General features: G+C 70.8%; 52 protein-coding genes and 1 pseudogene (1 of these 53 only partly in view). 25 read left to right on the forward strand and 28 right to left on the reverse strand.

The window, feature by feature from the left end; all coding sequences use genetic code 11:
• Window positions 1–30 precede the first annotated feature (30 nt).
• A pseudogene (locus tag ACFW6B_RS24975) lies at window positions 31–1,374 on the reverse strand (rhodanese-like domain-containing protein); the annotation flags it as partial.
• 314 nt (window positions 1,375–1,688) lie between these two features.
• Between ACFW6B_RS24975 and ACFW6B_RS24980 the strand changes: the two are divergent.
• The 4 genes from ACFW6B_RS24980 (at window position 1,689) to ACFW6B_RS24995 (ending at window position 5,393) form a co-directional block, all read left to right on the forward strand.
• Window positions 1,689–2,774, forward strand: a complete 1,086-nt coding sequence (locus tag ACFW6B_RS24980; protein WP_386598914.1) for an S-(hydroxymethyl)mycothiol dehydrogenase — start codon at window positions 1,689–1,691, stop codon at window positions 2,772–2,774.
• Window positions 2,774–3,403: an MBL fold metallo-hydrolase gene (locus ACFW6B_RS24985; RefSeq protein WP_386598916.1), complete on the forward strand. Its 630-nt coding sequence runs from the start codon at window positions 2,774–2,776 to the stop codon at window positions 3,401–3,403. Before ACFW6B_RS24980 ends, ACFW6B_RS24985 begins: the two co-directional genes overlap by 1 nt.
• A gap of 183 nt (window positions 3,404–3,586) precedes the next feature.
• Complete coding sequence (locus ACFW6B_RS24990; RefSeq protein WP_386598918.1) at window positions 3,587–4,513, forward strand: SDR family oxidoreductase; 927 nt, start codon at window positions 3,587–3,589, stop codon at window positions 4,511–4,513.
• Between the two features lie 61 nt (window positions 4,514–4,574).
• Window positions 4,575–5,393 (forward strand): SDR family NAD(P)-dependent oxidoreductase, encoded by an 819-nt coding sequence (locus ACFW6B_RS24995; protein ID WP_386598920.1) that lies wholly within the window; start codon window positions 4,575–4,577, stop codon window positions 5,391–5,393.
• 23 nt (window positions 5,394–5,416) lie between these two features.
• Here ACFW6B_RS24995 and ACFW6B_RS25000 read toward each other — a convergent pair whose 3' ends face one another.
• Window positions 5,417–6,817 carry a pyridoxal phosphate-dependent decarboxylase family protein gene (locus ACFW6B_RS25000; protein WP_386598922.1) on the reverse strand — a complete coding sequence of 467 codons (1,401 nt, stop codon included), beginning with the start codon at window positions 6,815–6,817 and terminating at the stop codon, window positions 5,417–5,419.
• Window positions 6,818–7,050: 233 nt separating this feature from the next.
• Between ACFW6B_RS25000 and ACFW6B_RS25005 the strand changes: the two genes are divergently transcribed.
• The gene (locus tag ACFW6B_RS25005) at window positions 7,051–7,746 is read left to right on the forward strand and encodes a L,D-transpeptidase family protein (protein WP_386598924.1); all 696 of its coding nucleotides are present in this window, start codon (window positions 7,051–7,053) and stop codon (window positions 7,744–7,746) included.
• A 71-nt stretch (window positions 7,747–7,817) separates the two neighbouring features.
• A complete protein-coding gene (locus ACFW6B_RS25010) occupies window positions 7,818–8,009 on the forward strand; it encodes a hypothetical protein (RefSeq protein WP_386598926.1) in 192 nt (63 codons plus the stop codon).
• A gap of 120 nt (window positions 8,010–8,129) precedes the next feature.
• Here the strand turns inward: ACFW6B_RS25010 and ACFW6B_RS25015 are convergent, their stop codons facing one another.
• Together ACFW6B_RS25015 and ACFW6B_RS25020 are read right to left on the reverse strand one after the other, a co-directional pair.
• Window positions 8,130–9,512 (reverse strand): S1 family peptidase, encoded by a 1,383-nt coding sequence (locus ACFW6B_RS25015; protein ID WP_386598928.1) that lies wholly within the window; start codon window positions 9,510–9,512, stop codon window positions 8,130–8,132.
• Between the two features lie 233 nt (window positions 9,513–9,745).
• A complete protein-coding gene (locus ACFW6B_RS25020) occupies window positions 9,746–11,098 on the reverse strand; it encodes an NAD(P)/FAD-dependent oxidoreductase (RefSeq protein WP_386598930.1) in 1,353 nt (450 codons plus the stop codon).
• Between the two features lie 257 nt (window positions 11,099–11,355).
• Between ACFW6B_RS25020 and ACFW6B_RS25025 the strand changes: the two genes are divergently transcribed.
• From ACFW6B_RS25025 to ACFW6B_RS25040, 4 genes are all read left to right on the forward strand, one after another.
• Window positions 11,356–11,991 carry an HAD family acid phosphatase gene (locus tag ACFW6B_RS25025; RefSeq protein WP_386598932.1) on the forward strand — a complete coding sequence of 212 codons (636 nt, stop codon included), beginning with the start codon at window positions 11,356–11,358 and terminating at the stop codon, window positions 11,989–11,991.
• Between the two features lie 55 nt (window positions 11,992–12,046).
• Window positions 12,047–12,433 carry a PPOX class F420-dependent oxidoreductase gene (locus tag ACFW6B_RS25030; RefSeq protein WP_386598934.1) on the forward strand — a complete coding sequence of 129 codons (387 nt, stop codon included), beginning with the start codon at window positions 12,047–12,049 and terminating at the stop codon, window positions 12,431–12,433.
• A 390-nt stretch (window positions 12,434–12,823) separates the two neighbouring features.
• Window positions 12,824–13,816: a polysaccharide lyase family 1 protein gene (locus ACFW6B_RS25035; RefSeq protein ID WP_386598936.1), complete on the forward strand. Its 993-nt coding sequence runs from the start codon at window positions 12,824–12,826 to the stop codon at window positions 13,814–13,816.
• 40 nt (window positions 13,817–13,856) lie between these two features.
• A complete protein-coding gene (locus tag ACFW6B_RS25040) occupies window positions 13,857–14,663 on the forward strand; it encodes a pectate lyase (protein ID WP_386598938.1) in 807 nt (268 codons plus the stop codon).
• Window positions 14,664–14,790: 127 nt separating this feature from the next.
• On the opposite strand, the gene ACFW6B_RS25045 is transcribed toward ACFW6B_RS25040, so the two are convergent.
• The 3 genes from ACFW6B_RS25045 to ACFW6B_RS25055 form a co-directional block, all read right to left on the reverse strand.
• Complete coding sequence (locus ACFW6B_RS25045; protein WP_386599022.1) at window positions 14,791–15,162, reverse strand: Zn-ribbon domain-containing OB-fold protein; 372 nt, start codon at window positions 15,160–15,162, stop codon at window positions 14,791–14,793.
• 207 nt (window positions 15,163–15,369) lie between these two features.
• Window positions 15,370–16,038, reverse strand: a complete 669-nt coding sequence (locus tag ACFW6B_RS25050) for a TetR family transcriptional regulator (protein ID WP_386599024.1) — start codon at window positions 16,036–16,038, stop codon at window positions 15,370–15,372.
• Window positions 16,039–16,431: 393 nt separating this feature from the next.
• On the reverse strand, window positions 16,432–16,791 hold the full coding sequence (locus ACFW6B_RS25055) for a luciferase family protein (protein WP_386598940.1): 360 nt from the start codon (window positions 16,789–16,791) through the stop codon (window positions 16,432–16,434).
• Window positions 16,792–17,129: 338 nt separating this feature from the next.
• Here ACFW6B_RS25055 and ACFW6B_RS25060 point away from each other — a divergent pair, with 338 nt between their 5' ends.
• Window positions 17,130–17,951, forward strand: a complete 822-nt coding sequence (locus ACFW6B_RS25060; RefSeq protein ID WP_386598942.1) for a peptidoglycan-binding protein — start codon at window positions 17,130–17,132, stop codon at window positions 17,949–17,951.
• A 140-nt stretch (window positions 17,952–18,091) separates the two neighbouring features.
• Here ACFW6B_RS25060 and ACFW6B_RS25065 read toward each other — a convergent pair whose 3' ends face one another.
• Window positions 18,092–18,769, reverse strand: coding sequence for a nucleoside/nucleotide kinase family protein (locus ACFW6B_RS25065; RefSeq protein ID WP_386598944.1), 678 nt, complete (start codon window positions 18,767–18,769; stop codon window positions 18,092–18,094).
• A 177-nt stretch (window positions 18,770–18,946) separates the two neighbouring features.
• Here ACFW6B_RS25065 and ACFW6B_RS25070 point away from each other — a divergent pair, with 177 nt between their 5' ends.
• A complete protein-coding gene (locus ACFW6B_RS25070) occupies window positions 18,947–19,684 on the forward strand; it encodes an HAD family hydrolase (RefSeq protein WP_386598946.1) in 738 nt (245 codons plus the stop codon).
• Window positions 19,681–22,026, forward strand: coding sequence for a glycoside hydrolase family 65 protein (locus ACFW6B_RS25075; protein ID WP_386598948.1), 2,346 nt, complete (start codon window positions 19,681–19,683; stop codon window positions 22,024–22,026). The genes ACFW6B_RS25070 and ACFW6B_RS25075 overlap by 4 nt, the downstream gene beginning before the upstream one ends.
• A 24-nt stretch (window positions 22,027–22,050) precedes the next feature.
• Here the strand turns inward: ACFW6B_RS25075 and ACFW6B_RS25080 are convergent, their stop codons facing one another.
• The 6 genes from ACFW6B_RS25080 to ACFW6B_RS25105 form a co-directional block, all read right to left on the reverse strand.
• A complete protein-coding gene (locus ACFW6B_RS25080; RefSeq protein ID WP_386598950.1) occupies window positions 22,051–23,289 on the reverse strand; it encodes a serine hydrolase domain-containing protein in 1,239 nt (412 codons plus the stop codon).
• 210 nt (window positions 23,290–23,499) lie between these two features.
• Window positions 23,500–24,864, reverse strand: coding sequence for a CAP domain-containing protein (locus tag ACFW6B_RS25085; protein WP_386598952.1), 1,365 nt, complete (start codon window positions 24,862–24,864; stop codon window positions 23,500–23,502).
• A gap of 69 nt (window positions 24,865–24,933) precedes the next feature.
• Window positions 24,934–25,341 carry a YkvA family protein gene (locus tag ACFW6B_RS25090; protein WP_386598954.1) on the reverse strand — a complete coding sequence of 136 codons (408 nt, stop codon included), beginning with the start codon at window positions 25,339–25,341 and terminating at the stop codon, window positions 24,934–24,936.
• A gap of 98 nt (window positions 25,342–25,439) precedes the next feature.
• Entirely contained in the window at window positions 25,440–26,336 is an 897-nt protein-coding gene (locus ACFW6B_RS25095; RefSeq protein ID WP_386598956.1) for an MBL fold metallo-hydrolase, read from the reverse strand.
• 50 nt (window positions 26,337–26,386) lie between these two features.
• The gene (locus tag ACFW6B_RS25100) at window positions 26,387–26,770 is read right to left on the reverse strand and encodes a hypothetical protein (RefSeq protein WP_386598958.1); all 384 of its coding nucleotides are present in this window, start codon (window positions 26,768–26,770) and stop codon (window positions 26,387–26,389) included.
• Between the two features lie 361 nt (window positions 26,771–27,131).
• Window positions 27,132–28,058: a MurR/RpiR family transcriptional regulator gene (locus ACFW6B_RS25105; protein WP_386598960.1), complete on the reverse strand. Its 927-nt coding sequence runs from the start codon at window positions 28,056–28,058 to the stop codon at window positions 27,132–27,134.
• Between the two features lie 207 nt (window positions 28,059–28,265).
• On the opposite strand from ACFW6B_RS25105, the gene ACFW6B_RS25110 reads away from it, so the two are divergent.
• The 3 genes from ACFW6B_RS25110 to ACFW6B_RS25120 all read left to right on the forward strand — a co-directional run bounded on the left by ACFW6B_RS25110 (window position 28,266) and on the right by ACFW6B_RS25120 (window position 30,405).
• Window positions 28,266–28,664, forward strand: a complete 399-nt coding sequence (locus tag ACFW6B_RS25110; protein ID WP_386598962.1) for a hypothetical protein — start codon at window positions 28,266–28,268, stop codon at window positions 28,662–28,664.
• Entirely contained in the window at window positions 28,661–29,497 is an 837-nt protein-coding gene (locus tag ACFW6B_RS25115) for a DUF1206 domain-containing protein (protein ID WP_386598964.1), read from the forward strand. Before ACFW6B_RS25110 ends, ACFW6B_RS25115 begins: the two co-directional genes overlap by 4 nt.
• Before the next feature lie 473 nt (window positions 29,498–29,970).
• Window positions 29,971–30,405, forward strand: coding sequence for a hypothetical protein (locus ACFW6B_RS25120; RefSeq protein WP_386598965.1), 435 nt, complete (start codon window positions 29,971–29,973; stop codon window positions 30,403–30,405).
• Here ACFW6B_RS25120 and ACFW6B_RS25125 read toward each other — a convergent pair.
• Window positions 30,357–30,728, reverse strand: coding sequence for a glycoside hydrolase family 15 protein (locus tag ACFW6B_RS25125; protein ID WP_386598967.1), 372 nt, complete (start codon window positions 30,726–30,728; stop codon window positions 30,357–30,359). The genes ACFW6B_RS25120 and ACFW6B_RS25125 overlap by 49 nt on opposite strands.
• 478 nt (window positions 30,729–31,206) lie before the next feature.
• On the opposite strand from ACFW6B_RS25125, the gene ACFW6B_RS25130 reads away from it, so the two are divergent.
• Window positions 31,207–32,160 carry a DUF389 domain-containing protein gene (locus ACFW6B_RS25130; RefSeq protein ID WP_386598969.1) on the forward strand — a complete coding sequence of 318 codons (954 nt, stop codon included), beginning with the start codon at window positions 31,207–31,209 and terminating at the stop codon, window positions 32,158–32,160.
• A 72-nt stretch (window positions 32,161–32,232) separates the two neighbouring features.
• A complete protein-coding gene (locus ACFW6B_RS25135) occupies window positions 32,233–33,216 on the forward strand; it encodes an aldo/keto reductase (RefSeq protein WP_386598971.1) in 984 nt (327 codons plus the stop codon).
• Window positions 33,217–33,276: 60 nt separating this feature from the next.
• Here ACFW6B_RS25135 and ACFW6B_RS25140 read toward each other — a convergent pair whose 3' ends face one another.
• Together ACFW6B_RS25140 and ACFW6B_RS25145 are read right to left on the reverse strand one after the other, a co-directional pair.
• The gene (locus ACFW6B_RS25140; RefSeq protein WP_386598973.1) at window positions 33,277–33,954 is read right to left on the reverse strand and encodes a DUF2238 domain-containing protein; all 678 of its coding nucleotides are present in this window, start codon (window positions 33,952–33,954) and stop codon (window positions 33,277–33,279) included.
• Window positions 33,955–34,106: 152 nt separating this feature from the next.
• A complete protein-coding gene (locus ACFW6B_RS25145; protein ID WP_386598975.1) occupies window positions 34,107–35,150 on the reverse strand; it encodes a hypothetical protein in 1,044 nt (347 codons plus the stop codon).
• A 252-nt stretch (window positions 35,151–35,402) separates the two neighbouring features.
• Between ACFW6B_RS25145 and tgmA the strand changes: the two genes are divergently transcribed.
• On the forward strand, window positions 35,403–35,594 hold the full coding sequence (tgmA, locus tag ACFW6B_RS25150) for a putative ATP-grasp-modified RiPP (RefSeq protein ID WP_037617579.1): 192 nt from the start codon (window positions 35,403–35,405) through the stop codon (window positions 35,592–35,594).
• 14 nt (window positions 35,595–35,608) lie between these two features.
• Window positions 35,609–36,562, forward strand: coding sequence for an ATP-grasp ribosomal peptide maturase (gene tgmB, locus ACFW6B_RS25155; RefSeq protein WP_386598978.1), 954 nt, complete (start codon window positions 35,609–35,611; stop codon window positions 36,560–36,562).
• 23 nt (window positions 36,563–36,585) lie between these two features.
• On the opposite strand, the gene ACFW6B_RS25160 is transcribed toward tgmB, so the two are convergent.
• Together ACFW6B_RS25160 and ACFW6B_RS25165 are read right to left on the reverse strand one after the other, a co-directional pair.
• Entirely contained in the window at window positions 36,586–38,226 is a 1,641-nt protein-coding gene (locus ACFW6B_RS25160) for a serine/threonine protein kinase (RefSeq protein ID WP_386598980.1), read from the reverse strand.
• A 423-nt stretch (window positions 38,227–38,649) separates the two neighbouring features.
• Window positions 38,650–40,278, reverse strand: a complete 1,629-nt coding sequence (locus ACFW6B_RS25165; protein WP_386598982.1) for an IS200/IS605 family accessory protein TnpB-related protein — start codon at window positions 40,276–40,278, stop codon at window positions 38,650–38,652.
• A 389-nt stretch (window positions 40,279–40,667) separates the two neighbouring features.
• Between ACFW6B_RS25165 and ACFW6B_RS25170 the strand changes: the two genes are divergently transcribed.
• Window positions 40,668–41,126: a hypothetical protein gene (locus tag ACFW6B_RS25170; protein WP_386598983.1), complete on the forward strand. Its 459-nt coding sequence runs from the start codon at window positions 40,668–40,670 to the stop codon at window positions 41,124–41,126.
• Between the two features lie 44 nt (window positions 41,127–41,170).
• On the opposite strand, the gene ACFW6B_RS25175 is transcribed toward ACFW6B_RS25170, so the two are convergent.
• Window positions 41,171–41,386: a hypothetical protein gene (locus ACFW6B_RS25175; protein WP_037617573.1), complete on the reverse strand. Its 216-nt coding sequence runs from the start codon at window positions 41,384–41,386 to the stop codon at window positions 41,171–41,173.
• Between the two features lie 125 nt (window positions 41,387–41,511).
• Here ACFW6B_RS25175 and ACFW6B_RS25180 point away from each other — a divergent pair, with 125 nt between their 5' ends.
• The gene (locus ACFW6B_RS25180) at window positions 41,512–42,003 is read left to right on the forward strand and encodes a VOC family protein (protein ID WP_386598986.1); all 492 of its coding nucleotides are present in this window, start codon (window positions 41,512–41,514) and stop codon (window positions 42,001–42,003) included.
• A gap of 40 nt (window positions 42,004–42,043) precedes the next feature.
• Here ACFW6B_RS25180 and ACFW6B_RS25185 read toward each other — a convergent pair whose 3' ends face one another.
• Genes ACFW6B_RS25185 through ACFW6B_RS25195 form a run of 3 tightly spaced genes read right to left on the reverse strand, consistent with a single transcriptional unit; the run spans window position 42,044 to window position 45,527 of the window.
• Entirely contained in the window at window positions 42,044–42,394 is a 351-nt protein-coding gene (locus tag ACFW6B_RS25185) for a UBP-type zinc finger domain-containing protein (RefSeq protein ID WP_386598987.1), read from the reverse strand.
• Window positions 42,391–43,857: an ATP-binding protein gene (locus ACFW6B_RS25190; RefSeq protein ID WP_386598990.1), complete on the reverse strand. Its 1,467-nt coding sequence runs from the start codon at window positions 43,855–43,857 to the stop codon at window positions 42,391–42,393. The genes ACFW6B_RS25185 and ACFW6B_RS25190 overlap by 4 nt, the downstream gene beginning before the upstream one ends.
• Window positions 43,854–45,527 (reverse strand): FAD-dependent oxidoreductase, encoded by a 1,674-nt coding sequence (locus tag ACFW6B_RS25195; RefSeq protein WP_386598992.1) that lies wholly within the window; start codon window positions 45,525–45,527, stop codon window positions 43,854–43,856. The genes ACFW6B_RS25190 and ACFW6B_RS25195 overlap by 4 nt, the downstream gene beginning before the upstream one ends.
• 29 nt (window positions 45,528–45,556) lie before the next feature.
• Between ACFW6B_RS25195 and ACFW6B_RS25200 the strand changes: the two genes are divergently transcribed.
• Entirely contained in the window at window positions 45,557–45,994 is a 438-nt protein-coding gene (locus ACFW6B_RS25200; protein ID WP_386598994.1) for a recombinase family protein, read from the forward strand.
• Window positions 45,995–46,086: 92 nt separating this feature from the next.
• On the opposite strand, the gene ACFW6B_RS25205 is transcribed toward ACFW6B_RS25200, so the two are convergent.
• The 4 genes from ACFW6B_RS25205 to ACFW6B_RS25220 all read right to left on the reverse strand — a co-directional run bounded on the left by ACFW6B_RS25205 (window position 46,087) and on the right by ACFW6B_RS25220 (window position 48,857).
• Window positions 46,087–46,869 carry a transposase gene (locus ACFW6B_RS25205; RefSeq protein ID WP_386599026.1) on the reverse strand — a complete coding sequence of 261 codons (783 nt, stop codon included), beginning with the start codon at window positions 46,867–46,869 and terminating at the stop codon, window positions 46,087–46,089.
• 157 nt (window positions 46,870–47,026) lie between these two features.
• Window positions 47,027–47,593, reverse strand: coding sequence for a transposase (locus ACFW6B_RS25210; protein ID WP_386599028.1), 567 nt, complete (start codon window positions 47,591–47,593; stop codon window positions 47,027–47,029).
• Window positions 47,509–48,072, reverse strand: a complete 564-nt coding sequence (locus tag ACFW6B_RS25215) for a winged helix-turn-helix domain-containing protein (protein WP_386599030.1) — start codon at window positions 48,070–48,072, stop codon at window positions 47,509–47,511. Before ACFW6B_RS25215 ends, ACFW6B_RS25210 begins: the two co-directional genes overlap by 85 nt.
• A gap of 65 nt (window positions 48,073–48,137) precedes the next feature.
• Window positions 48,138–48,857 (reverse strand): ISL3 family transposase, encoded by a 720-nt coding sequence (locus tag ACFW6B_RS25220; protein WP_386598996.1) that lies wholly within the window; start codon window positions 48,855–48,857, stop codon window positions 48,138–48,140.
• A gap of 387 nt (window positions 48,858–49,244) precedes the next feature.
• Here ACFW6B_RS25220 and ACFW6B_RS25225 point away from each other — a divergent pair, with 387 nt between their 5' ends.
• Both ACFW6B_RS25225 and ACFW6B_RS25230 read left to right on the forward strand, forming a co-directional pair.
• Window positions 49,245–53,765, forward strand: coding sequence for an AAA domain-containing protein (locus tag ACFW6B_RS25225; protein WP_386598998.1), 4,521 nt, complete (start codon window positions 49,245–49,247; stop codon window positions 53,763–53,765).
• A gap of 1 nt (window position 53,766) precedes the next feature.
• Window positions 53,767–54,582, forward strand: a complete 816-nt coding sequence (locus ACFW6B_RS25230) for a hypothetical protein (RefSeq protein ID WP_386599001.1) — start codon at window positions 53,767–53,769, stop codon at window positions 54,580–54,582.
• Window positions 54,583–54,851: 269 nt separating this feature from the next.
• Here the strand turns inward: ACFW6B_RS25230 and ACFW6B_RS25235 are convergent, their stop codons facing one another.
• Window positions 54,852–56,047, reverse strand: partial view of an ATP-dependent endonuclease gene (locus ACFW6B_RS25235; protein WP_386599003.1) — the 3' portion only. It continues 994 nt past the right edge of the window; the window shows 1,196 of its 2,190 coding nt (coding positions 995–2,190); the start codon falls outside the window, past its right edge — the gene reads right to left on this strand; the stop codon is at window positions 54,852–54,854.

Here is a 56,047-nt window from a genome sequence, read left to right on the forward strand (position 1 = left end):
GGGACCGGTGGGGGTGTTTCGGGTCATGGGGAGGCCGGAGGCCGACGCGGCGGTGAAGGCGTCGTCGACGGCCACGACGTCGCGGCCCGCCGCGTCCAGCAGCGAGGCGGCGATCGCGGCCCGCATGCCCCCGGCGCAGTGCACCCAGACGGTCCCGGCGGGTATCTCCGCGAGCCGGTCGCGTACCTGGTGCACGGGGATGTGCACCGACCCCGTGATGTGCTCACCGGCGCGCTCACGGTCGCGCCGGACGTCCAGGACCACGGTCTCGCCGGGGACGTACGCCTCGGCCAGTCCGGCGAAGTCGGCGCGCCGGAAGGTGCGCGGCCGTTCGCCCTCGCGCAGCCAGTCGGCCGGCGAGCCGACCGAGGCCGCGGCCGGACGGTCCACGCCGACCCGCGCCAGCTCGCGCTGGGCGCGGGCGAGCTGCTGCGGGGACTCGGCGAGCAGGGTCACCGGCTTGCCCCAGGGCAGCAGCCAGGCCAGGTGGACGGCGAGCTGCCCGTCCGCCTCGAAGTTGACCGATCCGGCGACGTGCCCCGCGGCGAACGCGATCCGGCCGCGCAGGTCCACGACCCATTCGCCGGCCGCGAGCCGCGCGGCGATCTCCGCGGCGTCCGCGAGGCCGGGCGGAGTCAGGTCGACGGGGGCCGGACCCCGGGCGTTGGCGGGACCCATGTGGGCGTAGTAGGCGGGCACGTCGTCGAGTCCGGCGAGCAGGTCCGCGACGAACGAGTCGACGTCCTTGACCAGGGCCTCGTTGTCCGCGCGTTCGCGCCCGATCGTGGTCGCGTCGCCCTCGGCGGTCCCGGCGGAGCAGAAACTGCCGAAGCCGTGGGTGGGCAGGACGGCGGTGTCGTCGGGCAGCTCCGCGGCGAGCCGGTGCGCCGACGCGTGCTGCGCCCGGGCCAGTTCCCCGGTCAGCCGCGGCTCCACCAGATCGGGCCGGCCGACCGTGCCGATGAGCAGGGAGCCGCCCGTGAAGGCCACGACGGCCCGTCCGTCCTCCTTCAGGACGTACGAGGTGTGGTGCGGGGTGTGTCCGGGCGTGGCCAGCGCCTCCAGGGTCAGCCCGGCGTCCACGCGGACCGTGTCCCCGTCGGCCACGGGCACCCGCTCGAACGCGACCCGGGCGCCGGCCGGGACCAGGTAGGCGGCCCCGGTGAGCCGGGCCAGCTCCAGGCCGCCGCTCACGTAGTCGTTGTGCAGGTGCGTCTCGACGACGTACGCGATCCGCACGCCCCGCCGGGCCGCGGCCGTGATCACCCGCTCGACGTCCCTGGGCGGGTCGACGGCGACGGCCGTGCGCGGGCCGCCGGCCAGATAGCTCCGGTTGCCCAGGCCCGCCACCTCGACGGTGTCGACGAAGAACACGGCTGCACTCCTCTCCGCGGGAAGCCCGATGGCTTCGCGGCTCGGTGAAAATTACCCCCGGGGGTATATCCACCGTAGCAGAGGTACCCCCGGGGGTATCTGGGAGGTGTCGGCAGTGCCCCGTCGGCGCCGATCGGGCACGCCGACGGCGGGCACGGGCGGGCATGAACGGGCGGCATGAACGGGCCGACTGCCCGCCCTCGGCCGTCCGCCGTACCCGGACCGGAGCCGCCGCGGTCCGGCTGGCCTTCTACCGGCAGGTCACCCCGTAGGGTCGATCGACGGAAGGTCCATCAAGGGAAGGGCTCACTCACATGGCGCAGGAAGTACGGGGCGTGGTCGCACCGGGCAAGAACGAGCCGGTGCGCGTCGAGACGATCGTCGTGCCCGATCCGGGACCGGGCGAGGCAGTGGTGAAGATCCAGGCGTGCGGGGTCTGCCACACGGACCTGCACTACAAGCAGGGCGGGATCAACGACGACTTCCCGTTCCTGCTCGGCCACGAGGCGGCCGGAGTCGTGGAGTCGGTCGGCGCCGGTGTCACGGACGTGGCGCCCGGCGACTTCGTGATCCTCAACTGGCGCGCGGTGTGCGGACAGTGCCGTGCCTGTCTGCGCGGACGCCCCTGGTACTGCTTCGACACCCACAACGCGAAGCAGAAGATGACTCTTACGGACGGCACCGAGCTGTCCCCGGCGCTCGGGATCGGCGCCTTCGCCGAGAAGACGCTGGTCGCGGCCGGACAGTGCACCAAGGTCGACCCGTCGGTCTCCCCGGCGGTCGCCGGACTGCTCGGCTGCGGAGTGATGGCAGGCATCGGGGCCGCCATCAACACCGGCAACGTCGGACGGGGCGACACCGTCGCCGTCATCGGCTGCGGCGGGGTCGGAGACGCGGCGATCGCGGGCTCCCGGCTCGCGGGGGCGGCGAAGATCATCGCCGTGGACATCGACGACCGCAAGCTCACGAGCGCCGAGAAGCTCGGCGCTACGCACACCGTCAACTCCCGCTCCACCGACCCCGTCGAGGCGATCCGCGAACTCACCGGCGGCTTCGGCGCCGACGTCGTCATCGAGGCCGTCGGCCGCCCCGAGACGTACACGCAGGCCTTCTACGCCCGCGACCTGGCCGGCACGGTCGTCCTCGTCGGCGTGCCCACCCCCGACATGTTGCTCGAACTCCCGCTGATCGACGTCTTCGGCCGCGGCGGCACGCTCAAGTCGTCCTGGTACGGCGACTGCCTGCCCTCCCGCGACTTCCCGATGCTGATCGACCTGCACCTCCAAGGACGCCTGGACCTGGGCGCGTTCGTGAGCGAGACGATCGCCCTGGACGACATCGAGGCGGCTTTCGAGCGGATGCACCACGGCGACGTGCTGCGCTCGGTGGTGACGTTCTGATGGCCGCGCGCATCGAACACCTCGTCACCTCGGGCACGTTCGAGCTCGACGGCGGCACCTGGGAGGTCGACAACAACGTCTGGATCGTGGGCGACGACCACGAGGCCGTCGTGATCGACGCCGCCCACGACGCCGACGCCATCGTGAAGGCGGTCGGCGACCGCCGTCTGCGCGGGATCGTGTGCACCCACGCCCACAACGACCACATCGACGCCGCCCCCGCCCTGGCGGAGCGCACCGGAGCCACCATCTGGCTCCACCCCGACGACCTGCCGCTGTGGAAGCTCACCCACCCGGACCGCATGCCCGACGCCTGGCTCCAGGACGGGCAGGTGATCGAGGCCGCGGGCACCGATCTGACCGTGCTGCACACTCCCGGCCACGCTCCCGGCGCGGTCTGCCTCTACGACCCGGGCCTTCGCACCCTCTTCTCCGGCGACACCCTCTTCCAGGGCGGCCCGGGGGCGACCGGACGGTCCTACTCCCACTTCCCGACGATCATCGAGTCCATCCGCGACCGGCTGCTCACCCTCCCGGCCGACACGGTCGTCCGTACGGGACACGGCGAGACGACCACGATCGGAGCGGAGGCCCCGCACCTGGAGGCGTGGATCGCGCGCGGCCACTGAGGCCCCTCCGCCGCCCCGGACGTCCGCCCGCTTCCACCCCCGGACGTCCGCCCGTTTCCGCCGCGCGGCGGAAACGGCGAGGACGCCACACGGATACCTGACAGAAGATGTCCGGCTTCCGCGAGACGCTCGTGGGAACCACGGGTGAGCGCCCGTGGACGCCACGACGCACGGAGGTCGGACATGTCAGGGCCGTTGGAAGGCACGCTGCGGGACAGGGTCGCGCTGGTCGCGGGCGCGACCCGGGGCGCGGGCCGCGGGATCGCCGTGGAACTCGGCGCGGCCGGCGCCACCGTCTACGTGACCGGCCGCAGCACCCGGGAACGGCGCTCGGAGTACGACCGCCCGGAGACCATCGAGGACACCGCCGACCTGGTCACCGCGGCGGGCGGACGGGGCATCGCGGTCCCCACCGACCACCTCGTCCCGGCCGAGGTGGAGTCCCTCGTCGCCCGGATCGCGGACGAACAGGGCCGTCTCGACATCCTGGTCAACGACATCTGGGGCGCCGAGAAGCTCTTCGAGTGGGACACCCCCCTGTGGGAGCACGACCTCGACAACGGACGCAGGATGCTCCGGCTCGCCGTCGAGACCCACGCGATCACCAGCCACCACGCGCTGCCCCTGCTGCTGCGCCGCCCCGGCGGCCTGGTCGTCGAGATGACCGACGGCACCGCGGAGTACAACCGCGACACCTACCGGGTCTCCTTCTTCTACGACATCGCCAAGTCGTCCGTGCTGCGCATGGCGTTCGCCCTCGGCCACGAACTGGGCCCGCGCGGCGCCACCGCCGTGGCGCTCACCCCCGGCTGGATGCGCTCCGAGATCATGCTGGAAGCCTTCGGCGTGACCGAGGAGAACTGGCACGACGCCGAGGCGAACGAGCCGCACTTCGCCATCTCCGAGACACCGTTCTACGTCGGGCGCGCCGTCGCCGCGCTGGCCGCCGACCCCGAACGCGCCCGCTGGAACGGGCAGTCCCTCTCCAGCGGGCAGCTCGCCGGGGTGTACGGCTTCACCGACCGGGACGGCAGCCGGCCGGACGCCTGGCGCTACATGGTCGAGGTGCAGGACAGGGGGAAGCCCGCGGACGTCACGGGGTACCGCTGACGAGCGGCCCGCGCGGGCCGTCCTCTGTCGCTGCGACGATCATGGAGGTACCTTTCCGGCCATGACGGCGATGAGACGCTTCGAGGGGTACGGGGTGCTGATCACGGGGGCGGCGCGCGGGATCGGCGCGGCCACCGCCCACCGCCTGGCCGCCGAGGGCGCGCACGTCCTCGTCACCGACGTGGACCCGGCCGCGGCCGAGGGGACCGCCGCCGCGCTGCGCGAACTCGGCTCACGGGCCGAGGCGTTCACCTGCGACGTGGGGCAACGGGCCCAGGTCGAGGCCGCCGTGGCGTACGCCGTGGACGCCTTCGGCTCGCTCGACGTCCTGGTCAACAACGCCTTCCGGTGCGGCCCCGACGCCCCGCTCTTCGAGGACGAGAGCGACGAGGCGTGGGCCGCCGACCTCGACATCACCCTGACCGGCGCCTACCGCTGCGCCCGCGCGGCGCTCCCGCACCTGGTCGCCTCCGGCCGCGGGGCCGTCGTCAACGTCGGCTCCGTCAACGGCGTCCAGGACTTCGGCAACCACGCCTACAGCGCGGCCAAAGCGGGGCTGATGTCGCTCACCCGTACCCTGGCCGGCCATGCCGCCGGCCGGGGCGTCCGCGTCAACCTGGTGGCGCCGGGCACGGTCCGCACCCGGGCCTGGGAGGGGCGCGACGAGGAACTAGCCTCCGTGGCCCAGCAGTTGTACCCCCTCGGCCGGGTCGGCGAGCCGGAGGACATCGCGGCCGCCGTCGCCTTCCTCGCCTCCCGCGACGCATCCTGGATCACCGGCACGACCCTGTACGTGGACGGCGGCCTGCTGGGCGTCAACAAGGCTTTCCGGCAGGCGGTCCGGGGCGAGGACGAAGGCCAGGGCGGGGCCGCGGGCTGAGGCGGGGGTGCCGGCCCGGTCCCTCACAGACGCGGTTCCGCGCAGTGACGCCCGATCGCCGCGAACACCCGGTCCGTGTCCGCCTCGGACGTACGCCAGTTGCTGAACGCGGCGCGCAGTCCATGGGTGCCGTCGTAGCACGTCGGTGTCACGAAGGCCTCGCCCGAGGCGGCGACGGCGTCCGCCAGCGCGTGCACGCGCCGCTCCGTCGGGTCGTCCGCGAGGGTGAAGCACACGACGTTCAGCCGCACCGGCGCGAGCAGGCGCAACCCCGGAGCACGGGTGATCCGCTCGCCCAGCCGCCGGGCGAGCGCGACGTTCCGCTCGACGATCTCGCGGTGCCCCTCGCGCCCGTAGGCCGCCAGGGAGAACCAGGCCGGGAGAGCGCGCAGCCGACGCGAGTTCTCCGGCGTCAGGTGCAGGAAGTCGGGTTCGCCGCCGGGGAGTCCGAGATAGGGCGAGGCGTTGTGGAAGACCCGGACCTGGAGATCCTGGCGGCGGGTGAACTGGACGGCCGCGTCGTAGGGGACGTTGAGCCACTTGTGCAGGTCGACGCAGACGGAGTCGGCCTCGTCCAAGCCGGCCACCAGCGCGGAGTGCGCGGGCGACAGTGCGGCGAATCCGCCGAACGCCGCGTCGACGTGCAGCCAGAAGTCATGGCGCTCCCTGAGCGCGGCGACGGCCCGCAGATCGTCGAAGTCGACCGTGTTGACGGTCCCGGCGTTCGCCACGACGACGGCCGGACGCCCGTCGAGCGCGGTGAGCGCGGCGTCGAGACGCTCGATGTCCACGGCCTCGCGGTTTCCGGGCAGCACCGGCACCCGGCGCAGGCTGCCGCGGCCGAGGCCGAGCACCGACAGGGCCTTGGCGATGCTGGAGTGGGGGCTGCCCGACAGCACCTCCACCGGACCGAGCGCGCCCGCTCCCTCCTGTGCGACCGACACGCCCCGGCGCTCGCCGAGCCATTCCCGCGCGATGGCGAGCCCGACCGTGTTCGAGACCGTCGCGCCGCTCACGAACGCCCCGTGGTGTTCCCCTCCGAGCCCGAACAACTCGCGCAGCCAGTCCAGCGTCTCGTGCTCCAGCGCGCTCGCGAAGGACCCGGCGGCGCCCGAGACGTTCTGGTCGTAGGCGCTGGTCAGCCAGTCCCCGGTGAGCGAGGCGGGCGTCGCGCCGCCGGTGACGAATCCGAGGTAGCGCGGGCCCGCGGAGCCGGAGAACCCAGGTGCCCAGCGCCCGGCGAACCGGGCCAGGGCGCCCTCGGCACCGGCGCCCTCGGCCGGAAGCGGATCGGGGACGGGGGCCTTGTCGGGCGGGGCGACGGGACGGTCGTCCAGGCCGCTCACCTCCTGGGCGGCGAAGTCCCTTGCGGCCTGGAGGAGTTGGGGGAGGCGGTCGAGGTCCTCGGAGAGAGCGGGGTGCATGACCGCAGCCTATGAGGAACGCCCGTCGAAAGAGCGGTCCACTTCGGGGAAACCGGACCGGTCCGCCGCGGGTGCCCGTCGGCGTCCGGCGGCGCCGGAGCGCGGCCGGGACCGGAGCCGTGCGGCGAGGAATGTCACGGTTTCGTTCCTGTCCGCCCGGCCGTACAACGCAATACCCTCAAGGGCTGTCTCAGCAGACAGACGGAACGACGAACACAACAGGAAGGTCCGCCATGGGGGACACACGCAGGCGGGGAGTCGTCGCGCTCGGACTCACGGGACTGGTCGCACCGCTCACCCTCGCGCTGGGCGCGACGCCCGCCCAGGCCGCGAGCTGCACGACGGCCGCAGGCCCGTACCAGAAGCAGGTGGAGAAGTTCCTCGGGCGGCCCGTCGACGGCCGGCAGTCCACCACCGACTGCAAGGCGATCCAGGCCTTCCAGAACAAGCACGGCATCACCCCGAACATCGGGTACGCGGGTCCCGTCACCTGGGGCGTGATGGACCTCATGAACAAGCAGAAGGCCGTGGGGACCAACCCCAACCGGGACGGCAGGTGCCCGGTCAACAAGGGCCGTATCGCCTGCGTCAACCTCACGCTCCAGCTCAGCTGGATCCAGGACGGCAGCCGCCTGGTCTACGGACCGGTCCCGGTCCGCACCGGCAGGAACGGCTACGAGACCCGCACCGGTCTGAAGAAGATCTACTGGCGTCACATCGACCACGTCTCGAGCATCTACAACGTGCCCATGCCGTACAGCCAGTTCTTCGACGGCGGTCAGGCCTTCCACTCGGTGGGCGTGAGCATGTGGAACCCGCCGGGCTCGCACGGCTGCGTCAACATGACCTCGACGACGGCCAAGAAGTACTGGTCGCTGCTCAGGAACGGTGACGACGTCTACGTGTACGGCCGCAAGCCCGGAACGTGAGTGACGAGCTTCACGGTCCGTTATGTCGCTCCGTGGGGCATTGCTCACATCATCTTCACGTCGAGAGTCGTATGCTTCACGCCATGTGCACCACTCTTGACAACGACACTCAGCGATCCGCTGCCGAAGTCAACGAGGAGATCCGGGCTCTCTGGTTCCGGGCGGGTGGGTCGCTGAACATGGACGAGCGGCGCGAGTACCAGCGCCTCGTTCTCGAGTGGGCGAAGGCCGCCGAGTCGTCGTCGGCGACCCGGGTCGCCTGACCCTCCGCGTCCGGCAGGGCTCCCCGCTCCGGGGAGCCGTCGCCCCGGACCTCCACGGCGGCCTCGGACCCCGCTCCACGCGGACCCGGCTCCGGTCAACCGGCACCGGGTCCGAACCGATCAGCCCCAGCTCTGTGAATACTGCCGCCGGTAGGCGTTGCGGTCCTGCTCGGTACGGATGAACCGCGTCGCCACCAGCGCGATGACGCTTCCCCCGATGACCAGCATGCCGGGGCCGGCGTTCTGCGGGTCGGTGAGTGCTGAGAGGAACGTCCCGGCCGTCCCCGTCCCGCCCACCGCCTCCACCGCGCCCGGAGCGGCCGAACCCGGAGCCGAGGCCATCGCCGAGGCCGACGACGAGGGGGCGAGGGACGGCTGGGCCGCGCCGCCGGCGCCCTGCGCGGGCTGGCCCGCGAGCGTCACCGCCAGCGCCGTCAGCGCCTTGGTGACCGGCTGGAAGAACGTCGTACCGCCGGTCCTGCAGTCCCCGTTGCCGCCCGACGTCACCCCGAGCGCGATGCCCTCGGAGAACAACGGGCCGCCGCTGTCGCCCGGTTCGGCGCACACCGTCGTCTCGACCAGCCCGGTGACCGTGCCCTCCGGGTAGTTGACCGTCGCGTTGAGCGCCGTCACCTTGCCGTCGCGCAGTCCGGTGGTGCTGCCGCTGCGGAAGACCCGCTGGCCCACGGTCGGATCGGCGACGCCGGTGATCCGTACGCCGTTGCCGTCGCCGATGGAGACGATGTTGCTCCCGGCCTTGGGCTCCTGCCCGATGTCGTACTGGATCAGCGAGAAGTCGCTGCCGGGGAACGCCGTGGTGACCGTGCGGCCCACCTGCTGCTGACCGGTGTTGTCGGAGAACCAGACCGAGCCGGCGGGGCCGCAGTGTCCGGCCGTGAGGATGAACTCGCTCTGCCCGTTGGTCACGTTGAAGCCCGCCGAGCAGCGGCCGCCGGTCGAGAAGATCCCCTGCGCGCCGTTCACCCGCGTGGTGAACGTGCCCTGGGTCCGCTGCATCCGCACCGAGTCGCCGATGCCGTCGGCCAGCTTCGTCATCCGCGACCAGTCGGCGGCGGAGACCGTGCTGTCGGCCTGCACCACCACCTCGTTCTTCGTGTAGTCGACCGCCCACGCCGTACCCGGTACCCGGGGCGCCGAACCGAGCTCCTTCGTCGCGGACTTGAGGTCCTGCAAGCTGTGCGTCACGACCTTCGGGCGGGCACCCGCCCGCTTCACCGCGTCCGCCGCGTCCGCGTCGGTGACCGCGACGACGGGGGTACCGTCGGCGGCTATCCAGTTGCCGGCCGTCCGTGAGGAACCCAGCCGGGACACGAGACCGGCACCGGTGTCCGCCGCGAGCCGCGCCGAACTCGCGTCGGTGCCCGCCGCGTCGGACGGTTCGCTCGCCACGGCGCGCGTCACCATGAACCCTCCGCAGAGCAGTCCGCCGACGGCGGCCAAGCGCGCCCCCCGTTGGACGATCCGTCGTCGTGCGTGCCTCATGCGTGGGCTCCCGAAACCGTGCGGAGCGGCGTCCCCGCCGCCGAAGGCCCCGGTCGAGGGCCCTCACCCTCATACGTGCGCCCCGGCCCGGTTGTTCACCACCGTGCGGAGCTGTCGCGGAGGTGGCCGATTCGCGCCGACGGCGCCCGGCCCGGGAGCGCGCACGGGCCGGCCCCGCCACCCGGGCGGGACCGGCGAGACGGGCGGGACCGGTCGGGAGTGTCCGATATGCCCTAGGCGTCGGCCCGGGTGCGGGCGGTCACCTCGTCCCGGGTCAGATACACGTCCGTACGCTCGAAGTCCCGCAGGGTCCCCTTGCGGTCCGCGAGGAAGCCGGTGCGGACGAAGTCGTCGCCCGCGACGGCGTTCAGGAGCCAGTTGGCGCCCGTACGGAACCGGGCGGCGCCCGTCCGCAGCGCGTACAGGTGGTATCCGCGGGCCACGAGCTGCGCGGGCGCGCCCTTGAGGCCGATGCCGAGCGGTTTGGACACGGCGTCGTGGCCGCCGAGGTCGACCACCAGACCGAGGTCCTTGTGCCGGTACGGCAGGGTGGGCTGTCCGCGCAGCCTCGCCGCCAGGACCCCGGCCGCGTGCCGGCCCTGCCGGGCCGCGTGCTGGGCGGTCGGCGGGCAGGGAGAGCCGTCGCCCTTGGCCAGATCGGGCACCGCCGCCGCGTCGCCCAGCGCGAAGACCCCGTCGAGCCCCGGGACCCTGAAGTCGGGCTCGGTGACGAGCCGTCCGCGCACGGTCTCCGAGCCCAGCGAGTCGACCAGCGGACTCGCCGCGACGCCCGCGGTCCACACCAGCGTCCGCGACGGCAGCACCCGTCCGTCGGTGAGGGTGATCCGGTCCTTGGTGACGGAGGCGACGGAAGTGCCCAGCGAGATCCGTACGCCGCGGTCGCCGAGCATCCGCAGCGCGCTCGCGCCCAGCTTGTCCCCCAGTTCGGGCAGCAGCTTCGGAGCGACGTCGATCAGGTGCCACTTGATGAGGCCGGGGTCGAGGCGCGGGTGGTAGCGCCGTGCCGCCGCGGTCGTCAGACGCTGCAGACAGGCGGCCGTCTCGGTGCCCGCGTATCCGCCGCCGACCACCACGAACTGGAGCCGCGCGGCCCGCTCCTCGTGGTCCGGCGTGGCCGCCGCCAGGTCGAGTTGGGCGATCACGTGGTCACGCAGGTACACGGCCTGGGCGAGCGTCTTCATGCCGCGCGCCTCCTCCGCCAGCCCGGGGATGTCGAAGGTGCGCGTCACGCTGCCCGGAGTGAGCACCAGGTAGTCGTAGCGCAGGTCGACGAGGTCCCCGGTGATCTTCCGGACCACGCACACCTTGGCCTCCGGATCGACACCGATCACCCCGCCCGGCACCAGCACGGTGCGCCGCAGGATCCGGCGCAGCGAGGGCGCGACGGACTGGGGCGTGACGACACCCGCGGCGACATGGGGCAGCAACGGCAGATAGAGCTGGTAGTCGGTGGGGCTGACCAGGGTGACCCGGGCCTCGCCGGGGGTGAGGGTCCGTTCCAGGCTTCTGGCGGCCTCGACTCCGGCGAAACCCGCGCCGACGACGACGATGTTCGGTCCTTGCATCAGAGCAGCCTCTCTCCACTGGTGCCAGCCGCGAGCCCAGGCTCACACGGGCCGCGGACGTGTGCCACTGCACCGCGCGTACCCCGAAGCGTGTGAATCACGATCTCTACCGATCGGTAACTGCCTCTTCCTCCTTCGTACACGCGCTGCCAGGATCATTTCTGCCGCGGCGGCGGTCCCAGGCACCGTCGCCGTCTCGACGCGTGGGTTCGACCGACTCACGCGCTCCGACCGACAGTTGTGAAAAGGGGACAGGCATGACGGGACACGGTGTGGCGCGACGGATGGGTGCGGTGTCGGTGGTCGTGGCGCTCGGGATCGGGGGGACGGTCGGCGTGGCGGGTTCCGCCGCCGCTGCCCCGGCCCAGGCGGTCGCGAGCGTCTCCGCGCCGGCGGGCGTCGACTACGCCACCTGGCAGAGCGACGTCCGGACCGTCATCGACCAGGCGCTGCCGTACGTCGAGCAGCGCACCGCCGGCGCCGACGGCAAGAAGCTCGCGGTCGTCTTCGACATCGACAACACCGTGCTGGAGACGGACTTCCACCCGTGGTACGAGCTGCCCACCCCGGCGGTCGAGGCCTCGCTGGGGCTCGCCCGCTACGCGCACTCCCGGGGCGTGGCCGTCTTCTTCGTGACCGCCCGTCCCGGCATCATCGCCGGTGAGACGAAGTGGAACCTGAAGTCCGTCGGCTACCCGGTCGACGGACTCTACGTACGTGACCTGCCGGACCTCTTCGCCGAGGTCAGCGCCTACAAGACCGGCAAGCGCGCGCAGATCGAGTCGCTCGGCTACACGATCATCGCCAACGTCGGCAACAACACCACGGACCTGGTCGGCGGCCACGCGGAGCGCACGTTCAAGCTGCCGGACTACGACGGCAAGCTGTCCTGACCCGGGCGGCTCGGGCACCGGCGGGGCCGCGGACCGGCGCGCTTACACTTCGGCCATGGACGAGGCCTCGCTGGACGCGCTGGGATCGGGCAAGTACCTGCTGATCACCAGCTATCGAAAGAACGGCACGGGGGTCGCCACACCCGTGTGGGTGGTGCGGGACGGCTCGGCGCTGGGCGCCTGGACCGTCGCGGACAGCTGGAAGGTGAAGCGCATCCGCAACCGGGCCGACGTGCTGGTCGGCCCGTGCGACGTGCGCGGCAGGCCGACGGGGGAACCGGTCTCCGCCACCGCGGAGATCGTCGGCGCGGCGGAGACGGCCCGCTACCGCAAGCTCATCGCCCGCAAGTACGGGCTGACGGGCCGTCTCACGCTGTTCGGCAGCCGCCTGCGCCGCGGCGAGAGCGGCACGGTCGGCATCCGCATCACCCTGTCCCCGTGACGTGTCACCGGTCCTCGTGACGTAGTCCCTCCGTAGCTCGCACAGTGTCCCGGGAGGGCGCCCTCGGCGCCCTCCCGTCCGCGTGTGTGCCACCTCTTCGGGCGTCCGTCGGCGCCTCCGGGTCCGTGCCCGGGCGGGAGTTGGCCGGATGTGTACCGCGGGAGACGTTGACTAGAAAGCGCTTACCGCCTACGTTCCCGTTCAGCAGCGTGACCCGTGCGAGGCATCTCGTATACGAGACATCAGATCCCCGAGCCGCACCACCTGGGCAAGTGGCACCATTCCACCCGCGTTCGGTCCATGAACGTCGGCGCCTCGCATCCACGCTGTTCAGATACAGGTACGTCATTCGTGTACATGTCCAGAGTCGCCCCTGAAGGGACACCCCGCATGAGTACGCGCCCCCCACACGAGCACCTCCCGCACGAGCGTTCCCGCCCGGCCCTGACGGCGGCCGGGGCCGCCGTCCTGGCGGTCGCCATGGCTCTCGTGCTGCCGCAGTCGGCCCGGGCCGCCGAGACCGCGCCGGTCGGCTTCGGCGCCGGGACCACCGGCGGCGGCGGCGCGAGTGCCGTCACCGTCACGACGCTCGCCGCCTTCAAGACGGCCGTCACCGGTGACACGGCCAAGGTCGTGAAGGTCAGCGGTCTGATCCCGCTCAGCGGGCAGATCGACATCGGCTCCAACACCACGGTCCTGGGCGTCGGTTCGTCGTCCGGGTTCACCGGCGGCGGACTGCGTCTGAAGAAGGTCACCAACGTCGTCGTCCGCAACCTGAACATCAGCAAGCCGGTCGCGCCCGCCGACGGGATCACCGTGCAGGCGTCGACGAAGGTGTGGATCGACCACAACGCCTTCTCGGCCGACCGCGACCACGACAAGGACTACTACGACGGCCTGGTCGACATCACCCACGCCTCGGACCAGGTCACGGTCTCCTGGAACACCTTCAAGAACCACTACAAGGGCTCGCTCGTCGGCCACAGCGACAACAACACCGCCGAGGACACCGGGCACTTGCGGGTGACGTACCACCACAACTGGTTCGACAACGTCAACTCCCGCATCCCCAGCCTGCGTTTCGGCACCGGGCACTTCTACGACAACTACGTCGTCGGCGCCGCGACCGCCGTGCACTCCCGCATGGGCGCCCAGATGCTCGTCGAGAACAACGTCTTCCGGAGCACGGCGGTCGCCGTCACCACGAACCGCGACAGCGACGTGGACGGCTACGCCAACCTCACCGGCAACGATCTCGGCGGGGCCGCGACCGAGATCTCCCGGGTCGGCACGTTCACGAAGCCGCCGTACGGCTACACCGCCGAGCCGGCCTCGGCCGTCGTCTCCTCGGTGACGTCCGGCGCGGGCGCCGGAAAGCTCTGACGGCCACTCCACCACCCCCACGACAGGAAGGCATCGGAACATGACCTCATCGGCACACCCGCGCGCCGGGCGACGCGCCCTCACGGGAACCCTCGCCGCTCTCGGTCTCTCGGCCGCCATGCTGATGGCCGACGGCGCCCTGACACCGGCGAGCGCCGCGACCTGGCCCACCGCGACCGGCAGTCAGGCCGTCTCCGCCACCATCTCGGTCTCCGGCACCAAGGACTACGGGATGAAGCGCCTCTACGGCACCGGCGACCTGGGCAGCGGCAGCCAGGACGAGGACCAGGGGCCGATCCTGGAGCTGGCCGCGGGAACCGTCCTGAAGAACGTCATCATCGGCTCGCCCGCCGCGGACGGCATCCACTGCCTGGGCAGCTGCACGCTGCAGAACGTCTGGTGGGAGGACGTCGGTGAGGACGCGGCGACGTTCCTCGGCTCCTCCTCGTCCAACGTCTACACCGTCAGCGGCGGCGGCGCGAAGGAGGCCAGCGACAAGGTGTTCCAGTTCAACGGCGCCGGAACGCTGAACGTCTCGAACTTCGCGGTGCAGACCTTCGGCACGTTCGTCCGCTCCTGCGGCAACTGCAGGACGCAGTACAAGCGGACGATCAACCTCAACACCATCGAGGCGACCTACAAGGGCAGCAAGCTCGTCGGCATCAACACCAACTACGGCGACAGCGCCACCCTGAAGTCCATCAGGATCGTCGGGGACAGCAGCAAGAAGATCGTCCCCTGCCAGAAGTACACCGGCAACAACACCGGTGCCGAACCGACCACGAACGGCAGCGGTCCCGACGGCACCTACTGCAAGTACGCGACGTCCGACATCACCTACGGCTGACGGTCGTCACCCCGCGGCTGAACGGGCCGGTCCCGCAAGCCGGTTCGTTCGGCCGCGCACGGCTCCTCGCCACCGGCCGCCGTTTCCCGGGGCGGGCGGACGACGGTCCCGGCGCGGGACGCGGGGTCTAACCCCAGCTGCCGTACGGGCCGTCGACGAGCTGGAACACCGGCTGCCTGCGCACCGGGTCCTGGGCGGTGGAGAGCTGGACCCGGTCGCCGCTGTGGATGGTGGCGGGCGAACCCATGACCCGGCCCCGGACCGTGAAGCCCTCCGCCATCTCGATGAGGGAGACGTTGCGGGCGGCCGGGGTGTTGCGGTGGATCACCGTGGAGTGGCGCACGACGCCCGTGCCCACGCTCGCCTCCGTACGCAGGTCGCTGCCCGCGCACACGGGACACAGCAGACGGTTGTACATGGCGGTGGCACACCAGTGGCACCGCTGGAAGAGCAGGACGTCCCCGGCGCGTTCCGCCGAAGCGGTGCCGAGACGCTCCACGGAACCGGGGTCGAGCACGTCCGTCGAGGCGTCGAGGCCCGGGTGAAGGGCGATTCCTGGGTGGTACACGATGTCATCTCCCTGCGCTCGGCCGGAATCTGAGGTGCGCGGGTCGCCGTGCACGACCACAGGTTATGGCACTGAGTGTCACCCGTAAAGGCACTCCGTACCCTCAAATGAAGAAGGCCGTGGGCGGGCGGCCCGCGCTCAGCCCCGGGCGAAGGCCGACTCGATCTCCTGGACCACGCGCCACATGGGCGCTCCGCGCCGCGAGACGACGACCACCACGTCCTCCGGTTCCTCCGGCGCCCTTGCGGCGGGCGCGGAGCCGAACGTCCTCTGCACGTAGCCGAGGGCCTGGTCGACCGCCGCCTCGGCGTCCCCGGTCCCGTCCGAACGCAGCCAGGAGCGCAGGGCGTTGTTGTGCGCGGCGACCACGGCCGCGGCGACGACGTCGGCGCGCAGGGTGTCCGCGCGGGCCCCCGCGGAGAGCCCGCGCAGATACTCCGCGAGGGCGCGCTCGTAACGCCAGACGACCGACAGCTCGTATGCGCGCAGTCCCGGCACCTTCTTGGTGAGGCGGTAGCGCTGGACGGAGAACGTCGGGTTCTCCGCGTACATGCGCAGCACGAGCCGTGCGGCGTCGCAGACGCGTCGCACGGGGTCCCCGGTGCCGGCGTCCTCGCCCAGGAACGCCGTCATGTCGGCCAGGCAGCGCTCGTGGTCGGGGAAGACCACGTCCTCCTTGGACGGGAAGTAGCGGAAGAACGAACGCCGGCCCACCCCGGCGAGCGCCACGATGTCGTCGATGGTGGTCTCCTCGTAGCCGCGTTCCAGGAAGAGCTGGAAGGCGGCTCCCACCAGGGCGTCCCGCATCGGCGGTTTGACGGTGGTCGCGTCGGCGGGTTCGCGGCGCCCCGGTGCCTCGTTCATGGTCGGAAACTAGCATCGAAGCCGGGCAGTGGCACTCGGTGCACTTTTGGCAGGGAACTGAGTTCCCTGGACTTTCCCGCCCGGTGTTCGTGCCTGGTCCGTCCCGGATGTCACGGCCCATGCCCGGAGTGCGGTGCTCCTCATGTGGCTGATATGTGCATGTGGATCGACTCCGCCCGCGGGCAGCGAAGTTGACAGCCCATCAGCGGTGATCGAGCATGAGGCCGAGCCGCGGCCCGCCGTGTCGTCACCCCCCGGACGACGCGGTCACGAGAGCCTCGGCACTCGTTCCCGCACGAGTGCCGAGGCTCGGTTTTTTCCTGTCGGGGTTTCCGGTCAGTGGTCGTTACAGGTCGCCGAGAATATGTCGTCGCCCGCCATGTGCCCGTTCCGATGGGCCTGCAGGGCGACGCTCACCAGGGTCAGCAGCAGATCGATGTCCGAGTCGACTTCGAGACGGATGGTCACCCAGCGGGAGCCGGGCACCACGCGGATGGCCGTGGAGGTCCTGAGCTGGTCCTCGAAGCGCCGGATGGCCCGGTCGGTGAGGTGCAGGTCGACATCGTGTTCGGAATGGAAGTGGACGATCTCGCACTGCGCCGCGCACAGTGCGCGCCCCGTGCCGCAACTCGGCCGGGACTCCGCGAGGTCGGGCCAGTCGGCCAGCCGCGTCATGGCTCTGGAGGCCAAGGTCATGCGCCCATCATGACGAGCACACCTCCCGGTCACCAGGACTTGGCGTGGTTGTCATCCCTCCACCGTCTGGCAATGTCCGGTTTTCGCCTGTTAATTGAAGGCGCTTCGACTACCGGCCGGACGGCACCCGGCCGGCGTCCAGGTCGGCACCCCGGACGCCACCTCGGACGGCGCTCCGGCCGGTGCGGCGCGGAGCCGCCCCGGGCGCGATGATCCGCGGCACGGTGAACGGCCCGGCCCGTGCCCGCGTATCACTGCACAGGGACGGCGGGAGACCGCGTGTACGGAGGGAGAGCAGTGTGTCGACACGGCCACGCGGGGGGTCCACCGGGCGCTCCGTGATCGAACCCACGCGCGTCGAGCGAGGCCACCGCTCCGATTCCCTGGCGGAGCTGCTCCGGCAGGTGCGCGAGAAGGAGGGGATGACCGGCGCGGACGACAGTCGTGAGCCCGCCTTCCCGCCGATGCCCCCCTTACCGCCGCGGCCCGTCCCGGTGGAGGACGAGACCGAGGAACTCTTCCCGGTCCCCGGCGCTGAGGACCACACCGGTGAACCGCCCCCGCCCCTCGGCGGCGAGGACTACACCGGCGAACCGTCCCCGCCCCTCGGCGGCGAGGACTACACCGCCGACACCCCGCAGCCGTACGGCACCGGTGCTCCCCGGGCGTACGGCGCCGATACGGCCGGGGGAACACCCGCGGGCGACGGACGCCACGGCGAGAGACGGCCCGGGGGCACCCACGGACCGGCGCGCGGGGGTGCGGGCCTGCGCCGTGCCGCGATCGCGCTCGCCGTCGCGGCGGCGGGCCTGACCGGATTCGCCGCCGCCCTCCTGGTGCCGGGCGCGGCCCGGAACGACGCGTCCGCAGGGCACTCCCCGACGTCACCGGCCGACCCGGCCGCCGACGGCGCGTCCGACCCGGACGGCGCCGGCACGCTCCGGGAGGGTGACAGCGGACCCGAGGTGACGGCGCTTCAGCAGCGTCTGCTCCGCATCCCGAACGTGTACGACCACGGCAGCACCAGCGGTACCTACGACGCCGAGCTCACGGCGGCCGTCGCCCGCTTCCAGCTCTGGTACGGCATCCGGGGCGACGAATCCGGTGTCTACGGCAACGACACCCGGGCCGGCCTGGAGTCCAGGACAGCGGCCCCCTGAGACGGCCGGGGCGGCCCGCGCGGTGACACTCGCTCCCTCCGCCCCGGCCCCCTGCCCGCAGCTCCCGGACACCGTGCGTCCGCGGGGCCGGCGGTCCAAGAGGGCGCCGCGCACGAGGAGTCCGAGGCGAAGGCACGGCCTCACCGGCCCGGCGGCCCCCCTCCGGCCGTCCCGACGACCGCCGCTCCGACGACGAGGTCGGCGCGGTCCCGGGTCGCGGCGACCAGCTCGGCGTTGCGCTGATCCGTTCCGAGCACCCACGCCACCGCCGCGTCGTGGTCCTTCCCGAACTCCTCGTGGCGCGCGACCAGCCGCCGGACACGGTCGGCCTCGTCGGCCTCGCAGAACCACACCTCGTCGAGCTGCGCGCGGGCCCGCGCCCACGCCCCGTCGCCCAGCAGCAGGTAGTTCCCCTCGGTGACGACCAGCCGCGCGGCCCGGGGAACCGCGAGGGCCCCCGCCAGGGGCTGTTCGAGGACCCGCTCGAAACCGGGAGCGTAGACGAGGTCCTCCTCGTCCTCGCGCAGCCTGCGCAGCAGCGCCGCGTACCCCGCCGCGTCGAACGTGTCCGGGGCACCCTTGCGGTCCCGGCGCCCCAGCCGGTCCAGTTCGGCGTCCGCGAGGTGGAACCCGTCCATCGGCACGTGGGCGACCCGGAAGGGCGCGACCGCGTCGAGCCGCCCGACCAGCCGCTCGGCGAGCGTCGTCTTGCCCGACCCGGGACCGCCGGCGATCCCGAGGAGGGCGCGCCGGCCGGGCCGCACGAGCGCGGCGGCCCGTTCCACCAGGTCCTCGAAGGACGGACCCGCCCCGGTCATACGAGCCCGCACGACGGCGCGGGCGCAGTGATCTCCATGCGCTCCAGTATCGACGGCACGCGGCACGGGGGAAGCCCCGCGCCGAACGGGTCCGGTCCGGGGGGCGGTCCCGGGGCCAGGGCGGTGATGTGGCGCGCGCCACCCGGTGGAGGCCCTTCCCGGGGGCAGACTCCTCGTATGACCGATCTCGGCCTGCCGAAGCAGATCCTGGCCTGCCTCTTCGACCTCGACGGGGTCATCACCAGAACCGCGGTGGTCCACGCGGCCGCCTGGAAGAGGACGTTCGACGACTTCCTGCGGGAACGCGACGGCGACGCGTTCCGGCCCTTCGAGGACGCCGACTACACCGCCTACGTGGACGGCATGCCCCGCGCCGACGGCGTACGTTCCTTCCTCGCCTCGCGCGGCATCGAACTCCCCGAGGGGACCCCCGGGGACCCGCCGGACAGGGCCACCGTCCACGGACTCGGCAACCGCAAGAACGCCCTGCTCCTCGACATGATCCGCACCCAGGGGGTCGAGGCGTACGAGGGCACGCTGCGCTACGTCGAGGCGGTCCGGGCACACGGCCTGCGGACCGCGGTCGTCTCCTCCAGCGCCAACTGCCGTGACGTCCTGCGCTCGGTGGGCGCGGAGCACCTCTTCGACGTACGCGTCGACGGCGTCGTCGCCGCCGAACGGCACCTGCCGGGCAAGCCGCGCCCCGACACCTTCCTCGCCGCGGCGAAGGACCTCGGTGTCGAGCCGTCCGAGGCCGCCGTCTTCGAGGACGCGCTCGCCGGCATGGACGCGGGCCGCTCGGGGCACTTCGGGTACGTCGTCGGAGTGGACCGCGTGGGCCAGAGCGCCGCCCTGCGCGCCCACGGCGCCGACATCGTCGTACGGGACCTGGACGAACTGGGGGACCGCGGGTGATCACCCACTCCTCGTACGGAGTCGAGCCCTGGGCCCTGCGCGAGAGCGAGCTGCACCTCGCGCTGCTGCCGCAGAGCGAGTCCGTGTTCGCCCTCGCCAACGGGCACATCGGCTGGCGCGGCAACCTCGACGAGGGCGAGCCCCACGGCCTGCCCGGCTCCTACCTGGGCGGTGTCCACGAGACACACCCGCTGCCCTACGCGGAGGCGGGCTACGGCTATCCGGAGTCCGGGCAGACCGTCATCAACGTCACCAACGGCAAGATCGTCCGGCTGCTCGTCGACGACGAGCCGTTCGACCTGCGCTACGGACGGCTGCGCTCCCACGAACGCGTCCTCGACCTGCGCACCGGGCTGCTCACCCGGACCTGCGAATGGACCTCGCCGGCCGGCTCCACGGTCCGGGTGCGCTCCACCCGGCTCGTCTCCTTCACCCAGCGGGCGATCGGCGCCGTCGCCTACGAGGTGGAGGCCGTCGACAGCCGGACCAGGGTGGTCGTCCAGTCCGAGCTGGTCGCCAACGAGCAACTGCCCGGCCGCGGCGGCGACCCCCGGGCGGCGGTCGCACTGGACTCACCGCTGGAGGCGGAGGAGCACTTCGCGGCGGGAGGCCGGCTGAGGCTCGTGCACCGCACCCGGCGCAGCGCCCTGCGGGTCGCGGCCGCAGCGGACCACTCGGTCAGCGGCCCCGGCAGGACCACCCTGAGCAGCGAGAGCAGCGACGACCTCGCCCGGCTGACCGTCACCTCCGTGCTGGAGCCGGGCCACACCCTGCGCCTGGAGAAGACCGTCTCCTACGGCTGGTCCGGCAACCGCTCCCTGCCCGCCCTGCGCGACCAGGTCGACGCGGCCCTCGCCGCGGCCCGGCACAGCGGCTGGCAGCGGCTCGTCGACGAACAGCGCGCCTACCTCGACGACTTCTGGGACCGCGCCGACGTCGAGGTGGACGGCGACGAGGAGATCCAGCAGGCCGTCCGCTTCGCCCTCTTCCACGTGCTCCAGGCGGGCGCTCGCGCCGAGCGGCGCGCCATCCCCGCCAAGGGCCTGACCGGCTCCGGCTACGACGGCCACGCCTTCTGGGACACCGAGACCTTCGTCCTCCCGCTGCTCACCTACACCTCGCCCGGCGCCGTCGCCGAGGCGCTGCGCTGGCGCCACAGCACCCTCGGGGCCGCACGCGAACGGGCCGTCCAGCTCGGGCTGCGCGGAGCGGCGTTCCCGTGGCGGACCATAGCGGGATCGGAGGGCTCGGCGTACTGGCCGGCCGGCACCGCCGCGTTCCACGTCAACGCCGACATCGCCGACGCCGTCGTCCGCTACACCGCCACCACGGGCGACACGCGTTTCGAACGCGACACCGGCGTCGAGCTGCTGACCGAGACGGCACGGCTGTGGCGCTCCCTCGGGCACCACGACCACCAGGGGAGGTTCCACATCGACGGGGTGACAGGACCCGACGAGTACAGCGCCGTCGCCGACGACAACACGTACACCAACCTGATGGCCCGCGCGAACCTCCTGGCCGCCGCCGACGCCGTCGAACGGCACCCCCGGCGGGCCGCGGAACTCGGCGTCGACGAGGAGGAGAGCGCGGCCTGGCGCGACGCAGCCGAGGCCATGCACATCCCCTACAACCACGAACTCGGCGTCCACGAGCAGCACGCCGGGTTCACCCGCTATCAGCGCTGGGACTTCGCCGCCACCCGCCCCGACCAGTACCCGCTGATGCTGCACTTCCCCTACTTCGACATCTACCGCAAGCAGGTCGTCAAACAGGCCGACCTGGTGCTCGCCCTCTACAAGTGCAGCCCCTTCTTCGACGACGAGCACAAGGCCCGGAACTTCGCCTACTACGAACCCCTCACCGTCCGCGACTCCTCCCTGTCGGCCTGCTGCCAGGCCGTGATCGCCGCCGAGACCGGCCGTCCCGGCCTCGCCTACGACTACCTCGTCGAGGCGGCGCTGATGGATCTGGAGGACCTGGAGCACAACACCCGCGACGGCCTGCACATCGCCTCCCTCGCCGGGACCTGGACGGCACTGGTCGCCGGCTTCGGAGGGCTGCGCCACCACGGGGACACCCTGGAGTTCGCGCCCCGGCTGCCGGAACGCCTCAGGCGCCTCGCCTTCTCCCTGGAGGTGCTCGGCCGCCGGCTGCGCGTGGAGATCGAGCAGGACGTCGCCACCTACACGCTCACGTCCGGTGACCCGCTGGAGATCAGCCACCACCGCGAACCCGTCACGGTCGGCGCGGGCGAACCCCGCAGCCTGCCCATCCCGGCGCAGCGCCTGCGTCCCGCCCCGGACCAGCCGCCGCACCGGCGGCCGAACTCCCGGGACTGAGACGCGGCGCGGGCCTCCGGCGTGTCAGCGGCGGGTGACGGACGGCGCGATGTCCTCGTGCCGTTCCCGGGGCGCCGCGTCGGGAACGAGGGCCCTGGTCACGGACCTGCCGCAGAACGCGGGCTCCAGGGCGCGGTACATGGTGTTGAGCACGGTGGTGTTGTTCGAGGTGTTGGCCAGGGCGGTGAGACTGCGCTTGCCGTCCTTCGTGGTGAAGGCGTACGTGTAGTAGCCCTGCACGGTGCCCGTGTGCCCGTACACGGAGATCCCGCACGACAGGTCGCGGCGGCGCAGTCCGAGGCCGTACGACGTGGTGCTGTTGACCCGGGTCCACTTCGTCATCTGGGTGAGCCGGTCGGCGGACATGAGCTTGCCGCGCAGCAGCGCGGAGAAGAAGACGTCCAGGTCGTGCGGGGTGGAGATGATGGCGCCCGCGCTCTGCGCCCAGGAAGCCGTCTGCTTGGTGGAGTTCACCAGGCCCGCCCCGGCCGTGTCCGACGTGAGGTAGCCCTGGGCGTGCCGGCCCGGGATCGCGGCGGAGGGATGGACGTAGAAGGTGTCGGCCAGGTTCAGCGGCGTGAAGATGCGCTTCTGGTACTCGGTGGCGACGGTGTGCCCGGTCAGCTTCTCGATCAGCATGCCGGCGACCACGAAGTTGGTGTTCGAGTACGAGTAGGCGGCCCCCGGCGCGTTGGTGCGGGGCTTCGCCAGCGACAGCCGTACCAGGTCGCGGTAGGTGAACACCTTGTTGCGGACGGCCTCGAAGCCGGAGACGGAGCGGGCGAACATGTCGTTGGTGTAGTCGTACAGACCGCTGCGGTGGCTCAGGACGTGCCGCACGGTGATCCTGTCGTCGGGCAGCAGGCCCGGCAGGTAGGTGTTGACCGGCTTGTCGAGCTTCAGCGCGCCCTCGTCGACGAGCTGGAGCAGCACCACGGCGGAGAACGTCTTGGTGACGCTGCCGACGCGGAACCGGTCGTTCGTGCTGATGGTCCGTCCGGTGGCCCGGTCGTCGACCCCCTCGACCAGCCGGTGCACCGTGCCGCCGTCGTCGATCCTCGCCATCGCGCCCGGTGCTCCCTGGGCGCGTGCCGTCCGCAGGATCGCCCGCAGGCCCGCCTCGTCGGGCGCCGCGGCGGCCACCGTCCGTCCGCCGTCGGCGCGGTGCGTGTCCGCCGGTGTCACGGCCTGTGCCGGGGCCGCCAGCAGGGACGCCACGACCGCGCCCAGCGCCGTTCCCGTAACCGCCGTTGCTGAGACCATCTGTTTCTCCCGAGTGCCATCTGCCGGTCGACGTCCCGGCCCGGACCGCGCCGCGGACGCGGGCGACGGCACCATCTGTACGCGCTGGGAGGGCACGCGGGTTGCATCGCCATGGGGATGAAGCGGAAACGGCGAGGTGGAATCGGTGGATTGGCGCAAAGCGGCCGCGCCGGGACCACTCGTCCGTGGACGGGCGGGGCTGACGCCGGCTCAGCCGCCGAAGAGCTGGGTCCAGTACGTGCCCGCCCTGCCGCCGCCGGCCAGGCCGATGCCCAGGTGGGTGAAGTCCGGCTTGAGGATGTTGGCGCGATGGCCGGGACTGTCCATCCAGCCCTGGACCACCTCGGCGGGGGAGCGCTGTCCGCAGGCGATGTTCTCGCCGACGGCGCGGTGGGCGGAGCCCGCGGCGGCGGCGCGGTCCCACGGTCTGCCGCCCTCGGGGGAGGTGTGGGCGTAGAAGTCGCGGGCCACCATGTCGGCGCTGTGGGCCTGGGCCGCGGCGGTGAGTCTCGCGTCGGCGGTCAGGGGCGGCAGCCCGGCGGCGGCCCGTTCGGTGTTGGTGAGCGTGATGACCTCACGCGCCGTCCGTTCCAGGCCCGCCGGGCTGAACGGCCGGGCCCACAGCGCCGTCCAGTACAGGTCGCCCGTGCGGGGGTCGGGGACGCGGGCGAGTCCCGCCTCGGTGAAGGCGGGATCGCACAGGGTGCGCCGTGACGGCTCGGCGGAGAGGCAGTACTCGACGAACTCGTGCACGGTGCGCGGGCCGGAGACCAGGTGTTCTCCGACGGTCAGGTAGGAGTAACCGGCCGAGACGACGCGCTGGTGGACGTAGACCCCGTCCGGGGCCTTCGAGGAGAGCGTCCCGCGGGCCGCCATGGCACCCGCGTGGCTCCGCGCGGCGGCGGTCAGCCGGGCGTCGAGGCGGACGGGCGGGGAACCGGTGGCGGCACGCGCGGAGTTCACCGGCCCCAGGAATCCGTCCGGGTCCTGGCCGTACCCCTGCGCTCCCGGCGATCCGCCCCGGCCGGCCGCGCCCGGTCCGGCGCCCGGTGATCCGCTCCGGGCGTCCGCCGCCGGGCCGCCCGGCGGGGCGGTGTCGTCGGTGACGTCGATCCCGAAATCCCGCGCGACGCCCGCGAGACCGTCCGCGTATCCCTGTCCGAGGGCACGGAGCTTCCAGGCCGTACCGCGCCGGTACACCTCGGCGAGGAGCAGCACGGTCTCCCGGTGCGGCCGGGGCGGGGTGAAGCGGGCGAGGACGCGGCCGTCCGGCGCGGTGACCTGGACCGTGGGGGAGGGCAGCCGGTCCGGCGGGGTCGTGGGGTCGGCGGGGCTGACGACGACGGTGACGCGGGACGCGCCGGGCCTCAGCCGCGGCGGGTCGACGGTGAGCCGGGCGCCGTCGAGACGGACGCCGGGCGCGGCCGGCTGGTTGTAGAACACGAAGTCGCCGTCGCCGCGCACCCTGCCGCCGTCGTCGGTGACGAGGGCGGACACGTCGAAGGGGCCCGGGACCCCGAAGGTCAGGACCCCGTCCGGCAGGGGCGTGTTGCCCCCGGGAACCAGCTCGGTCATGGCGCCGCCCGTCGCTGTCGTGATCCGTGCCCCCCGTGCCAGAGGTGCGGAGCACGGGCCGTCGACCGCTCAACGGACCGCCCCCTTCCCGCGGTTCCCGCGCCCGCGGTTCCCGTGACGCGGCTCTCGTTCCCAGGGTTCGCGCGAACCGCGCGGGACCGGCCGGGAACCGGGCGGGACGGCGGGGGCCGACGGGCGCAGCGGTCCTGAGGGCACCGCCGCGCGCAGCGAGCGCAGGGCGAGCAGCATGACGCCGATGTCGTCCAGGTAGACGGGGTCGGGCAGCAGGTCGGTCGGCAGCACGAGATAGGCGACGGCGCCCCAGAACACCCAACGGGGCCCGGTCGGCAGTCCGGCCCGCCGCAGGTCGCGGCGGGTGCGTACGAGCCGGCGCAGGAGCACCAGCGCCACCGCGAGCACGGCGGCCGCCAGTACCGCCACGATGACGAGGACCAGGGTCCACGAGGTCGAGTCCATGCGTCCGTCCAGAGAGGTCGTCGGATGCCCTTCCTTCCCGTGTGCCCGCTCGTGCCCCGCCTATCGCCCCGGGCGGGGCCGTCCGGGTGAGCGCTCCCTCACTCCGGGGCGTCGCGGCGGCAGATGACGAAGTCGTCGAAGACGTGCCGACCGGGACGCGAGCCGACGGACTCGACGGCCCGGCGAACGTCGAGGAGCTGATCCGTGGTCATCTGGAGCGGCGGCTCGTCGGGCTGGTAGGTGGTGCGCACCGGGTAGTCCCGGCCCGGTTCCCGGGTCATCTCGATGTGGCAGCCGAGTACGTGCGTGACGGGGCGGCGCCCGCAGAAGTCGATCAGCCGGTCGACGGTACGGGTGAAGGCGGGCCAGTCCTCGACGTACAGGCGTCCCGGATAGACCGTGTCGCCGGTGAGCAGGATCCCGGTCCAGGGATCGAAGAACGTCACCGCGGCCTCGTGGTGCCCGGGCGTGGCCAGACATTCCAGCACCCGGCCGCCGAGGTCGATTCGGGCGACGGCGTCGGGATCGTCGTGGAACCCGAAGAAGTCCCAGGCGCTGTCGAGGGACGCGTCCACGACGTCGGTGCCGGGACGGCCGGTGAACTGGCCGTCCCCGGCGGTGTGGTCGCCGTGCGGATGGGTGTGCAGGACCAGCAGTCCGTAGTCGTCACGGGGGTGCCCGGCGAGCCAGGTCTCGATCACCTCGTCGACGACCCGGCGCAGCGGGAAGTGCTCGGCCGAGGCCGTGGCGCCCGTGTCGATCAGGACGGCCCGCACGGTCCCGAACAGCAGGAACATGAAGGGCGCTTCGTAGTCGATCGCCATGTTCTGGCGAAGGATCACCGTGTGCTCGTCGTAGGAATGGACCTGGATGTCGGGGTCCGTGTTGTGCTTGGCCGAGGGCGAGCCGTGGATCCACCGCACGTCGAACGGTACGGCCGCCGCGGAATCATCGCCTCCATGGGCGTCGTCGGTCTGCTGCCCGGCACTGTCCACGCTGTCTCCCTCGGACTCGGTCCTGCCGGGCCACGACAGGGCCCGGGACCTCAGTGTCGCGGGTGGGCGTGGTCGACGAGCGCCTGGGACACCGCGCGGATGCTCCGGGCGATGTGCTGGAGCTGCATCACCTCGGCGGCGTACATCTTGATGGAGTGCTCGATGACGCTCTCCTGCAGACCGAGGCCGGGCAGCTCGGAGCGGGCGGTCTGGAGCGCCGTACGGGCGACCCTTATCTCCTGCTGCACCTGGAGGTGCGCGTGGCGGGCGAGCAGGACGGGGTGCTTGTGCAGGACGGGGTAGCTCGCGTAGCGGCTCGGCACCAGCTCGCGCAGCCATTTCACCGCCGACCGCTCCCAGTCGAAGCTGCCCGGTGTCTTGACCTGGCACGGCCAGTCCGAGGTGATCGGTGAATACGTCAGGGCCATGTTCATCGCTTCCGAGGTACGTCGGCGGGGGACTCTGGGGGCGGCCCCGGCATAGGGGGACCGGGGCCGCCACCACGGGTCTCGCGCACGAGACCCGCTCGAACACCCGGGACCCGGTGCGGGTAGGAGCGGACGGCCCCCGGTGCTCATGGGTCGTGACCTGGAAGCCTCCGGGGCACGATCCGAAAGAAGTATTTATATATGCCGCCAGATACGCAAGGACATGAAAACATTCATGCGTGCTTTGTTGTGAATGATCCCGCGATGCGCTGGTCGCGGCGGGTGCGGGCGAGACGTTCGCGTGATACGGGCCCGGGCCGGGCGGCGGTGGTTCCTCCGCCGCCGGAGAGCCGGACCCGGGCCGGGGTCAGTCCCTCAGGAAGAACTGGTGCTGCTCGGCGACCTGCTCGTACTCCTCCAGGCGCGCCTGGGTGCGCTCCGGATCGGCGTCGGTCATGGCCTGGAGCAGCGCCGCCGACAGCACCACGGGCGCCGCGTAGGAGTCGAAGACGAGGCGGGAACCGGTACCGGTGGCGAAGGTGACGTCGGCCTCGTCGGCCAGCGGGCCCAGTCCGAGGTCCGTGACCAGGGCCACCTGGAGGCCCGCGCTGCGCGCCACCCGCATGGCCGTGAGCGTCTCGTGGGCGTGCCGGGGCATCCCGAACGCCAGGACCCAGGTGCCGCCGGCCTCCCGCGACTGGAGCAGCGCGTCGTAGGCGACCGAGCCGCCGCGCGTCACCACCCGCACGTCCGGGTGGATGCGGCGGGCGGCGTACGCGAAGTACTCGGCCAGCGAGCCGGAGATCCGCAGTCCGAGGACCGTCAGCGGCGTCGACTTCGACAGCGCCCGGCCGACGCGGATGATCTGGTCGGGGTCGGTGAAGTCCCGCCGCAGGTTCTCCAGGTTCTCGATCTCGGCGTCCACCGCGGCCTGGAGCTCGTTGCTCGTGACCTCGACCGGCGTCCCGGGGGCGCCGCTGCCCAGGGTGCTGAGCGCGATGGCCTGCAGGCTCTCGCGCAGGGCGGGATAACCGCTGAAGCCCACGGCCGCCGCGAAACGGGTCACGGAGGGCTGGCTCACCCCCACCCGCTCGGCGAGGTCGGTGATCGACAGGAAAGCGGCTTCGGTGATGTGCTCGATCAGGTACTGGGCGATGCGCCGCTGGCCGGGGGAGAGCCGGGGGCCGTCGAACAGCTCCCTGAGCTGGGACGGGGGCGCGACATCGGCCTCGGGTGCCGTCTTTCCCGAGGTGATCGCGGATGCCTGTGCGCGTGCCTGCTGCGGCGATGGCACCGATGCGCCTCCTTCACGTCCCACGAGAACTCAACATAGCTCACCGACCTTTGTGACCTGGGCCGGTACGGACGCAAGCAATGCGTGCGTTCCTCGTTTGACGTGTGATCGCGGGGTACCCGCACACCCGGTACGGCCTGCGCCGTCACGACGCGCTCGTCCGCGGGCGCGCGTGCCCGTCCCGCCGACGCGAGGGAGAGGGTTTTCATGAGTGTGCAACAACTGCCCGCCTCAACGGTTCACGTGATGCTCGGGGACTGTTCCGCGGCCGACGCCACCAGTGTGCTCGCCGTCCTGTGCGGCCGCTTCGCCGCGGACCGGGAGGGGGCGGACGAACCCCACGAGTCCGGCGGCGGCAGACCGACGGTGTGGACCGTGCTGTTCGACACCGCCGGTGAGCCCAGCCACGACGCCGGGCCTGTCGGGGAACTTTCGGGGCAGCCGGTCGTGGAGGCGCAGGGCGGTCCCCGGGCGACACAGCGTCTGCGGGAAGTCCTCGACGCCGCCTTCACCGTGCACGAACTGGGCACGGAGGCCGGTGACCAGGAGGTTCAGATGAGGCTGCGATTGGAATCGGGTACGGCGGACGAGACGCGGTCCCCGTGAACGCCGGGACGGTGGCCCGCGACGGGGAGATCGGGGCCCGCCGCGCGGCGACGGGCTCCGCGCGGGAGGGTGCCGCCCGCGCGGGGCTGGTCGCCCGGGGCGTGATCTACGTCCTGGTCGGTCTGCTGGCCCTGCGCATCGCCTTCGGCGACAGCGGCGGACGGCAGGCGGACCGGAGCGGTGCCCTGCAGGAGATCGCCACGAAGCCGTTCGGCGCGGCCCTGCTGTGGGCTCTCGGCGCCGGGCTCGTGGGCATGGCGCTGTGGCGGCTGTCCGAGGCGGTGTTCGGCGCCGCCGGAGAGGGCGGCGGCGAGGCGGGCAAGCGCCTGATGTCCGCCGGGCGGTGCGTGTTCTACGGGTTCGTCGCGTACTCCGTGCTGGCCTTCGCGGCCGGCGCGCGCGGCAGCGGTTCGGGCGACCGGCAGTCCCGGGACGTCACGGCGAAGACGCTGGGAGTCCCCGGCGGCCAGTGGATCGTCGGCGCCGCCGGGGTGGCGCTGGGCGTCGCGGGCGTCTGGATCGCCGTACGGGCCGTGATGCGCAAATACCACAAGCACCTCAAGCTCGGTGAGATGTCGCGGCGGGTCCGCGGGGCGGTCGACACGGCGGGCGTGGGCGGCGGGGTGGCGCGGGGCGCGGTGTTCGCGGCGGCGGGGGCGTTCGCGGTCCGGGCCGCCGTGGAGTACCGGCCCGAACAGGCCAAGGGGGTGGACGGCACGCTGCGGTCCTTCGCGGCCGCGCCGACGGGCCCCTGGCTGCTGGCCTGCGTCGCCGCCGGTCTCGTCCTGTTCGGGGTCTTCTCGTTCGCGATGGCACGCTGGCGGAGGGTGTGAGGCACCGGCGCCGGAGTCCTCCCGTTATCTCCTGGACCGGCCGGCCCGTCCGAGGTGTGGGCTTCCTTACAAGGGGATGACATGATCGCGAACCACCCCCGCCACACCCGTAACTCAGGGCACTCTGGTTCCGGGTCGGTGACTCCTGTCCTGGAGAGACACGGAAACGCGCCGGCCACCGCGCCGACCGGCACCGCCGGATCGTGTCCTGCGGCAAGGGAAGCGGCTGCCGCGGAACAGCGCCCCGGAGCACCTCCGGGGCGCCGTGCGTGCCCTGCCGCGCCCCGGCCCTGCCGCGCCCCGGCCCGGGCGGGCCGGTTCCCGGCGGGCCGGATCCGGGCGGGCCGGATCCAGGGCGGTGCGGGCGAGGGCCACGAGAGCCAGGGCCTGACCGGAACCCCGCCGCGCCCCGTGCCACACCAACGGGCCAGTGCGGATTGCGGTCCGTCCTCCGGCTGGATCTCATGGTTCCCATGCAGCGACAAGTCTCCGACCCGGACGACCTCGTTCCGCCGATGGAACGCTCGCACTGGGTGGCCTTCGCCGGAATCCTGCTGATGGTCAGCGCTCTGTTCAACCTCCTCACGGGCTTCGTGGCGATCTTCAACCACGGCTACTACTCGAAGGTGTACTCCGGGGGCAACCGATTGCTGATCCTCAACTACACGGCCTGGGGGTGGATCTTCGTCGTCGTCGGCATCGTCATGGCGCTGCTGAGTCTCGGTGTCCTCGTGGGCTCCAGGGGGGCGCGGCTGGGAGGTGTCTGCCTGGCCGTGTTCAGCCTGATCGCACAGATGATCTTCCTGCCGGTCTACCCGTTCTGGTCGCTGTTCACGATGCTCGTGTCCCTGTTGGTCGTCTACGGCCTGCTGGCCGAGCCGAAGCACGTGCACGGAATGAGGGTGTAGGCGGACGCCGCCCGTGTTCGGCCCGGCCGGTCCAGTGCCCCGTCCGGCGTGGTGGCGGCCATGATCGGCGACAGATGGGTGAACGCCTGGGGGAAGTTGCCCAGTTGCTCGCCACTGGGTCCCACCTCCTCGGCGAAGAGGCCGACGTGGTTCGCGTACGTGTGCATCTTCTCGAACGTGCAGCGCGCCTCGGCCGGTCTGGCGGAGACCGGCGTCCGGCCCATCGCGTCGAGAGCCGACAGCCAGGTCGGGTCCTTCGCGCCCAGGAAGCCGACCCGGGGGAGAGCAGGAGCGAGGCGTCCAGGACGTCGCCCCCGTAGCACTGGACGTACGCCTTCTCCTTCTCGCTCCAGCCGCCCGGGGGCAGGTGATTCCGGTCCGTACTGCTGCGCAGTACCACCGCGGGTTCCTGTTTCACGGGCCTCCGCCGACCGGTGGGGGTCGGTCTCACGTGGCCTCCGCGGGCCTGACGTTCCGCCCGTCCGGCGGTAGGCCGGACGACTCCGTCATCCGGCAGGGCGATCCCGGCCGTGTCCGGGCGTTCCGTCAGCCGTTCGCGCAGCCAGTGGGCGAACGCCGTCGCCTCCTCGGCGAACCCGAGGTCGAGCAGGGCGCGCGGCGACAGGGCCCCGTCCCTGACCCAGGTGCAGCGGTGGTCCCAGGTGCGTTCGCCGCCGATCCGCTCCGGCAGCCCCATGGTGGCGCCCGCGGCCGGATTGCCGAACGCCGGGCGGCCGGAGTTACTGGAGGGGTCCGTTCCACGCCGACGAGGCGCGCGCCGGTGTCCCGGGAGGTATCCGCATGGACCTGCTCCACGTGCGCATGGTGAGTCCCGCCGGGCTGACCGACGCCGTGGTATCCCGGCTCGCGGCCGACCCGTCCGTCGTGAACCTCGTGGTGCAGCCGGGCGCGGCCCGCAGCCCGGAGGGCGACGCCCTGTCCTGCGACGTGCTGACCGGCGGGGCCAACGAGGTGCTGCGGGGGCTGCGGGAACTGCACCTCGACGAGGTGGGCTCCATCGTCGTGGAACCCGTCGACATGGCGATCACCGGGCATCTCGTGCACGAGGACGCCGAGCGGCCCGGTCTGCTGTCCCGTGCGCCGGTCTGGGAGGAGGTGGAGGCCCGCATCCGCGCGCAGGGCACGTACGCTCCGAGCTTCTACCTCTACCTGGTGGTCGCCGCCCTCATCGGCGCGGTCGGCATCGTCGTCAACTCGCAGATCCTCATCGTCGCGGCGATGGTCGTCGGGCCCGAGTACGGCGCCATCGTCAGCGTCGCGCTGGGCATCGAACGGCACTCGCGGCGGCGTGTCCGCGAGGGGCTCACCGCCCTGGGCGCCGGGTTCGCGCTGGCCATCGTCGTCACGTTCCTGTTCGGCCTGCTGATCCGCGGCTTCGGCCTGCAGTCCAGGGCGTTCGAGCTGGGCATCCGCCCCGTCTCGCACCTGATCTCCACGCCCGACTTCTTCTCGGTGGCGGTCGCCACGATGGCCGGGATCGTGGGCGTCGTCTCCTTGTCCGAGGCCAGGACGAGCGCCCTGCTGGGCGTCTTCATCTCCGTCACCACGATCCCCGCCGCAGCCGCCCTCAGTGTCTCCGCCGCCTTCGAGAGCTGGGCCGAGGCACGCGGAGCGATCATCCAACTCCTCATCAACGTAGCCGTGTTGATCGTGGTGGGCGCGCTCACGCTGCGGGGGCAACGCGCCGTCTGGCGCATGGTGGGCAGGCGCGAGGCGCGCCCCGCCGACGGATGACGGCCGCCCGGTGTGCGAGGACGCGCGGAGCGGAGACGTCCGCTCCGGTGGGGGAGGTGACAGACTGGCGTCATGGACGAGCGCGCATTCGACAGGTCCGGCCAGCATGCTTCCGTCATCGGCCTGGGCACCTGGCAACTGGGGGCCGACTGGGGCGAGGTGAACGAGAAGGACGCCATGGCCGTGCTGGAGACGGCGGCGGAGACGGGAGTGACCTTCTTCGACACCGCCGACGTGTACGGCGACGGGCGGAGCGAGGAGGCCATCGCCGGATTCCTGCGCGGCAGGCCGGACCTGCACGTCATGGTCGCCACCAAGATGGGCCGCCGCGTCGACCAGATCCCGGAGAACTACGTCCTCGACAACTTCCGTGCCTGGAACGACCGTTCGCGCCGCAACCTCGGCGTCGACCGCCTCGACCTGGTGCAGCTCCACTGCCCGCCCACCCCCGTCTACTCCTCGGACGCGGTGTACGACGCGCTCGACACGCTGGTCGAGGAGGAGCGGATCGCCGCGTACGGCGTGAGCGTCGAGACGTGCGACGAGGCGCTGACCGCCATCGCCCGCCCGAACGTGGCGAGCGTGCAGATCATCCTCAACCCGTTCCGCACGAAGCCCCTGCGCCAGGTCCTGCCGGCGGCCCGGGAGGCGGGCGTCGGCATCATCGCAAGGGTCCCGCTGGCCTCCGGGCTGCTCTCGGGCAAGTACACGAAGGACACCGTCTTCGCCGCCGACGACCACCGGACGTACAACCGTCACGGCGAGGCCTTCGACCAGGGCGAGACCTTCTCCGGAGTCGACTTCGCGACGGGCGTGGAGGCGGCGGCCGAGTTCTCCGCCCTCGCCCCCGAGGGGTACACGCCGGCCCAGCTCGCCCTGCGGTGGATCGTCGCCCAGCCCGGCGTGACCACGGTCATCCCGGGAGCCCGTTCACCCGAACAGGCCCGGGCCAACGCGGAGGCCGCGAAGCTGCCGGAGCCGTCCCGGGCGACCCTGGACGCCGTCGACGAGCTCTACGAGCGGCGGATCAAGGAGCAGGTGGAGAGCCGCTGGTGACGGCACGGGGAACCCGGCGCCGCGAGCCCTCCACCGCGGAGGGCCGCGCCGTCGGCGGTCTCAGTCCCCGGAGGGCCGTGCCGCGAGCGCGTCGAGCTGCCGGTCGTGCGCGCGGCTGAGCAGCAGCACCGAGACGGTCGCGCCGACGAGGGCGCAGAACATGTCCCACTGGGTGTCCCACACGTCGCCCTGGGTGGCCAGGAAGGCGTCCGCGCCGTGCCCGCCGATCACCGCGGCCGCCCACTCGAACATCTCGAAGAGGGCGCTGAAGGCGAGGCACGCGCACACCGTCAGGGGCGCCAGCCACCTGCTGCCGCGCAGCGGTGACGTCCTGCTGAGCAGTTCCCGCACCAGGACGGCCGGTACGAAGCCCTGCACGAGATGTCCGAACCGGTCGTACGGATTGCGGTCGAGCCCGAACGTGTCGCGCGCCCAGTCGCCGAGGGGCACCTGTGCGTAGGTGTAGTGGCCGCCCACCGCGAGCACCAGCGCATGGGCCGCGAGGAGGCAGTACAGCAGGCTCGTCAGCGGGAACCGCCGCCGGCCCAGCACCACCAGCGGCAGCCCCACGAGCACCCACACGGTCTCCAGCAGCCAGGTCATCTGGTCATGGGCATGCCATGCAGAGAGCGCCATGCCCGCGACGACCACCCCCAGGAGCGCGGCCGGGAGGGCGTTGCGCGGGGCGCGCCCGGCGGCGGGGTGCGGGCCGGGTCGCGCGAGGGCTGGTCCATGCATGACGGGCTCCTTCGTCCAGGTGGCCCCATCGTGGCGGAGGGCCGGGGAGGCCGGCATGAGTACGGGTACTCACCCGGCCTCCCGCGTCCCCGCGACGGCCGGGTCCGTGACGTGGGCACGGGCTCCCGGCGGACGGCGTGCGCGGGCGTTCGTCAGGAGGCGGGACGGCCCTCCCGGCCGGCCGCCCCGCGCAGCGCCTCGATGGCGGTACCGATCGCCTGCCGGAGCTCCTCCAGGCGCTGGACCATGTCGTCCTCGTAGATGTCGTCGGCGTCGTCGAAGGTCAGCTCCTCGAACACCTTCGTGGCCCGCTGCAGACCGCTGTAGACCTTCGTCCGGCGTTCCTGGAGGCGCAGTTCGGGGTCGGCCTCCACCGTCTCGACGACGAGGTTCCTCATCGTGTCGTACGCCTCCGTGACCCACTCGCCCGCGTCCTCGCCCTCGTCGAGCTCGTCGAGGAGGGACAGACGGCGCTCGGCCTCGGAGCGCAGCTCGGCCGGCGCGTCCAGCGTCTGTCCGGCAGGCGTCCTGATCTGGCCCTTCTCCGCGATCTGGCGCACGTAGCCGATGCGGTCGGCCGCCCTGTTCTCGGTGGCGACCGCCTTCTTCAGCTCGTCCGTGCGGGCGATGTCGCGGGCCAGCTCGGTCTGGAGGGACGGGTCCTCCTTCACGCGGTCCAGCAGCGCGGCCCGGGCCGCCTTCGCCGTGGAGGGGTCGGCGAGGATCGCGGCCCGCAGCGCGGTCGGGTTCTCGGCCACCTCCAGGGCCTTGGTGGGCCGGATCCCCTCGGCCTCGGCCGCCTCGGTGATGGCTGCGCCGCGCTCGGAGGCGGCGCTGGAGCGGGAGGCGTAGTACGCCGACCAGGTTTCCCCGTCCGGGAGTTCGACGTCCGCGCCGGGCATCAGGGTCTCGAAGTGGGGAACCAGACCGTCGTCGGCGGCCCTGTCCCAGGCCTTGTAGTAGCGCATGACCCGGTCGGGCGAGCATCCGGCCAGTCCGGCGAACTCCTTCGCGGACACCTTCCGCGTGTCCTCGGCGGACTGTCCGCCGGGACGGACGCTGCGCGCCACCTTGAGCGCGAAGGCCCAGCCGCCGTTGCGGGCGTAGGCGCCGAAGTCGCGCGCGTCGCGCTCGACGGGGTCCGGAACGCCGGCCCGCGTGGCGGCGTCTTCGGAGGAGGTGATGGCTGCGGTCACCGGGAACTCTCCTGGGGTGGTGGGGCGTTGATGTCACGGAGGATGAAGCTATGGCCTAAGGTCTGCCTGGAATCAAGGTGACACTAGGCGACCGCGATCAAGCGGACACCCCAGTAAATCCGAAATGTGCAAGCCCAGAAACGACGCGATGTGATGGCCTTCACCCCGATGTGGCGGAAAGTGATGAATTCCTTACGGTCATGCCACGTACGGGTGTGTATTGGCCATCACGCGACCGCGGGAGGATCTTTCGTGCGACCGTTCACTCTCAACTACGCCCGGCCCTCAGGGCAGTCGGCCGCAATACCCCCGTACCACTTCGACGTGTCCCTGCAGCTGAACGTGCTGCCCGACGGCCGTCCCGCCGTCAGCGACCGCGCGTTGCTGATGGCGACCGGTACGACCACATCGACGGCCGGTTCTCAGACGCACTTCGACGACTGACGGATGCCGCGCGCATGACGGTTCTCATACTCACGGCCGAACAGGACGTCACCGCCGACATGGTGGTGGCGAGACTGCACGAGCGGGGCGTGCCCATGGTGCGCCTCGATCCGGCCGACCTGCCCGGCAAGGCGGTGCTGTCCGCCGACTACGCCCACGGTGACTTCGACGGCTATCTGTCGGTCAACGGCCATGTGCTCAGCATGGGAGGCCTGCGCTCCGTGTGGGTGCGCAGACCGGGCGAGCCGGCGGCGCACGCCGCCGAACCCTCCGCATGGCTCACCGCCGAGACCAGGCAGGCCCTGTTCGGCATGCTCTACTCCGCCTCGACCCGCTGGATGAACCACCCGCGCCGCGCCGAGCAGGCCCGGCACAAGCCCTGGCAGCTGAGGGTGGCGCACACCAGCGGGTTCGCCGTGCCGCCCACCGTCATCACGACCGCTCCCCGGGTGGCCCAGCAGTTCGTCCAGGAGCACGGCGACGTGGTCGTGAAATCGGCCTCGGGGCCACCGCCGGGTCAGCCTCCGGCGGCCCTGCCCACCACCCTGGTCGGTCCGGGCACGGACTTCTCCGGCGTGGCGGCCGGCCCCGCCTTGCTCCAGCGCTACATCCCCAAACGTGCCGACATCCGGCTCACCGGCATCGGCACCCGGCTGTTCGCCGCCCGGAAAGCCGCCGAACCGGGCCAGGTCGACGGCCGGTTCGGCGAGACGGAGAACGGCTGGGAACCCACACCGGTGCCCCATCGCATCGCCCGTTCGGTCCACGACTACCTCGCCTTCACCGGACTCGCCTACGCGGCCTTCGACTTCGCCGAGGACGCGGACGGCATCTGGTGGTTCCTGGAGTGCAACCAGGGAGGCCAGTTCGGCTTCATCGAGCTGGAGACCGGACAGCCCATCGCCGACGAGGTGGCCGTGTGGCTGGCGCAGCGCAGGGCCGGTCTGCGCATCCCGGAAGGACACTGACATGAGCACTCGGTGACGGAGGGTCAGTTCACGCCCGTCCGGAAGGAGTCGAGGAAGGTCTTCAGCGCCTGCCGGTTGGCGGCGGTGTCCCATTCGTCGGCCGGGGTCGTCCAGCGCAGCGAGAAGCCCCGGTTGCCCCCGATGAGGAATCCGCGGCCGAGGGTGCGCACCCGCACGCCCTGGACCACGGAGTACCACTCCATGTCGGCACCCTTCATGCCGCGATAGGTCACCGGCCGGATGGCGCCCACGCGTTCGTAGCCGGTGAGCACGGCACGCAGGTTCGGCTCCTTGGCGCTCCAGACGGCGACCGGGTCCGGCCCCAGCCGGGTGCTGTAGGTGACGGCCAGGTTGCGCGGATCGCCGCTCGCCCCGAGCGTCACCCGGTAGGCGAGGTCGTCGGAGGACTGCGTGTCCACGGGGCTCCAGCCCTTCGGCAGGGCGACGGCGAAGCCCTGGGGCGCCCGGTAGAGGGAGAAGCCGGCCGGCAGCGCCGCGCCGGCGGTGGCCGAGGGGGAGGGGGACGGTTTCGCGGACGCCGTGGGCTTTCGGCCGACGGGCGCGCCGGCGGTGGGGTCGACGGACGGCGTGCCGGTGGGGGCCCGTGACGGGGCCGGGCCGGAGGCGGCGGTCTCGTCCCCGCCCGGCAGCGCGCCCATCGAGGCGAACACCAGGGCACCGGCGACCACGACGGCGAGGGCCGCGCCCAGCAGAACGGGCCGGCCGGCCGGAAGGCCTCCCCGGGCGCGCCCGGGCTTCCCGGTGTCCCCGTCGCCCTCGGTGTCCCCGTCGCCGGGCTCCCCGGCGGGGGCCAGCAGATCGGGCAGCGGCTCCGGCGGCGTGACCTCCTCGAGGTTCTGTCTGAGGAAGCGCGTCAGCGACTCCCGTACGACGGCCTCGGGCACCCGCTCCACGGGGTCCTGGCGCAGCAGGCCCAGGATGGCGGGCGAGAGCGGGCCCGCGTTGCGCGGGGCCCTGACCGGCACCCGGTCCACCGCCCGGAGCGTGGCCTCCATCCCGTCCCGGTCCCGTACGGCGGGCCGTCCCTCGACGAGCGCGTACATCAGGGCGCCCAGCGCCCAGAGATCGGCCGCGGGCGTGCGGCCTTCGCCGCGGGCCTGCTCGGGGGAGGCGTACGAGGGGGAGGTGAGGCGGGGAGTGCCGGCGGACGCCGCCAGCCCGAAGCCGGTCACGGTGACCGTGCCGTCCTCGTCGGACCACACCTGGCTCGGGCCGAGTTCGCCGTGGACGATTCCCTCGTGGTGCGCGGCGGTCAGGACGTCGAGGACGCCGAGCCCGACACCGGCCGCCCGTACGTGGTCGAGGGGTCCGTTCAGGAGGAGTTCGGACAGCGGGACGCCCGGGGGCCGTTCCGTGACGGTCCACAGGAAGCCGGGTTCCTCGACCACGCCGAGGACGGCGGCCACTCCGCCGCGGCAGGCCGGACCGAGGACCTCGGCCGTGCGCAGGATCCGGTCGGCGGCCGGCTCCGCCGGCTCCTCGCCGGGGTGTCCGGCTGTGCGCGACCGGGTCAGGACGACGGGCCGTCCGAAGGCGGTGTCCTCGCCGTGCCACAGGGCCCGGCCCTCCTCGCGCAGGAAGACGTCGAGAAGCCGGTATCTCCCGGCGATCAGCTCGCCCGTGGAGTCTTGCGCCTTGGCCATCGTCATCCCTCGTCGTGTACCGGACATCCGCCTCTCCCAGAAGTACGCGGGACGTGACGAAGAGTGTTCAACGGGAGACGGCTGGAGATGAGTGTTTTTACCCGGCCACACGGACGTCGCGCGCCCGTGCGAACGGTTCGGGCCGCCGTTTCCCGCGGGTTCACCGTCCGGCCTTCTCGTCGCGGTGCCGGTCCGGAGCCCACCGGGGACGGCAACTCCCCTTGCGGAAAGGTGAGTTGCCGAGGTGTCCGGAACAGGAGGGTGCCGGGGCCGCCGGGACGTGGACACCGGCGGGCCGTCCGGGAAGGATGCAGGATGCACCTGATGTTCTCCGCCCGCCGTGCCCAGTCGTCGCCCGCCGCCCGAACCGTCCGGAGGCCGTCTGTATGACGCGCGTTGACATGCTCTTCCTGGAGACCGTTCCTAGGGACTGAGCGGAAGTGGGTCCTGTCGCCAGGACCCGTGCTCAGCCGAACACCCCGGACGGTGTTGGGTGTTCTGGTCGCCCGCGTTCGCTCCGCGTCCGGGCGGCACGGATCGTGTCCGTGGTCCGGGAACGCGGGGGCGGGGTCCCTCACGCCCCGGGGAGCCTGGTCGGGCCTGGACGGTCCGATGCCCGTACCCATCGCTCTGGTGTGCACGGGGCGGTGCCGTCCGTCGCCGGACCGGGTGTCCCAGGGCGCGTCGTCCGATGGCCACGGCGGCAGCGTCGTGGCGGGTGGTCTTCCTGGTGGTGCTGGTGAGGGGTTTCTGCCAGTGCTGGGCGCCCCACCTGCTGGTGTAGGCGGGGTCGACCGCGACCAGCGGGATCCCGAGGTCGGCGGCCATGGATACCAGGCGGGCGCGCAGCCGGGCGATGGGCATGCCGGAGATCAGCTTGCGGAAGTGTTTGCGGCGGCCGTGTTTCTCCCGGCTGGTCTCGGTAGCGAAGTCCAGGTCCTCGACCGCGATCGCCAACCGGTGGCGAACGGCCCAGTGCAGCAGGCGGGTCAGCGCATGGCGCACCTGGGCATCACGGTGGTCGGCGGTGCCGGACAGGGTGTAGTCGAAGCGGCGCGGGGATCCGACCGGGTTGCCGTGTGCGTCAAGCCGCCAGGCGGCCGTGGGGGTCCCCCCGCGCGAGCGAAGCCGAGCGTGGGGGAGATCGGCGTTGGTGTCCACACCGATCAACCCACCGGCCTGCACGGCCGCCAGGGACACGGCCTGGACGGGTGGGAGGGTCCAGGACGCGGTCAGGTACCAGCGCTGACGCTGGACGTCTTCGTGGATGCGGTATGCAACGGCCCGGTTCACCTCGACGCGGTCGCGCCAGGTCTCGCCCCGGTGCGTGAACGACACCCGCGCCGCCAGGACGTAACGGCTGTGCGGAGCATTGGCCAGGTGAGCGAGTGGGGCCGGGAGCTTGATACTGACCTGCCCGTCGGGGCTGATCCGGATGGTCTCGTTGCCGTACCGCTTCCCGGACTCACCGTCCGCCTGCAAAAACCGGCGCGATGCCTCCCACCGGGATCGCCACTGCTCCCCGGTGAGCTGGGCCTCCTGCAGGTGGTGACGGGTGGTGAGCAGGCGTTTCCCGCCTCGCACCACCCGCACCCGCCCCGCCGCCCAGTCCGCCCGCGCCCGCTTCAGCCGGTCCTCCAGCACCCGCAGCCGACGCGCCTTGGCGTGCCACTCCTGCCTGCTGCGGTAACCACCTGGAGCCCGTTTCGAACCCTTCTCCCCCAGGGGGAGGGAGAGCCGGTGCCGGATCGTGTTCACTCCGGCTTCGAGCTGCCGGATGTGTGAGTGCTGGCCGCGCCGGGCCAAAGCCCACACATCATGCGTGGCCTTGGTCAACGACCCCGCCCACCGCGACGACGACAGCCCCGTCAGCTCCCGCTTCCGCGCCGCCCACGATTTGTTGTCGTGTTCCAGGCCGACCGCACACCGTGTCTTCAGATCCCGGGAAGCCAGCGAACCGAGATGGCCGCCGACCAGCCGCAACACCCTCTCGTCCTGGGGGGTGAGGCCCTTGAGCCGGTCCCGGACCGTCACCCCCGACGGACCGGGCATCACGAACGACGCCTTCACCGACCGCAACCCGCCCAACCTGCTCACCCCCAGACAACCCGGCCCCGAAACAGCCCGTCGCCCACCCAACGACCACTCTCCGTAAAGGTCACTCATTCGAGATGGGAACTCACGTTCCTTCCCATGCCATGCACGAGAGGAGACCGCTGGCACACGACCCCGCTTCACGCCCGCTCCCTGGAGTCCCTTCGGGCGCCGTCGTCACCGTCGTCGACCGGGCCCCGGAAAACGCCACGCCTCGCCACCCCTTCCGCCACGTAGGGATATCCACCACCATGCATATGCCGAGGTCCTGACGGGCGGACGCGGGGCTTGCGACCCGTGCCTCCCGCGTGCCTGCCGAGCGGAGAGAACCGACTCCGGGGTGATGCATGACGAACCTGACGTGGACGCGGAGCGTGGAGTGGCTCGCGGCGGCCGCCGTGAACCCGAGGACCTGCAAACGCCAGTGGGACCAGGGCAGCGGTGGTGTGCTCCTGGAGGCCGGGCGCTACTGGGACGTGCTGAGCGTGCCCGAGCAGCTCGGTCTGCTCGCCCTCGACATCCTGTGGTCCGACCTGATCCAGGTGCCGGGGCCCACACTGGTCGACCGCGCTGCTCAGCGCGTGGGCTTCTTCCTGCCGCCCGACCCCGCGAGCCGGTGGGAGGGTTCGGGGCTCCGCCACCTCGGCAGGGGCTCCTGGATCGCCGTACCGCCGCCGTACCGTTCGGCGGGAGCGCTGGAGTGGATCGTGCCGCCGGACGGGACGGGCGCGCTGCACCCCGTGCTGCCCCTGGAACTGGCGTTGCGCCAGGCCAACGGAACACTCGTCGTGCTGGCGCCGCCGTGACCGGCCGGGTGTGCCCCGATCGTCCCGTGGAACCGTGCGGGTCCTCAACCGGTCCCGTAGAAGTGCGCCTGGCCTCCGCGCCACTTCACCCACGCCGGATCGTCCAGCAGATCCTCCGCGTCAGGCAGTCCCGCCCGGCCGAGGAACTCCAGCAGATCCTCGTCCGAGAACGCCACGCCGAGGTTCTCACCCCGCGCGGTCACCTCACGGCCACTGGTGTCCAGGGCCGGATGCACAACCAGAGGAGCCCGTCCGGACATGTATCCAGCATCGCCCTTCGCGCCGGGTCGCGCATCCCGGCGGGCGGACGCCGGTCGCCCCGCGGCGGGAAAGTGGTGGTATCCAGTACGAGTGCGGTACCGGTTCTCTGCGTGAGGAGACGTCGATGGGCGCCATGGACCTGCCAGCGATCGAAGCGGAGCGTCAGCGGATCAGGGACGCCCACCTGATGCCGGAGAGGCCGCGGAGCACCGCCCGCGGCGTGCACCACGTGGCGCTGCTCTCCGCGGACGTGGAGCGGACCGTACGGTTCTACCAGGGCGTCCTGGGCTTCCCCCTCACCGAGATGATCGAGAACCGGGACTACAAGGGCTCGACCCACTTCTTCTTCGACCTCGGCAACGGCAACCTGCTCGCCTTCTTCGACTTCCCCGGTCTCGACCTCGGCCCCTACGCGGAGGTCCTGGGCGGACTGCACCACCTCGCCATCTCGGTCGACCCCGCCACCTGGCACGAGCTGCGCGGCCGGCTCGACGCCGCCGGGGTCGAGTACGCGGAGGAGAGCGGTGCCTCGATCTACTTCCGCGACCCCGACGGCGCCCGGATCGAACTGCTCGCCGATCCGCTCGGCGAGATGTACGGCAACAAGGTCCTCTGAGGCCGCGGCCGGAACCCTCCGGGGTTCCGGCCGCCCGGCTTCAGCGCAGCAGCTGGGCCCAGTTGGCCGGAACACGTCCGGCGGGGCCGGGCGCGGGCTGGTCGAGCGGGTGGCTCACCGGGGGAGCCAGCTCGGGACCCGCCTCGTAGAGCTCCGAGGTGTCGTAGTCCCAGAACCAGTCCTCGCCCGGTTCGAAGCTCTGGATGACCGGATGCCCGGTGCCGCGCGCGTGCGCGGTGGCGTGCTTGGCCGGGGAGTCGTCGCAGCAGCCGACGTGCCCGCACCGGGCGCAGCGCCGCAGGTGGACCCACCATCCGCCGGCGGCGTCGCACTCGGCGCAGCCCGTGCCGCTCGGCGGTACGGACGGGTCGATTCCGTTCGGTGTGGTCATGACGGCTCCTCCGAGGATTTCACGGCGGCTTCCGCGGCGGTTTCCGAGACGGTCAGGGGCAGGCGCACCTGGAAGCGGGTGTCGCCGGGCACGGACTGCACCATCAGACTGCCGTGGTGCTTGTTGACGACGATCCGCCAGGAGATGTCCAGGCCCAGACCGGTGCCCTCGCCCACCGGCTTGGTGGTGAAGAACGGGTCGAAGATCCGGTCGCGGATCTCCGGGGGCACCCCGGGACCCGAGTCGCGGAACTCGACGAGCAGATGGTCGCCGTCGGGCGCCGTGCGGACCGTCAGCGTCCCCTCGCCGCCCATCGCCGAGACGGCGTTGTCGATGAGGTTCGTCCACACCTGGTTCAGCTCGCCCGGGTAGGCGGGGATCCGGGGCAGCGCCCGGTCGTACTCCTTGACGACCTCGATGCCCGAGCCCATCTTGCCGGCCAGCATCATCAGGGTGCTGTCGAGCAGTTCGTGCACGTCGGAGACCTGGTAGGGCGCGCGGTCCATCTGCGAGTACTGCTTGGCCGCGTCCACGAGGTGCGAGATGCGGGTGGTGGAGTCCTCGATCTCGTTCATCAGCAGCTCGGTCTCGACCGTGTAGTTCAGCCACCGGACCGCGCCTTCGAGCGTCGGTCCGTCCACGGCCGCCGCGACCTGGTCCAGCCAGTCCGTGTCGAGCCCGGCCTGCACGAACGTCGGGGCCAGCTGCCAGCCGCCCGCGATGTCGTGGTCGTCGAGCCAGTCGGCGAGCGCGTCCTCCCGGTCGGAGGCCTCCAGCGGGCTCAGCGGGGTGGCCTTGGCGACCTGTTCGGCGGTCCGCTCCTGGATCTCGACCAGCGTCTCCAGGGCGTCGCGCGCGTACGGTCCCGCGGCGATCATCCCCAGTTTCTGCCTCATGTGGGCCACCCGGTCGCGCAGCGCGGAGGTGGCCCGCACCGCCGCCGCGGCCGGGTTGTTGAGCTCGTGCGTGAGCCCGGCCGACAGCGAGCCGAGCGCCAGCAGCCTCTCGCGCTGCCCGATGGTGCGCTGGGCGTTCTGGCTGCCGAAGAACATGCCCTCCAGCAGGTGGACGGCCATCGGGAACCAGTCCCGCAGGATGGCGGCGAAGCCGGCCGCGGGCAGCACGAAGAACCGCGACGGCTCGGTGACCCGCATGGAACCCTTGTACTGCGCGTCGCCCGGGCTGCTGAGATATGCCTGCATCGCGCCCGCGTACACCCCGCGCTGGGAGGTGCGGCTGATCTCCACGTCGTCCCCGCCGACCCGGCGCGACATCACGACCGTGCCCTCCAGGAGCACGTAGAAGCAGGTGGCCGGATCGCCCTCGGTGTACACCGGCCCGGGGTCGAACCGCTCCGTCCGGCCCTCCCGGCACAACCGCTCCAGCTGGTCGCCGTCGAGCTTCTCGAACAGGAACAGCGTGCTCAGCTCCGCCGCGTCGCACGGCACCGGCCGCCCGCTCACGACTGCTCCAGGTAACGGTGGACGAGCATGACGGCCATGGCTCCCTCTCCGACCGCGGACGCGACCCGCTTCGCCGATTCCGCGCGGGCGTCCCCGGCCACGAACACGCCGGGCACGTTGGTCTCCAGGTGGTACGGAGGCCGGTCCAGCTCCCAGCCGCGGGGAGGCTGCCCATCGGGTGTCATGTCCGGGCCCGCCAGGATGAACCCACGGCCGTCCCGCAGGACCGTCCCGTCCAGCCAGTCGGTGAGCGGGGCCGCGCCGATGAACACGAACATCCACTGCGCGTCGACGAGTTCGGTGTGGCCGCTCTCCACGTCGCGCAGCGTGAGCTGCTCCAGATGGCCGTCGCCGTGCGCGGACTCCACGACCGTGCCGGTGCGCACGGAGATGTTCGGCGCCTCGGCGATCTGCTCGATCAGATAGTGCGACATCGAGGCGGACAGCGAGGAGCCGCGCACCAGGATCGTGACGGACTTGGCGCCCCTGGCCAGGTACATCGCCGCCTGGCCGGCCGAGTTCGCGCCGCCCACGATGTACACGTCGTGGCCCTGACAGGCGGCCGCCTCGGTCAGCGCCGAGCCGTAGAAGACGCCGCAGCCCGTCAGTTCGGCCAGGCCCGGCGCCCGGAGCTGGCGGTACGACACCCCGGTCGCGAGGATCACCGCGTGCGCGGAGACCGCGGAGCCGTCGGAGAAGCGGACGGTGCGCGAGGCCCCGGTGACCTCCAGTCCGGTCACCTCGCGCGCGGTGAGGATCTCGGCGCCGAACTTGGCCGCCTGCCGTCGCGCCCGGTCGGTGAGCTGTCCGCCGGAGACGCCGTCGGGGAAGCCGAGGTAGTTCTCGATCCGTGAGCTCTGGCCCGCCTGTCCGCCGGTCGCGGACCGTTCCACGAGCACGGTGCGCAGCCCCTCGGACGCGCCGTACACGGCCGCCCCGAGCCCGGCCGGGCCGCCGCCGATGACGACGAGGTCGTAGAACTCCGAGGTGGGGGTCGTGGCGAGCCCCACGTGCGCCGCGATCTCCGGGTCCCGGGGCTCGACGAGCGGTGTGCCGTCCGGGGTGACCACCAGCGGCAGGCGTTCGCCGTCCTGCCCGGCCGCGTTCAGCAGGCGCTGCCCCTCGGGCGTGTCGGACGAGTACCAGCGGTACGGCACCTGGTTGCGGGCCAGGAACTCCCGGACGCCCGAGGAGCGCGCCGACCAGCGGTGCCCGACCACCTTGCAGGCGCCCACGGGCCGGTAGTCGCTGGCCCGCCACGCGTCCAGGAGGTCGTCGACGACCGGGTAGAGCTTCTCCTCCGGCGGGTCCCAGGGCTTGAGCAGGTAGTGGTCGAGGTCGATCACGTTGATCGCGTCGATGGCCGCGTTGGTGTCCGCGTACGCGGTCAGCAGGACCCGGCGCGCGCCCGGGTACACGTCGAGGGCCTGTTCCAGGAACTCGATGCCGTTCATCTGCGGCATCCGGTAGTCGGCGAGGATCACCGCCACCTGGTCGCCGCGCAGCTTCAGCTCGCGCAGGGCCTCCAGCGCTGTCTCCCCGGACTCGGCGCGCACGATCCGGTGGCCCTCGCCGTAGCGGCGCCGGAGGTCACGGGCGACGGCCCGTGAGACCCCGGGGTCGTCGTCGACGGTCAGGATTACACCTGCGGTTGATCGGGAAGGAGACATAGCACGACCGTAAGGGGCAGGGGAGGGCCATGGCGACGGTTATGGGGGCGCGGACGGCGCGGGAGTACCTGCGGGTGTCCAAGGGCAAGGGGAAGGCCGCTCGCAGCATCACCGACCAGCACCGGGACAACCTGGCGGCCGAGGCCGACCACGGCCCGTGGGCGTGGGGCGAGCCGTACAAGGACACCGGCAGTGCCGGCAAGTACGCGACCAGGACCCGTGACGACTTCGAGAAGCTGCTGGGCGACCTGACGTCCGGCGTGTTCGGCGACCCGGGCGATGTCCTCGTGCTGTGGGAGGTCAGCCGGCTCGCCCGCGAGACCGGTCAGGGCGTGGCCCTGATCGACGCGGCGGAGGCGGGCGGCTACCTCATCCACGTGACCAGCCTGGACCGCACCTTCAACCCGCGCAACTACGGCGACCGGCACAGCCTGAATCTGAGATGTCAAGCGTTGTCCCATAAATGATCTCTGGCATGCTGGCGCGTAAACCGTTCCGGGTTCGGTAGAGACCTCCGGAGTGCCCCGAGTTCGGTGGATTCGCGTTACTTGGTTTTACGCTACAGGCGCTGCACGTAGTTCGTACTCGACGGGAGTGAGCATCTGCAGGGGGGTCTGTCAAACGAGTGGCTCTTCCAAGATTTTCGTAGGCGTTGATCGGCGGTATCGAGTGGCCAGTTGAGGAGAACGAGCTGACGAAGGAGGTTGTGGCCGGCCCGGCCGTAGGTCAGCCGCTTGAGCAGTTTGATCTTTGTGTTGACGACCTCGGTGCGTCCGTTGTGGTGGGGCAGGGTGAGGGCGGCGTCGACCGCGGAACTGTCACGCTCCAGGCCGTTTGTGAAGGAGTGCAGAAAGGGCAGGTCGGCGGCGCGGGTTCGGGTGATCCAGGCTGTCAGCTGGTCGGCGTTGTCCTGCCCGGGCGTGAGCAACGGGGCGAAGGCCGCGGCCTGCGTGGTCAGGACGGTCATCTCCTCGCAGGCGCCGGCGAGTTGATCACGCTGGATGGATTGCCTGCCGTCGAGACGGTCCGGGTGGCGGATGAGCAAGCCGGTGACCTTGCGGGGCGACAGGGCTGCGTGGTCGGATTCCACACGGCCCTGGTTGATGTAGCGGACCAGGAGGTTGGCGCTGCCGGTGTGGCCCTGTTCACGGATTTCTGCCGGCAGATGGGTGACGGGGACGGCCGGGTCCTCGGCTCGGCGCTGTCGCAGGTGGTCGCGGTAGGCATCGACGAGGCATGCCCGATGGACGGGGGCTCGGATCATGCGGTCGGGCTCGCTGTGGCGTGCGTAGCGTTTGACCGTGTTGAGCGACACGCCAAGACGGCGGGCGCACTCGGGCATGCTCACGCCCCGTTCGAGCAGGTCGTGGACCTGCTGCCGGCGCTCGCATGTGGTGACAGCGCGCTTGTCCTCACGCAGCGGTGGCCCATACTTGGCCCAGCAGGAGACATGCGCACCCGCCTCCTTCAGTACCGCCTCCGTTACTGACCTCGGCTCGTTAGGGTGACGTGGGGTTTTCGAGGGTCAGGCCAGTGCCCGCTATGAAGCCGTCGAGGGTGGCGGGCCGATACTGAAGTCGTTTGAGCCGGTTGCGGACGAGGGCCTCGAGCCGGTCGAGAGCGACGACGGCGAGGTTGGCCAGGCTGCGTTTGACATGCGCCCATACCCACTCGACGGGATTGAGGTCGGGCGAGTAGGCGGGCAGCAGGAACACCGTCAGCCAGGCCCGTTCGGCGATCAGCTCACGCATGGCGCGGGAGACGTGCGTGTTCAGGCGGTCCCAGACCAGCACGATCGGCGCCTTGACGAGGTGATGGACGCCGTCGATCAGCGCGATGAAGTCGCGCTCGCCCATGCTGCGGCGCTTGCCCTTTCCGGCAGGGTGGGTACGCAGGCGGTGACACAGCCGGGTCCGGGAACCGGGCCGCATGGCGATCAGCCCGGCCACCGACAGGCGTCCCGAGCGGCGGCCGCTCACCGTCACCTGCGGGGTGCGGCCGCGCCGACCCCAGGTCCGTCCTCGGGGCGGCCGGCGCGTGAAGCCCGCCTCGTCCTCGAAGCAGATGTAGCCCCCGCAGGCCGCCCGGACCCTTTTACCTCGGCCCAGGTCGCCTCCTTCCAGACGGTGACGGCCTGCTCGTCGCGCTCGGCCACCCTGCGTGCGGGCACCTGCGGACTGAAGCCGAGCCTGTGCATCAGCCGGGTGGCCCCGGAGACGCTGTAGGAGACATGGAACTTCCTCCCGATCAGCGTGGCCACCCTCGCCGCGGTCCACACCTGGTCCTCCACCCAGCCATGCGCGGCCGGCCCCTCATCGAGGTATGCCGTCAGTTTTTCCAGACAGCGCGGCGACAGACGGCACCGCGAACCACCCGGGCCACGGGAGACCAGAGCCTCGGTGCCACCGTCCCGCCACAACTGCTGCCACTGGTAAGCCGACTTCACGCTCACCCGCAGCCGCCGTGCGACCTCCGGCGGCTTGATCCTCTGTTCGAACAGCCCGGCCGCCTGCATCCGAACCGTCTCCCGGCGCTGACGCCCCACAGCGGTCAGCCCGCCCCCATCCGCATATCTCACACATCACGGATACAGCCACCACTCCAGGCCCATCAGAGACTTCGAGAAAGATCACCCTGACGAGCCGAAGTCAGTAAACCGTGCCACAGGTGCCGGCGGTCACTGACCTGCACGATCGTCGGGTCGGCTTCGCGGACGGCTTGAGCAAAGCCGCCGGAGCCGTCCCGGCACAACACCCGGATGCCAGGATGCTCACGCACCCAGGTCGTCACTGTTTGCTTGGGCCGGTCGGGCAGCACCTCGATGCGCTCGCCGGTGTCCGCATTCGTGATGATCGTGGCGTAGCGGTGGCCCTTGCGGAGGGCGAACTCGTCGATGCCGACCACTTCGGGCGTCGGCCGGCTGGGCAGCGGGATGCGCATCAGCCGGTTCAGCACCGATGCCGAGGACAGCGTGTGGTGCAGCGTCGCGAGCAGCCGCGCCCCGGCGCAGCCGGCCAGTGCTGCCGCGACAGCCTCGACGATCCGCCGCAGCGCCGGCGTCCTGCGCTGATAGCGCTCCGTCAGCCCGTCGGCCTGTTCAACGAACGTCTTCCTCGGGCAGACCGCGTTCTCGCAGTACAGACGACGCACCGACACGGAAATCCGCACCGGCCTGCCGCCGATCGCCTCATCGGCGACCTGCCGGACATATCGACTGTGATCCCACCTCGAACTCTGCCCACAGCCCGGACACAGCACAGCCACTCCCGCAGCGGTCCGCACCGTGATCCTCACCAGGCTCTCGCCCGGCTCCACCTTCTCGATCAGCACCGAGGCCAGGTGCGGAAGGAGATTCCTCAGCTCAACACAACACAGTGTCAGCCTGGCCCGCATGGCGCCTTGACCGATCCGAAACCACAGAACCGATCAACGTCTACGAAAATCTTGGAAGAGCCACTCGTTTGACAGTCCCGTTGCTGTTCACCAAGGGCGGCAGCTGCTCCGTGCCATGGGTTAGCCGCAGATGGCGAGGCTGAAGTGCACCGGAGGACATTCATGTCCGGAAATGATTGTGCATGAGCCCCGTCACATTGCCCAGTGTGCAGCCGTCAGGGATCCTAAAAGGCTTGCCACAGTGGCAGGCGTTTGGGGGATGTGATGGCCCGCCCGGCAGTACGTGATGGCAGCGATCCCAAAGCCGTCCGTGACACTCGCGTCTTGATCGACTGTCTGCAAGAGCTGGTGCGGGGCGCCGTCTCCAAGACCATCCGTGACTGTGCCAAGTACCCGGAAACGGTGTGGCTCGCGGACGCTCCCGATGGGACCGTGCGCCGTGCTGTGGACGCCGACCCTCGCGTCATGGTGGTCAAGCACCGTCCGCCCATAGAAGCACCACAGCTGCCGGCGATCCTGCATGGCAGGGTGTCTCCCGAGGCCGCCGCCACCGCTGGACCGCAACCTCCCGACCTGATCGACAACACCCCGAGTGACCGTCAAATGGCTGACGACCAGGCAAGTGTGGAGGAGAACCAGCCGGCACTGGAGAGCGGCAGCTCCGAAGAGCGCAAGGCGTACGAGACGTGGGCCGGCAAGTGGATGCGATGGTCGCAGGAAGAGCTGGCGGCCGAGCCGCAGCGGCGCCTGCACCAGCAGTTGTACCGGATGGCCAAGAAGATCGAGCAGGACAGTGACACCTTCGAAGTGGTCCTGGCCGTAGGTCTCTTGCAACTGGGAGCCGGTCGTCCCTCGGCCCGGGTCCGCAGGCACATCGTGACAACACCCGTGACCCTCACCGTTGAACCGGCATCGATCAACGTGACCGTTTCTCTGGTGCCTGAGCACCCCGGCCGTCTGGAAGACACCGACTTCCTCAGCGAGTCCGACGGCTACACGTCGGAGCTGCTGGGGGTCGTGCGCTCCGCTGTCGAGGACGTCACCTTCCACCCGCTGTCGGACCGGGCGGCACAGGCAGTGCGCTCGTGGGCGCAGCGGGCTTTCGGCGTCGACCGCGTGCTCCCGGTCGACGCCACCGGCCAGCACCCCGAAGACTTCACCGCTGAACCCCATGCGCGGTCACTGCATCTCGCGCCCGCGCTCATCCTGCGCGAACATAGCCAGCGCTCCATCCTTGGCTTCTACGAGAGCATCGCCCGGGCACTGAAACGTCCCGGAGCACAAGCTCCTCTGGGACTGGCGCAACTGCTGTACGACCTTGACCCCGAGCATCGGACGGCCTGGGGGAGCAGGAATGGCTCCGTGCCGCCGGCACTGGGACCGGATCCGCTGTTCCCGATGATCACCAACGCTGCCCAGCGCGATGTCTTGGACCGGCTGCAGCGCGACACCAGTGTCGTGGTCCAGGGCCCGCCGGGCACCGGAAAGACACACACCATCAGCAATCTGATCGCCGCACTCCTCGCGGACGGCAAGCGAGTCCTAGTCACCAGCGCGAAGAGTCAGGCTCTGAATGTGCTGCGCGACCAGCTGCCGACCAAGCTGCGCAGCATGTGCGTGATCCAAGGCGATCAGTGGCAGGGCGGCAACTCCGATCTGAGCCAGTCGCTGGGAGCCTTGGCGCACCTGAATGCGACAACGAACCTCGCTCGGCTTCAACAGCGCATTGACGACCAGCAGACGCAGCGGCACCAGCTCATGGCGGAGCAGGCCAAACTCCAAGATCGCCTGCGTCAGGTCCGTGAAGTCGAGTGGTACGAGCATCCCGAGATCGCGCCGGGCTACCGAGGGCGGCTTGACGACATCGTGCAGGCCATGGAACACGGCGCAGCCGAATATCAGTGGCTACCGCCCCTGGATGTCCAGGCCCCACAGGTCCCGCCACTGACCACGGACGAAGCTGAGCGACTGTGGCTGCTCGTCACCCAGCATGGTCCCGGCATCCTGGACGCCCGCATCCAGTTCTGCCCGGACCCGGCCACCCTGCCAGATCCGATGGAGGTTTCCCACTGCATCACGGAACTTCAAGGAGCCGAGGAAGCCGTCGGCCGCGAGCCGGTCATACCGCTGGCGCAGGAACTGGCGGACCACGGTGACGCGCGGCTCATTGTGCTGGAAGCGCTCCTCGACCGAGCTCAGCAGGCCCTGCAGAGGGTAGGGCTGTCCGCGGACCCCACCTCCTGGCAGGCGGATACCTGGTCCACGCGCGCGCTGCAGGACGGCATCGCCCAGCGATGGCAGCAACTGTGGGACAGCATCCGAAACGCCTCACAGCGTGCACAGCAGACCCACGACGAGATAGCCGCTGCCTCCTTCCCAGAAGTAGAGATCCCCCGCCTCTCCGAAAGCGAGGAGAAGGAACTCCTGATCGCGGGCCGCAATCTAGAGCAACACGTCCTGCGCACCGGAAAACTGAACACGCGATGGCCCCGGCCGGCCGTCGTCAAGCAAGCCCGATTCCTCCTTGAACAGTGCCGGGTGGAAGGCATGGCGCCAGCCGGTCGAGAGCACATCACCGCGGTCGTACGGCAACTGGAGATGCGCGCCCACGCCCGCACCCTGCGCGGCCGGTGGACCGGCGTCGGATCGGCCGTCGGACAGGACACCACCGAACTGATGACGTCCGAGCTCCTGGACAGGGCCGTCATCCTGCAAGCCATCGACACCTGCGTGGAGGTCATCCGCCAGGTCCACGCAACCCTGCTGGCCGACGGAATCCAGACACCGGTCACGACCGCCGAGCAGTGGCGCGACATCCGCCAGGCCACGGCCCAGGCCCGCCAACTCCTGCACGTCAGCACCGCAACACAACGCTTCGAAGAACTTCTCAAGAGCCTTCCGCCGCCTCACCCGCATGGCGTCGACGAGCTGCAGCGCGCGGCGGATGCCGTAGCGGCCCGTGATGAGCAGGCCTACGCACAGGCGGTGGACGCACTGGCTGCGGCATACCAGCGTGAGGCAGACCGGCGCGAGACCGGGAAACTCTTCGAGTGCCTCGCCGAGGCCCACCCCGAACTCGCCAAGGACTTCGCCGGCGATCCCCTCGCCCCGCACTGGCGCTCCCGGTTCGCCGCGCTGCCCCAGGCCTGGGCATGGCGGCAGGCGCAGGACTTCCTCGACACCCACCTGCTCCCAGGACGCGAAGATCAGCTCGAAGGCGAACTGACTCAGACCCAAACCCGGCTGCACGACCTGGTGGAACAGCTGGTCTGCGACCGCGCAGCACTCCATTGCGTCAGCCGCATGACCACCAAGCACAAACAGGCCCTGGCTGCGTACGCCAGCGCCGTGGCCAACGCAGGCCAGGGAACCACCGAGTACGGCAAACGCCACCAGCGTCACGCGCGCTCAGCCATGCAGACAGCGCAAGGAGCGGTACCGGCGTGGATCATGCCGCTGAACCAGGTAGCGGAAACGATCAGTCCAGAGCCGGACTCCTTCGACGTCGTCATCGTCGATGAAGCAAGCCAAGTGGGCCTGGATGGCCTGCTGTTGCTCTGGCTCGCACCCCGCATCATCGTCGTCGGCGACGACCGGCAATGCGCCCCGTTCTACAGCGGCAGCAAGCACGACCGGATCACCCAGATCTTCGACGAGCGCATGGCCGACCTCGAACCCTGGCAGCGCGAAGGCTTCGACCCCAAATCCAACCTGTACGAACTCCTCCAGTCCCGCTTCACCGAAGTGATCCGTCTCACCGAGCACTTCCGGTGCATGCCAGAGATCATCAAATGGTCCTCCATGCAGTTCTATCCCGACAACCAGCTGGTCCTGCTGCGCCAGCACGGCTCCGACCGCCTCCCGCCGCTGAAGGTCGTCCATGTGCCCGAAGGGCACTGCGAAGGACGCCGCGACAAACTCACCAACCGGCCCGAGGCAGAGGCCGTCGTCAACGAACTGCACCGCCTCACCCAGGACCCTGCCTACGCAGACCGCAGTATCGGCGTGATCATCCTGCGCCACGGCGACCAGACACGACTGGTACAGGACCTCGTCGACCAGCGCATCGACGTGTCGGCCCGCGAACGCCACAGCATCCTGGTCGGCACGCCCGAGCAGTTCCAGGGAGACCAACGCGACGTCATCCTCCTGTCGATGGTCGTCGACGGAGCCAACGTCATCGCCGCGACCGGCCGGAACAATGAACGACGCTTCAACGTGGCCGCAAGCCGGGCCCGCGACCAGATGTGGCTCTTCCATTCCCTGACCGTCGACCAGCTCAGCAGCAAAGACCTGCGGCGGTCCCTGCTCACCTATATGGTGAGCCCGCCCCCGCCCTACACGCACCCCCACCAACCCGCCCACGTCAGCGCAGACCGACACTGCGAGCCCTTCGACTCGCTCTTTGAGCAGCGTGTCTTCCTGCGCATCAAGGAACGCGGCTACGACGTGGTGCCCCAGTGGGAAGTCAACGGAAAACGCATCGACCTCGTGGTCACCGGAGGCCACGGACGCCTCGCAGTGGAGTGCGACGGAAGCCCTCACCACTCCACACCGAAGCAGATCCACGACGACGCCGAGCGCGAGCGGGAGCTTCGCCGCGCCGGCTGGACATTCTGGCGCATACGCAGCAGCGCCTTCGCCCTCTCGCCCGACGAGGCCTTGGAACCTCTGTGGGAACGCCTGACCGAGCTGGGCATCCATCCCCGCACGGTCAGCGCGTCATCCATCGATGACGCGCTGACCGACATGCCCTGGACTCCGGTCGGCCTGGCCGAGGCCGAACCCGACGAAGACACGGACCCCTACGACGGCGAGCCGGACGAAGACAGCGAGGGACACTGACATGGACAACTACGACGACAGCACCCTCGAAGAACTCGCCGCCATGGTCTGCGGTGACGAGCCGGGCATGAAACGCCGAGCGGGCTGGGAACTCGCTCCATTCCTCCGCCGGGCCGGCTGGGAAGACGTCCCCGACCACGACGGAAGCCCGCGCCACCGCTGGGTCCACACCATCCTGCGCGAACGGCAGGAAGACCAGGCAGGCGACACCGAGCGCGTCATCCTGCGCCTGGCCAACCGACGGGAATACCAACAACAACCCGCCGACTACGACGCCGTCATCCAGCGCCTCCAGGAAGTCCTCGCCGTCGAAGGCCGCCGCATCGACTACCGCAAAGGGCAGCCGTTCCTCATCGAGTACGACCCCGACGAACCCCCTCGCCCGCAGCGCGTAGAGCTCAAGGTAGCCATCACCGACATCGTCTCCGATCCCGACCTGGCCCGCGCCGTTCAGCTACGCCTGGACGAAGCCCGCATCTGCCAAGAACACGGCGCCTACACCTCCGCCGTCATCATGCTCGGGAGCCTCCTCGAAGGCGTCCTCGTCCACGCCGCCGACGTCAGGCCCGCGACCGTGTCGCTGACCCGGACCGCCCGCGACACACGGCTGCAGGAGCTCATTCAGCACGCTCATACCAACCAGTGGATCGACCAGGACGCAAAAATGGCTTCGGACCTGCTGCGGACCTACCGCAACCTGGTCCATCCCCTCGCGGAGAAACGAGCCAAACACAGCGCAGACTTCGACACAGCCGACCTCTGCTGGTCCACAGTCAACGCTGTGCTCAACGACCTGGCGGCAAGCAACCCTCAATAGGCGTCGGTAACGACGTTAACGAGTTTGACAGGAATGTGGCAGCCCCTTTTTTACCCGTTAACGTCGCGTTGCTGTAGCTTGCACCATCGACAGCGACCGCAGACTGAACGCAAACCCCTCATGTAAGCCATTAACAGTCCCGACGTGGACACAACCAAATTCACTGCCAAAGGCGGAAGGTGGCTTTGCGGTGAGCACCTTCGAACCGGAAATATCCGGGGCGTACTGATATTCTCCGCAGCGGTGCACACAACCGAGAAGCGTCTGAGTCATTCAACTGTAGATGTTTCCCCGAGCTCAACTGGCGGTCCCTCTGTTGCAGCCTGCTCGGGAATCTCAACCGGGGGCGATTCCAGAGAGATCGTTCCGAAGAATGCCTCGAAGATGAGATCGAACTCGCAACCAGCGGAGTCTTTAAAGACAGGCAGGCCGCGGATGGCTTCGGCAGTGGTGTACCGCTCGCAGAACGTGCGAGCACGGTCGTTCTTGTTGTTCGATTCGTTCGTCTGCAAGTCCGGATAGTAGGCCTCGATGGCCCCGCGCTCCCACACGTAGATGTTCTCTTCACGGAGCATTCGCAGCAGGTCCAGCTTCATCTTCTCTAGCTCAGGGTCACTGGCTTCCTCCAGGATCCTGCGCGCCGCGCCTGAAGCGGATCGGGCGAAGAAGGCGTCGACAGCGGCGTTCAACTCGTTGAACCCGCACAGTCCCTGCGCGTGCTCCTCCTGCTTGATCTTGGCCTGCCGCCACAGTTCCCGTGCGCTGCCGCTGGTACGGATCCCCTTGAGAGTCCTGTTGGAAACCTCATCCGATTCTTCCTCCTCCACCAACTCCGTGACCCGGCACACGAGTCGATCACGCAGTTCACGGCACTTTTCGCTGGCGCCCAGCTTGTCGAAGCCGTCAAGCACGGCATCCAGGTCAGCGATGACTGCGACCCGCATCTCGAAACGCTGGAAGAACTTGCGGTACCGCTCGATGCTTCCTTTTCCCTCTACCTTGGCGATCGCGGCACCACGCTTCTCGAAATCCCACTGGGGGCTGAGAGTGCGCGCGATATGGGGAATGAGAGTTCGGTCGCTGGGGCCCTCCACGAGCAGAACGGAGTTGGCGAAGAAGGCGGCCTCATTGTTCTCGTACGTGATGATCTCGAACTGGTCCCGGGCGTTCATGTCGGACAGGTCAATCACACAGGTCCGGCTGGCCGGCGGATCCAGAGTGTGGTCCTTGACGACCTTCACGAAGGTACCGGTTGCCCCGGGGGCACAGAACGCAGACGAGTGAGTACTGACCAGGACGTCGTTGTAGTGAGAGAAGATCGTCAGGGCTTCAAAGAGTTTGCGCTGCGCCTGAGGGTGGAGGAAGACCTCCGGCTCTTCGAACAAGAGCAGACAGGGCTGCTGGGCACTGTCGGGCTGCGAAGGCCGTGCAGTCTTGAGGTCCACGTACGTACGCAGGATCGCGA

Source organism: Streptomyces sp. NPDC058751 (assembly GCF_042746485.1).
Classification (GTDB): domain Bacteria; phylum Actinomycetota; class Actinomycetes; order Streptomycetales; family Streptomycetaceae; genus Streptomyces.

Bases quoted from the DNA above. Each gene is read 5' to 3' on its own strand.
- ACFW6B_RS25200 (WP_386598994.1), top strand. From the start codon at position 45,557: ATGGCGACGGTTATGGGGGCGCGGACGGCGCGGGAGTACCTGCGGGTG.
- ACFW6B_RS25230 (WP_386599001.1), top strand. From the start codon at position 53,767: ATGGACAACTACGACGACAGCACCCTCGAAGAACTCGCCGCCATGGTC.
- ACFW6B_RS25055 (WP_386598940.1), bottom strand. From the start codon at position 16,791: ATGACCTTGGCCTCCAGAGCCATGACGCGGCTGGCCGACTGGCCCGAC.
- ACFW6B_RS25025 (WP_386598932.1), top strand. From the start codon at position 11,356: ATGACGGGACACGGTGTGGCGCGACGGATGGGTGCGGTGTCGGTGGTC.
- ACFW6B_RS25015 (WP_386598928.1), bottom strand. From the start codon at position 9,512: ATGAGGCACGCACGACGACGGATCGTCCAACGGGGGGCGCGCTTGGCC.
- ACFW6B_RS25205 (WP_386599026.1), bottom strand. From the start codon at position 46,869: ATGCCCGAGTGCGCCCGCCGTCTTGGCGTGTCGCTCAACACGGTCAAA.
- ACFW6B_RS25010 (WP_386598926.1), top strand. From the start codon at position 7,818: ATGCTTCACGCCATGTGCACCACTCTTGACAACGACACTCAGCGATCC.
- ACFW6B_RS25160 (WP_386598980.1), bottom strand. From the start codon at position 38,226: ATGGCCAAGGCGCAAGACTCCACGGGCGAGCTGATCGCCGGGAGATAC.
- ACFW6B_RS25040 (WP_386598938.1), top strand. From the start codon at position 13,857: ATGACCTCATCGGCACACCCGCGCGCCGGGCGACGCGCCCTCACGGGA.
- ACFW6B_RS25050 (WP_386599024.1), bottom strand. From the start codon at position 16,038: ATGCGGGACGCCCTGGTGGGAGCCGCCTTCCAGCTCTTCCTGGAACGC.
- ACFW6B_RS25120 (WP_386598965.1), top strand. From the start codon at position 29,971: ATGCAGCGACAAGTCTCCGACCCGGACGACCTCGTTCCGCCGATGGAA.
- ACFW6B_RS25185 (WP_386598987.1), bottom strand. From the start codon at position 42,394: ATGACCACACCGAACGGAATCGACCCGTCCGTACCGCCGAGCGGCACG.
- ACFW6B_RS25100 (WP_386598958.1), bottom strand. From the start codon at position 26,770: ATGAACATGGCCCTGACGTATTCACCGATCACCTCGGACTGGCCGTGC.
- ACFW6B_RS25140 (WP_386598973.1), bottom strand. From the start codon at position 33,954: ATGCATGGACCAGCCCTCGCGCGACCCGGCCCGCACCCCGCCGCCGGG.
- ACFW6B_RS25090 (WP_386598954.1), bottom strand. From the start codon at position 25,341: ATGGACTCGACCTCGTGGACCCTGGTCCTCGTCATCGTGGCGGTACTG.
- ACFW6B_RS25130 (WP_386598969.1), top strand. From the start codon at position 31,207: ATGGACCTGCTCCACGTGCGCATGGTGAGTCCCGCCGGGCTGACCGAC.
- ACFW6B_RS24990 (WP_386598918.1), top strand. From the start codon at position 3,587: ATGTCAGGGCCGTTGGAAGGCACGCTGCGGGACAGGGTCGCGCTGGTC.
- ACFW6B_RS25000 (WP_386598922.1), bottom strand. From the start codon at position 6,817: ATGCACCCCGCTCTCTCCGAGGACCTCGACCGCCTCCCCCAACTCCTC.
- ACFW6B_RS25165 (WP_386598982.1), bottom strand. From the start codon at position 40,278: ATGCCCGGTCCGTCGGGGGTGACGGTCCGGGACCGGCTCAAGGGCCTC.
- ACFW6B_RS25035 (WP_386598936.1), top strand. From the start codon at position 12,824: ATGAGTACGCGCCCCCCACACGAGCACCTCCCGCACGAGCGTTCCCGC.
- ACFW6B_RS25175 (WP_037617573.1), bottom strand. From the start codon at position 41,386: ATGTCCGGACGGGCTCCTCTGGTTGTGCATCCGGCCCTGGACACCAGT.
- ACFW6B_RS25195 (WP_386598992.1), bottom strand. From the start codon at position 45,527: ATGTCTCCTTCCCGATCAACCGCAGGTGTAATCCTGACCGTCGACGAC.
- tgmB (WP_386598978.1), top strand. From the start codon at position 35,609: ATGACGGTTCTCATACTCACGGCCGAACAGGACGTCACCGCCGACATG.
- ACFW6B_RS25005 (WP_386598924.1), top strand. From the start codon at position 7,051: ATGGGGGACACACGCAGGCGGGGAGTCGTCGCGCTCGGACTCACGGGA.
- ACFW6B_RS24985 (WP_386598916.1), top strand. From the start codon at position 2,774: ATGGCCGCGCGCATCGAACACCTCGTCACCTCGGGCACGTTCGAGCTC.
- ACFW6B_RS25180 (WP_386598986.1), top strand. From the start codon at position 41,512: ATGGGCGCCATGGACCTGCCAGCGATCGAAGCGGAGCGTCAGCGGATC.
- ACFW6B_RS24980 (WP_386598914.1), top strand. From the start codon at position 1,689: ATGGCGCAGGAAGTACGGGGCGTGGTCGCACCGGGCAAGAACGAGCCG.
- ACFW6B_RS24995 (WP_386598920.1), top strand. From the start codon at position 4,575: ATGACGGCGATGAGACGCTTCGAGGGGTACGGGGTGCTGATCACGGGG.
- ACFW6B_RS25110 (WP_386598962.1), top strand. From the start codon at position 28,266: ATGAGTGTGCAACAACTGCCCGCCTCAACGGTTCACGTGATGCTCGGG.
- ACFW6B_RS25135 (WP_386598971.1), top strand. From the start codon at position 32,233: ATGGACGAGCGCGCATTCGACAGGTCCGGCCAGCATGCTTCCGTCATC.
- ACFW6B_RS25070 (WP_386598946.1), top strand. From the start codon at position 18,947: ATGACCGATCTCGGCCTGCCGAAGCAGATCCTGGCCTGCCTCTTCGAC.
- ACFW6B_RS25065 (WP_386598944.1), bottom strand. From the start codon at position 18,769: ATGACCGGGGCGGGTCCGTCCTTCGAGGACCTGGTGGAACGGGCCGCC.
- ACFW6B_RS25170 (WP_386598983.1), top strand. From the start codon at position 40,668: ATGACGAACCTGACGTGGACGCGGAGCGTGGAGTGGCTCGCGGCGGCC.
- ACFW6B_RS25080 (WP_386598950.1), bottom strand. From the start codon at position 23,289: ATGGTCTCAGCAACGGCGGTTACGGGAACGGCGCTGGGCGCGGTCGTG.
- ACFW6B_RS25030 (WP_386598934.1), top strand. From the start codon at position 12,047: ATGGACGAGGCCTCGCTGGACGCGCTGGGATCGGGCAAGTACCTGCTG.
- ACFW6B_RS25085 (WP_386598952.1), bottom strand. From the start codon at position 24,864: ATGACCGAGCTGGTTCCCGGGGGCAACACGCCCCTGCCGGACGGGGTC.
- ACFW6B_RS25020 (WP_386598930.1), bottom strand. From the start codon at position 11,098: ATGCAAGGACCGAACATCGTCGTCGTCGGCGCGGGTTTCGCCGGAGTC.